57 protein-coding genes, 1 tRNA gene and 1 riboswitch (2 of these 59 running past the window's edge) are annotated in these 54,624 nt (G+C 64.0%); of the genes, 19 read left to right on the top strand and 39 right to left on the bottom strand.

Features of this window, described 5'->3' with window-relative positions:
* The 4 genes from gcvPB to gcvT form a co-directional block, all read right to left on the bottom strand.
* On the bottom strand, window positions 1-1,050 hold the 5' portion of the coding sequence (gcvPB, locus tag LHJ54_RS05970) for an aminomethyl-transferring glycine dehydrogenase subunit GcvPB (RefSeq protein WP_228242998.1). The gene continues 522 nt to the left of window position 1, outside the view; only the first 1,050 of its 1,572 coding nucleotides appear in the window; it begins with the start codon at window positions 1,048-1,050; its stop codon lies beyond the left edge, outside the window.
* Window positions 1,047-2,411 carry an aminomethyl-transferring glycine dehydrogenase subunit GcvPA gene (gene gcvPA, locus LHJ54_RS05965; RefSeq protein WP_228242997.1) on the bottom strand — a complete coding sequence of 455 codons (1,365 nt, stop codon included), beginning with the start codon at window positions 2,409-2,411 and terminating at the stop codon, window positions 1,047-1,049. The genes gcvPB and gcvPA overlap by 4 nt, the downstream gene beginning before the upstream one ends.
* Before the next feature lie 101 nt (window positions 2,412-2,512).
* Window positions 2,513-2,884 carry a glycine cleavage system protein GcvH gene (gcvH, locus tag LHJ54_RS05960; RefSeq protein WP_228242996.1) on the bottom strand — a complete coding sequence of 124 codons (372 nt, stop codon included), beginning with the start codon at window positions 2,882-2,884 and terminating at the stop codon, window positions 2,513-2,515.
* A 5-nt stretch (window positions 2,885-2,889) separates the two neighbouring features.
* A complete protein-coding gene (gene gcvT, locus LHJ54_RS05955; protein ID WP_228242995.1) occupies window positions 2,890-4,059 on the bottom strand; it encodes a glycine cleavage system aminomethyltransferase GcvT in 1,170 nt (389 codons plus the stop codon).
* A gap of 148 nt (window positions 4,060-4,207) precedes the next feature.
* A riboswitch (glycine riboswitch) is annotated at window positions 4,208-4,302 on the bottom strand.
* A 135-nt stretch (window positions 4,303-4,437) separates the two neighbouring features.
* Between gcvT and LHJ54_RS05950 the strand changes: the two genes are divergently transcribed.
* The gene (locus tag LHJ54_RS05950) at window positions 4,438-5,667 is read left to right on the top strand and encodes a cation:proton antiporter (protein WP_228244311.1); all 1,230 of its coding nucleotides are present in this window, start codon (window positions 4,438-4,440) and stop codon (window positions 5,665-5,667) included.
* Here LHJ54_RS05950 and metH read toward each other — a convergent pair.
* Genes metH through LHJ54_RS05930 form a run of 4 tightly spaced genes read right to left on the bottom strand, consistent with a single transcriptional unit; the run spans window position 5,648 to window position 11,291 of the window.
* Window positions 5,648-8,317, bottom strand: coding sequence for a methionine synthase (gene metH / locus LHJ54_RS05945; protein WP_228242994.1), 2,670 nt, complete (start codon window positions 8,315-8,317; stop codon window positions 5,648-5,650). The genes LHJ54_RS05950 and metH overlap by 20 nt on opposite strands.
* Before the next feature lies 1 nt (window position 8,318).
* A complete protein-coding gene (locus LHJ54_RS05940; RefSeq protein ID WP_228242993.1) occupies window positions 8,319-9,365 on the bottom strand; it encodes a homocysteine S-methyltransferase family protein in 1,047 nt (348 codons plus the stop codon).
* A complete protein-coding gene (gene metF, locus LHJ54_RS05935) occupies window positions 9,358-10,290 on the bottom strand; it encodes a methylenetetrahydrofolate reductase [NAD(P)H] (RefSeq protein ID WP_228242992.1) in 933 nt (310 codons plus the stop codon). Before metF ends, LHJ54_RS05940 begins: the two co-directional genes overlap by 8 nt.
* Window positions 10,287-11,291, bottom strand: coding sequence for a metalloregulator ArsR/SmtB family transcription factor (locus LHJ54_RS05930; protein ID WP_228242991.1), 1,005 nt, complete (start codon window positions 11,289-11,291; stop codon window positions 10,287-10,289). The genes metF and LHJ54_RS05930 overlap by 4 nt, the downstream gene beginning before the upstream one ends.
* A 170-nt stretch (window positions 11,292-11,461) precedes the next feature.
* Between LHJ54_RS05930 and LHJ54_RS05925 the strand changes: the two genes are divergently transcribed.
* Window positions 11,462-12,211, top strand: a complete 750-nt coding sequence (locus LHJ54_RS05925; RefSeq protein WP_228242990.1) for a Crp/Fnr family transcriptional regulator — start codon at window positions 11,462-11,464, stop codon at window positions 12,209-12,211.
* Here the strand turns inward: LHJ54_RS05925 and LHJ54_RS05920 are convergent.
* Window positions 12,208-12,462 (bottom strand): hypothetical protein, encoded by a 255-nt coding sequence (locus LHJ54_RS05920; RefSeq protein WP_228242989.1) that lies wholly within the window; start codon window positions 12,460-12,462, stop codon window positions 12,208-12,210. The two genes, LHJ54_RS05925 and LHJ54_RS05920, sit on opposite strands and share 4 nt — an antisense overlap.
* 231 nt (window positions 12,463-12,693) lie before the next feature.
* Between LHJ54_RS05920 and LHJ54_RS05915 the strand changes: the two genes are divergently transcribed.
* Both LHJ54_RS05915 and LHJ54_RS05910 read left to right on the top strand, forming a co-directional pair.
* Window positions 12,694-14,193: an NAD(P)/FAD-dependent oxidoreductase gene (locus LHJ54_RS05915; protein WP_228242988.1), complete on the top strand. Its 1,500-nt coding sequence runs from the start codon at window positions 12,694-12,696 to the stop codon at window positions 14,191-14,193.
* Between the two features lie 52 nt (window positions 14,194-14,245).
* Window positions 14,246-15,010 (top strand): molybdopterin-binding protein, encoded by a 765-nt coding sequence (locus LHJ54_RS05910; RefSeq protein WP_228242987.1) that lies wholly within the window; start codon window positions 14,246-14,248, stop codon window positions 15,008-15,010.
* Between the two features lie 10 nt (window positions 15,011-15,020).
* Here LHJ54_RS05910 and LHJ54_RS05905 read toward each other — a convergent pair whose 3' ends face one another.
* From LHJ54_RS05905 to LHJ54_RS05875, 7 genes are all read right to left on the bottom strand, one after another.
* Complete coding sequence (locus LHJ54_RS05905; RefSeq protein ID WP_228242986.1) at window positions 15,021-15,197, bottom strand: hypothetical protein; 177 nt, start codon at window positions 15,195-15,197, stop codon at window positions 15,021-15,023.
* 174 nt (window positions 15,198-15,371) lie between these two features.
* Window positions 15,372-16,073 (bottom strand): 50S ribosomal protein L1, encoded by a 702-nt coding sequence (rplA, locus tag LHJ54_RS05900; protein ID WP_228242985.1) that lies wholly within the window; start codon window positions 16,071-16,073, stop codon window positions 15,372-15,374.
* Window positions 16,074-16,077: 4 nt separating this feature from the next.
* Entirely contained in the window at window positions 16,078-16,509 is a 432-nt protein-coding gene (rplK, locus tag LHJ54_RS05895; RefSeq protein ID WP_228242984.1) for a 50S ribosomal protein L11, read from the bottom strand.
* Between the two features lie 293 nt (window positions 16,510-16,802).
* Entirely contained in the window at window positions 16,803-17,339 is a 537-nt protein-coding gene (gene nusG / locus LHJ54_RS05890) for a transcription termination/antitermination protein NusG (protein WP_228242983.1), read from the bottom strand.
* 49 nt (window positions 17,340-17,388) lie between these two features.
* Window positions 17,389-17,583 (bottom strand): preprotein translocase subunit SecE, encoded by a 195-nt coding sequence (gene secE, locus LHJ54_RS05885; protein ID WP_228242982.1) that lies wholly within the window; start codon window positions 17,581-17,583, stop codon window positions 17,389-17,391.
* A gap of 189 nt (window positions 17,584-17,772) precedes the next feature.
* Entirely contained in the window at window positions 17,773-17,922 is a 150-nt protein-coding gene (locus LHJ54_RS05880; RefSeq protein WP_228242981.1) for a hypothetical protein, read from the bottom strand.
* 123 nt (window positions 17,923-18,045) lie between these two features.
* A tRNA-Trp gene (locus tag LHJ54_RS05875) sits at window positions 18,046-18,121 on the bottom strand.
* A gap of 115 nt (window positions 18,122-18,236) precedes the next feature.
* On the opposite strand from LHJ54_RS05875, the gene aat reads away from it, so the two are divergent.
* A complete protein-coding gene (gene aat, locus LHJ54_RS05870) occupies window positions 18,237-18,947 on the top strand; it encodes a leucyl/phenylalanyl-tRNA--protein transferase (protein ID WP_228242980.1) in 711 nt (236 codons plus the stop codon).
* On the opposite strand, the gene LHJ54_RS05865 is transcribed toward aat, so the two are convergent.
* The 4 genes from LHJ54_RS05865 to LHJ54_RS05850 form a co-directional block, all read right to left on the bottom strand.
* Window positions 18,863-19,390 carry a DUF2155 domain-containing protein gene (locus tag LHJ54_RS05865; protein WP_228242979.1) on the bottom strand — a complete coding sequence of 176 codons (528 nt, stop codon included), beginning with the start codon at window positions 19,388-19,390 and terminating at the stop codon, window positions 18,863-18,865. The genes aat and LHJ54_RS05865 overlap by 85 nt on opposite strands.
* Entirely contained in the window at window positions 19,387-19,839 is a 453-nt protein-coding gene (locus LHJ54_RS05860) for an NADH:ubiquinone oxidoreductase subunit NDUFA12 (RefSeq protein WP_228242978.1), read from the bottom strand. Before LHJ54_RS05860 ends, LHJ54_RS05865 begins: the two co-directional genes overlap by 4 nt.
* A 97-nt stretch (window positions 19,840-19,936) precedes the next feature.
* Window positions 19,937-20,452: a DUF192 domain-containing protein gene (locus LHJ54_RS05855; protein ID WP_228242977.1), complete on the bottom strand. Its 516-nt coding sequence runs from the start codon at window positions 20,450-20,452 to the stop codon at window positions 19,937-19,939.
* Window positions 20,439-21,068 (bottom strand): regulatory protein RecX, encoded by a 630-nt coding sequence (locus LHJ54_RS05850; protein ID WP_228242976.1) that lies wholly within the window; start codon window positions 21,066-21,068, stop codon window positions 20,439-20,441. The genes LHJ54_RS05855 and LHJ54_RS05850 overlap by 14 nt, the downstream gene beginning before the upstream one ends.
* Window positions 21,069-21,213: 145 nt before the next feature.
* Between LHJ54_RS05850 and LHJ54_RS05845 the strand changes: the two genes are divergently transcribed.
* The gene (locus tag LHJ54_RS05845) at window positions 21,214-22,953 is read left to right on the top strand and encodes a fatty acyl-AMP ligase (protein ID WP_228242975.1); all 1,740 of its coding nucleotides are present in this window, start codon (window positions 21,214-21,216) and stop codon (window positions 22,951-22,953) included.
* Here the strand turns inward: LHJ54_RS05845 and LHJ54_RS05840 are convergent.
* Complete coding sequence (locus LHJ54_RS05840; RefSeq protein WP_228242974.1) at window positions 22,950-23,966, bottom strand: sensor histidine kinase; 1,017 nt, start codon at window positions 23,964-23,966, stop codon at window positions 22,950-22,952. The two genes, LHJ54_RS05845 and LHJ54_RS05840, sit on opposite strands and share 4 nt — an antisense overlap.
* A 209-nt stretch (window positions 23,967-24,175) precedes the next feature.
* Here LHJ54_RS05840 and LHJ54_RS05835 point away from each other — a divergent pair, with 209 nt between their 5' ends.
* The 3 genes from LHJ54_RS05835 to LHJ54_RS05825 are packed head-to-tail and all read left to right on the top strand — an operon-like array spanning window position 24,176 to window position 26,441.
* On the top strand, window positions 24,176-25,390 hold the full coding sequence (locus LHJ54_RS05835; RefSeq protein ID WP_228242973.1) for a toxic anion resistance protein: 1,215 nt from the start codon (window positions 24,176-24,178) through the stop codon (window positions 25,388-25,390).
* The gene (locus LHJ54_RS05830) at window positions 25,390-26,139 is read left to right on the top strand and encodes a hypothetical protein (RefSeq protein WP_228242972.1); all 750 of its coding nucleotides are present in this window, start codon (window positions 25,390-25,392) and stop codon (window positions 26,137-26,139) included. Before LHJ54_RS05835 ends, LHJ54_RS05830 begins: the two co-directional genes overlap by 1 nt.
* Window positions 26,139-26,441, top strand: coding sequence for a polyhydroxyalkanoic acid system family protein (locus tag LHJ54_RS05825; RefSeq protein ID WP_228242971.1), 303 nt, complete (start codon window positions 26,139-26,141; stop codon window positions 26,439-26,441). Before LHJ54_RS05830 ends, LHJ54_RS05825 begins: the two co-directional genes overlap by 1 nt.
* 158 nt (window positions 26,442-26,599) lie before the next feature.
* Here the strand turns inward: LHJ54_RS05825 and LHJ54_RS05820 are convergent, their stop codons facing one another.
* The 6 genes from LHJ54_RS05820 to LHJ54_RS05795 form a co-directional block, all read right to left on the bottom strand.
* Window positions 26,600-27,403, bottom strand: coding sequence for a class I mannose-6-phosphate isomerase (locus tag LHJ54_RS05820; RefSeq protein ID WP_228242970.1), 804 nt, complete (start codon window positions 27,401-27,403; stop codon window positions 26,600-26,602).
* Window positions 27,400-28,428 (bottom strand): mannose-1-phosphate guanylyltransferase, encoded by a 1,029-nt coding sequence (locus LHJ54_RS05815; protein ID WP_228242969.1) that lies wholly within the window; start codon window positions 28,426-28,428, stop codon window positions 27,400-27,402. Before LHJ54_RS05815 ends, LHJ54_RS05820 begins: the two co-directional genes overlap by 4 nt.
* A 96-nt stretch (window positions 28,429-28,524) precedes the next feature.
* A complete protein-coding gene (locus LHJ54_RS05810; protein ID WP_228242968.1) occupies window positions 28,525-29,244 on the bottom strand; it encodes a TonB family protein in 720 nt (239 codons plus the stop codon).
* Between the two features lie 128 nt (window positions 29,245-29,372).
* On the bottom strand, window positions 29,373-32,813 hold the full coding sequence (locus LHJ54_RS05805; RefSeq protein ID WP_228242967.1) for a TonB-dependent receptor: 3,441 nt from the start codon (window positions 32,811-32,813) through the stop codon (window positions 29,373-29,375).
* Between the two features lie 245 nt (window positions 32,814-33,058).
* Window positions 33,059-33,988, bottom strand: a complete 930-nt coding sequence (locus tag LHJ54_RS05800; RefSeq protein ID WP_228242966.1) for an isopenicillin N synthase family oxygenase — start codon at window positions 33,986-33,988, stop codon at window positions 33,059-33,061.
* Between the two features lie 10 nt (window positions 33,989-33,998).
* On the bottom strand, window positions 33,999-35,312 hold the full coding sequence (locus LHJ54_RS05795; protein WP_228242965.1) for a NupC/NupG family nucleoside CNT transporter: 1,314 nt from the start codon (window positions 35,310-35,312) through the stop codon (window positions 33,999-34,001).
* 169 nt (window positions 35,313-35,481) lie between these two features.
* Between LHJ54_RS05795 and LHJ54_RS05790 the strand changes: the two genes are divergently transcribed.
* Window positions 35,482-36,144, top strand: a complete 663-nt coding sequence (locus tag LHJ54_RS05790; protein WP_228242964.1) for a queuosine precursor transporter — start codon at window positions 35,482-35,484, stop codon at window positions 36,142-36,144.
* Window positions 36,145-36,247: 103 nt separating this feature from the next.
* Here the strand turns inward: LHJ54_RS05790 and LHJ54_RS05785 are convergent, their stop codons facing one another.
* On the bottom strand, window positions 36,248-37,114 hold the full coding sequence (locus LHJ54_RS05785) for a dienelactone hydrolase family protein (protein WP_228242963.1): 867 nt from the start codon (window positions 37,112-37,114) through the stop codon (window positions 36,248-36,250).
* 159 nt (window positions 37,115-37,273) lie between these two features.
* Between LHJ54_RS05785 and LHJ54_RS05780 the strand changes: the two genes are divergently transcribed.
* Together LHJ54_RS05780 and LHJ54_RS05775 are read left to right on the top strand one after the other, a co-directional pair.
* The gene (locus LHJ54_RS05780) at window positions 37,274-37,714 is read left to right on the top strand and encodes a hypothetical protein (protein ID WP_228242962.1); all 441 of its coding nucleotides are present in this window, start codon (window positions 37,274-37,276) and stop codon (window positions 37,712-37,714) included.
* A 136-nt stretch (window positions 37,715-37,850) separates the two neighbouring features.
* A complete protein-coding gene (locus tag LHJ54_RS05775) occupies window positions 37,851-38,453 on the top strand; it encodes a phosphatase PAP2 family protein (protein WP_228242961.1) in 603 nt (200 codons plus the stop codon).
* Between the two features lie 6 nt (window positions 38,454-38,459).
* On the opposite strand, the gene LHJ54_RS05770 is transcribed toward LHJ54_RS05775, so the two are convergent.
* Entirely contained in the window at window positions 38,460-39,476 is a 1,017-nt protein-coding gene (locus LHJ54_RS05770) for a nitronate monooxygenase family protein (RefSeq protein ID WP_228242960.1), read from the bottom strand.
* 113 nt (window positions 39,477-39,589) lie between these two features.
* Between LHJ54_RS05770 and LHJ54_RS05765 the strand changes: the two genes are divergently transcribed.
* Window positions 39,590-40,048, top strand: coding sequence for a hypothetical protein (locus LHJ54_RS05765; protein WP_228242959.1), 459 nt, complete (start codon window positions 39,590-39,592; stop codon window positions 40,046-40,048).
* Between the two features lie 4 nt (window positions 40,049-40,052).
* Here LHJ54_RS05765 and LHJ54_RS05760 read toward each other — a convergent pair whose 3' ends face one another.
* Window positions 40,053-41,342, bottom strand: a complete 1,290-nt coding sequence (locus LHJ54_RS05760; protein WP_373457056.1) for an aspartate kinase — start codon at window positions 41,340-41,342, stop codon at window positions 40,053-40,055.
* A 51-nt stretch (window positions 41,343-41,393) separates the two neighbouring features.
* Here LHJ54_RS05760 and ubiG point away from each other — a divergent pair, with 51 nt between their 5' ends.
* The 3 genes from ubiG (at window position 41,394) to LHJ54_RS05745 (ending at window position 44,043) form a co-directional block, all read left to right on the top strand.
* Entirely contained in the window at window positions 41,394-42,143 is a 750-nt protein-coding gene (ubiG, locus tag LHJ54_RS05755) for a bifunctional 2-polyprenyl-6-hydroxyphenol methylase/3-demethylubiquinol 3-O-methyltransferase UbiG (RefSeq protein WP_228242958.1), read from the top strand.
* Window positions 42,144-42,154: 11 nt separating this feature from the next.
* Window positions 42,155-43,219: an AI-2E family transporter gene (locus LHJ54_RS05750; RefSeq protein WP_228242957.1), complete on the top strand. Its 1,065-nt coding sequence runs from the start codon at window positions 42,155-42,157 to the stop codon at window positions 43,217-43,219.
* A 62-nt stretch (window positions 43,220-43,281) separates the two neighbouring features.
* Window positions 43,282-44,043 carry a bacteriorhodopsin gene (locus tag LHJ54_RS05745; RefSeq protein WP_228242956.1) on the top strand — a complete coding sequence of 254 codons (762 nt, stop codon included), beginning with the start codon at window positions 43,282-43,284 and terminating at the stop codon, window positions 44,041-44,043.
* Here LHJ54_RS05745 and LHJ54_RS05740 read toward each other — a convergent pair.
* Both LHJ54_RS05740 and LHJ54_RS05735 read right to left on the bottom strand, forming a co-directional pair.
* Window positions 44,031-45,083 carry a glycerophosphodiester phosphodiesterase gene (locus LHJ54_RS05740; RefSeq protein ID WP_373457055.1) on the bottom strand — a complete coding sequence of 351 codons (1,053 nt, stop codon included), beginning with the start codon at window positions 45,081-45,083 and terminating at the stop codon, window positions 44,031-44,033. The genes LHJ54_RS05745 and LHJ54_RS05740 overlap by 13 nt on opposite strands.
* Entirely contained in the window at window positions 45,062-45,409 is a 348-nt protein-coding gene (locus LHJ54_RS05735) for an ArsC family reductase (protein WP_228242955.1), read from the bottom strand. Before LHJ54_RS05735 ends, LHJ54_RS05740 begins: the two co-directional genes overlap by 22 nt.
* Before the next feature lie 292 nt (window positions 45,410-45,701).
* On the opposite strand from LHJ54_RS05735, the gene LHJ54_RS05730 reads away from it, so the two are divergent.
* Window positions 45,702-45,941, top strand: a complete 240-nt coding sequence (locus tag LHJ54_RS05730) for a hypothetical protein (RefSeq protein WP_228242954.1) — start codon at window positions 45,702-45,704, stop codon at window positions 45,939-45,941.
* A 40-nt stretch (window positions 45,942-45,981) separates the two neighbouring features.
* Here the strand turns inward: LHJ54_RS05730 and ruvC are convergent, their stop codons facing one another.
* Genes ruvC through LHJ54_RS05715 form a run of 3 tightly spaced genes read right to left on the bottom strand, consistent with a single transcriptional unit; the run spans window position 45,982 to window position 47,545 of the window.
* Complete coding sequence (ruvC, locus tag LHJ54_RS05725) at window positions 45,982-46,455, bottom strand: crossover junction endodeoxyribonuclease RuvC (protein WP_228244308.1); 474 nt, start codon at window positions 46,453-46,455, stop codon at window positions 45,982-45,984.
* Entirely contained in the window at window positions 46,452-46,802 is a 351-nt protein-coding gene (locus tag LHJ54_RS05720) for a DUF3147 family protein (RefSeq protein WP_228244307.1), read from the bottom strand. Before LHJ54_RS05720 ends, ruvC begins: the two co-directional genes overlap by 4 nt.
* Window positions 46,802-47,545 (bottom strand): YebC/PmpR family DNA-binding transcriptional regulator, encoded by a 744-nt coding sequence (locus tag LHJ54_RS05715; RefSeq protein ID WP_228242953.1) that lies wholly within the window; start codon window positions 47,543-47,545, stop codon window positions 46,802-46,804. Before LHJ54_RS05715 ends, LHJ54_RS05720 begins: the two co-directional genes overlap by 1 nt.
* 49 nt (window positions 47,546-47,594) lie before the next feature.
* Here LHJ54_RS05715 and LHJ54_RS05710 point away from each other — a divergent pair, with 49 nt between their 5' ends.
* Window positions 47,595-48,365 (top strand): type II CAAX prenyl endopeptidase Rce1 family protein, encoded by a 771-nt coding sequence (locus tag LHJ54_RS05710; protein WP_228242952.1) that lies wholly within the window; start codon window positions 47,595-47,597, stop codon window positions 48,363-48,365.
* Between the two features lie 12 nt (window positions 48,366-48,377).
* Here LHJ54_RS05710 and LHJ54_RS05705 read toward each other — a convergent pair whose 3' ends face one another.
* Both LHJ54_RS05705 and LHJ54_RS05700 read right to left on the bottom strand, forming a co-directional pair.
* Window positions 48,378-49,253 (bottom strand): SDR family oxidoreductase, encoded by an 876-nt coding sequence (locus tag LHJ54_RS05705; protein WP_228242951.1) that lies wholly within the window; start codon window positions 49,251-49,253, stop codon window positions 48,378-48,380.
* A gap of 84 nt (window positions 49,254-49,337) precedes the next feature.
* Window positions 49,338-49,574 (bottom strand): DUF2312 domain-containing protein, encoded by a 237-nt coding sequence (locus tag LHJ54_RS05700; RefSeq protein ID WP_228242950.1) that lies wholly within the window; start codon window positions 49,572-49,574, stop codon window positions 49,338-49,340.
* Window positions 49,575-49,715: 141 nt separating this feature from the next.
* Between LHJ54_RS05700 and pyk the strand changes: the two genes are divergently transcribed.
* Window positions 49,716-51,170, top strand: coding sequence for a pyruvate kinase (pyk, locus tag LHJ54_RS05695; RefSeq protein WP_228242949.1), 1,455 nt, complete (start codon window positions 49,716-49,718; stop codon window positions 51,168-51,170).
* Between the two features lie 52 nt (window positions 51,171-51,222).
* Here pyk and LHJ54_RS05690 read toward each other — a convergent pair whose 3' ends face one another.
* Window positions 51,223-52,275 (bottom strand): sensor histidine kinase, encoded by a 1,053-nt coding sequence (locus LHJ54_RS05690; protein WP_228242948.1) that lies wholly within the window; start codon window positions 52,273-52,275, stop codon window positions 51,223-51,225.
* A 117-nt stretch (window positions 52,276-52,392) separates the two neighbouring features.
* Window positions 52,393-54,624, bottom strand: the 3' portion of a protein-coding gene (gene pnp, locus LHJ54_RS05685) for a polyribonucleotide nucleotidyltransferase (RefSeq protein WP_228242947.1). 108 nt of this gene lie beyond the right edge of the window; only the last 2,232 of its 2,340 coding nucleotides appear in the window; its start codon lies off the right edge, out of view; its stop codon occupies window positions 52,393-52,395.

Here is a 54,624-nt window from a genome sequence, read left to right as displayed (position 1 = left end):
ATGATGTTCCCCGGCGGTTTCCTCCTCGACCAGATGGAAGGTGCCATCCGCCAGCTTTTCGACGAACGGCAGGGGCGCAAAGGGCGCCAGCGCTTCTGAAAAAACGACTGGGCCACTGCCGGGGCCGCCGCCGCCGTGGGGTGTGGAAAAGGTCTTGTGCAGGTTGATGTGCATGGCATCCACGCCAAGATCTCCGGGGCGGACCCGGCCGACAATGGCGTTGAAGTTCGCCCCGTCGCAATACACCAGCGCCCCCGCTTCGTGGACCGCGTCGGCGATGCGTTTGAAGTCCCGCTCGAACAGGCCGCAGGTGTTCGGGTTGGTGATCATCACCGCCGCCACATCGGGGCCAAGCCGTGCCTTCAATGCTTCGAAGTCGACGCGCCCATCCGCGTTGGCCGGTATGTCCTCCACCTCGTAACCGGCAAACGCAGCGGTGGCAGGGTTGGTGCCGTGGGCGCTCTCCGGGCACAGGATCACCCGCCGGGCGTCGCCGCGGGCAGTCAGGGCAGCGCGAATGGCGAGAACACCGCACAATTCCCCATGCGCCCCGGCCTTGGGGCTCATGGCGACTGCAGGCATCCCGGTCAGCGTCTTGAGCCATTCGGCCAGTTCATAGATCACCGCCAGGGCACCTTGCGTTGTGGTAGCGGGCGCCAGCGGATGCAGGTCGGCGAACCCCGGCATCCGGGCCACTTTCTCGTTAAGGCGCGGATTATGCTTCATGGTGCAGCTGCCCAGCGGAAACAGGCCGAGGTCGATGGCGTAGTTCTGCCGGGACAGGCGGGTATAGTGGCGGACCGTCTCAGGTTCAGACAGGCCGGGCAGGTTGATCGGCGCTTTGCGAGCGAAGGCACCCAGCCGGTTCGGTTCGGCCGGGTCCGCCTGAGGCAGGTCGACACCCGTTGTGCCAGCGGTGCCGATATCGAAGATCAGCGGCTCTTCCAGCATCAGCGCGCGGTTGCCGGTGCTGGTCGGCGGTCCGCCGAATGCGCCTGCATCGCTGACGGGGGCGACCGGCTTCCAGCCTGATTTGTTGGGTGCGTTCATGCCAGAACTCCTGCAAGGCTGGAAGCAAGCGCTTCGATATCGTCTTCAGTGGTTGTTTCGGTCACCGCGATGATCAGCCCTTCGGCCAGCGTCTGCTGATCCGGGTAAAGCCTGCCCAAGGAAACGCCTGCCAATACCTGCTGTTCAGCCAACGCACGGACAACCTCGCGCGCATCGTACCCGTCCAGTACGACCGTGAATTCGTTGAAGAAGCTGTCGTTCAGCACGCGCACGCCAGGAAGTGCCGCCAGGCGGGCTGCGGCCCGGCAGGCGAGCCGGTGGTTCTCCGCCGCCAGCATCCGCAGGCCCTGTTCCCCCAGCAGCGTCATGTGCACGCTGAACGCCAGCGCGCACAGGCCGGAGTTGGTGCAGATGTTGCTGGTCGCCTTTTCGCGGCGGATATGCTGCTCGCGGGTGGAAAGCGTCAGGACGAAGCCGCGCCGGCCTTCAGCATCGACTGTTTCCCCGCACAACCGGCCCGGCATCTGCCGCACATGCTTCGGATCGCGCACCGCGAACAGGCCGAGATACGGCCCGCCGAACTGAAGGCCGACGCCGAGCGCCTGCCCTTCACCCACCACGATGTCGGCACCCATTTCACCGGGCGACACGCAGGCACCCAAAGCCACCGGTTCGGTGTTGACGGCGATAAGCAGCGCCTTGTGCGCCTTGGCCGCCTCGGCGATGCGCGCAAGATCGGGCAGCCGGCCAAGGATGTCGGGATATTGCACCACCACGCAGCTGGTGTCGGCGTCGATCTGCGCGATCAGCACATTTTCATCGCAACCCGGCTCCAGTTTCAGAGCATTGCCGGCAATTTCATCGCCGGTGAACTTCGCCATGGTTTCGACAACCTTGACGTAATGCGGGTGCAGCCCGCCGCTGAGTACCGCGCGCCGCTTCTTGGTGACCCGCGCAGCCATGCTGACCGCTTCCCAGCAGGCGGTCGACCCGTCGTACATCGAAGCGTTTGCGACAGCGCAGCCGTACAGGCGCGCCACCTGGGTCTGGAACTCGAACAGCATCTGCAGCGTGCCCTGCGCGATTTCCGGCTGATAAGGGGTATAGGCCGTTAAAAACTCGCCCCGCTGGATGATGTGATCGACGGAAGCCGGGATGTGGTGGCGGTAAGCGCCCGCGCCGAGGAAGAAGGGCACGTCGCCGGCTGCGGTGTTTCTCGCCGCCAGCGATCGCATATGCCGTTCCACGGCCAGTTCGCTGGCGTGGTGCGGCAGACCCTCGATCGGGCCGGCGAGGCGCGCTTCCTGCGGAACATCGACGAACAGCGCATCGACATCCGGGGCGCCAATCACGTCCAGCATCGCACGGCGGTCAGTGTGGGTCAGGGGCAGATAACGCATCGTTTTCTTCTTTCCACGTTTCGACGGCTTACTGGAACCTTGTTCGTGCGGAGCGCCATACCGCTGCGACAGCCACCACCTCTACAGACCGCGTTCTTCGATCACAGATTGGCGACAAACTTCCCGTATGCCTCCTCGTCCATCAGGCCGTCCAGTTCGCCTTCGTCGGCAACCGTCAGCTTGAAGAACCAGCCATCCTCTTCGGGCGACGAGTTTACCAGCGATGGATCATCCTCAAGCGCGCCGTTAGCTTCGATGACGGTGCCGGTGATGGGCGAATAGACGTCGCTGGCCGCCTTGACACTTTCTACCACGGCTGCGTCCTTGCCCTTCTCGATCTCGGCGCCTTCCTCGGGCAGCTCCACGAACACGATGTCGCCAAGCTGGCCCTGCGCGTAATCGGTGATGCCGACCGTGGCGGTGTCGCCGTCGATCTCGACCCATTCATGGTCTTCGGTGAAGTAGCGGGGCATGCGGTTCAACTCCCTCTGTGATAGCGGTGCGGTACGAAAGGCAGCGGCGAAACGCTGGCAGGCAAGCGTTTGTTTCGCACTTCCACCTCCAGCCTGGTGCCATCGTCGGCATGATCGCCAGTGACATAGGCCATGGCGATCGGATGGTTCAGCGTGGGGGAGAACCCGCCGCTCGTCACCAGTCCGACCTGCCTGTCTCCAGCGAACACCTTTGCCCCCTCCCGCGCAGGCATGCGCCCTTCGAGCACCAAGCCGACCCGGCGTTCCGCCACCCCATCGGCAAACTTGGCCGCGCAGGCCTGATGACCGATCCAGCCGCCTTCCTCCCGGCGCTTTTTGGTCAGGGCAAAGGACAACCCGCCGCTGACCGGATCGCGGGTAGGGTCGAGATCGTGTCCGTAGAGGGGCAGTCCGGCTTCGAGCCGCAGGGAGTCGCGCGCGCCCAATCCGGCGGGCCGTATCTCGATCTCGGCGCACAACCGGTCCGCCAGCATCTGCGCCTGTTCGGCGGCGACGGAAATTTCAAAACCGTCCTCGCCCGTGTAGCCACAGCGAGAGATGCGCAGGGGCAGCTCGCCGAACTCGTAAGTCATCGACTGCATGAAGCTGAGCTGTTCGGGAACACCGCGCATCACCCGGTTGAGCGCTGTGGCCGCGCTGGGCCCCTGAAGAGCAAGCAACGCCTGCTCGTCCAAGTGGGTCAGCGTCACCTCGTCCGGCAGGTGTTCGCGCAAATGGGCAATGTCATCCCACTTGGTTGCGCCGTTGACGACCAGGTAATAGGTCGGCTCTCCCCACCGACCTGCTTCTCCGGTTTCTTCGTCCGCCGGAATCCAGGGTGTCGCATTGGTGACCATCAAATCGTCGAGAATGCCTCCCTCCTCGTTCAGCAGGAGAGAATAGCGGACCCGCCCTGGCTTCAGCGCGGACACGTTCGCCGGCATCAGCGCGTCGAGTGCGGCAGCCGCGCCGTCGCCCGTCACCAGCAGCTGGCCCATGTGGCTGACATCGAACAGTCCGGCATGATCGCGGGTCCAGTGATGTTCGGCCACGATGCCCTCATACTGGATCGGCATCTCGTAACCGGCGAAGGGCACCATCCGGGCGCCCTTGCGGCGATGCCAGGCGTCAAGTGGCAGCTTTTCCACTTCAGGCTGCGTATCCGTATCGCTCACTCGACATTCCCCGGCAGGCGCGGCCGCGCTTCAGGAATGAAGGCGGTCCGCTGCCCCCTCTGTCGGGAAACCTGAGAGCTTCGCCCGCCGGTGCGGCGGATTACCCCTTCGGTGGCCGCGCAACGCGCGACGCTTTCCAGAGTGTCAGAAGGCGCGCGCGGTCCGGTGGCCTGAGAGTTTCCGGGGCGGTTGCTCCTTCGGCGCCGCGCCATTGCTGGCGGCGGACTCTCCCGCGCGTGCCCGCCGCAGAATCGCTTCCTTGGCCGACAACGGGTTCCTGCGCGAAGAACAGCCACCGGTCAATCACCAAGGGATGCAGCTAAGTTCTTTGCAGTGGATGATTTAGGCTTCTGTCGCTAAGCGGTGTCGGGGGTTCTCATGACGCTGGTGGAAGTTTTCCTGATCGCGCTCCTGATCATTTTCGCCGTGCCCTGGCTGGTGTGGCGGGGGTTGCGCACGGATTACTGGGCGCCGCTGGTGGTGGTGCAGATCATCGCGGGGGTGCTCCTTGGACCGGGTGTCCTTGGCGCCGTTTTTCCGGATTACTACGCGTCTGTGTTCCGGCCGGACACGGTCACGGCGCTCAGCGGCCTCGGCTGGTGGGCGGTGATGATGTTCGTCTGGGTCGCCGGGCTTGAACTCGACCTGCGGCAGGCATGGGTCGCGCGGCGGGAAAGCGGTCTGACGGCAGGCTTTGCCCTGCTCACGCCGTTTCTGTTCGGCTGCGTGGCCGCACTGGTGTTGATTGGCTGGAGCAGCGGCTGGGCCGGGCCGACGGGTCAATCGTGGCAACTGGTTCTCGGCATCGGCATGGGCTGCGCGGTAACGGCGCTGCCCATACTCGTTCTGCTGCTGGAGAAGCTGGGCCTGCTGCGTCAGCCGCTTGGGCAGCGCATCCTGCGGTATGCGTCGCTGGACGACATCGCCATTTGGGGCATGCTGGCGCTTATCCTGCTGGATTGGGAACGGATCGGCCGGCAGCTTGTGTTCCTGGCCGCCTTCGCCGTGATTGCCTTGGCCATGCGCCGGATTATGCCGCGCCTCGGCGTCCACGACCGGTGGTATGCGGGCCTTGTATGGCTGGCGCTGGCCGCGCTCGGCGCCGACTGGTCCGGGCTGCACTTCATGGTCGGCGCGTTCCTTGCCGGCGTGGTGCTGAATGCCCGGTGGTTCGGCGAGCAGGCGATCGACAGCTTTCGCAACACGGTGCTGCTGACCGTCATGCCGGTGTTCTTCCTTTCCACGGGCCTCAGAACGCAATGGGACATGGGCGGCCTCGCCGTGTTCGGCGCGGCGGCGCTGCTGCTGGCAGCTTCGGTGGGAGGCAAGATCGCCGGGTTGACCCTTGCCGGCCGCCTGCTGCGCTGGCCTCCTGGAGAGGCGCGGCTGGCCGGCTGGCTGCTGCAGACCAAGGGGTTGATCGAGATCATCTTTGCCAATGTGCTGCTCGACCGGGGTATCATCTCCAACGAGACGTTCACTGCGCTGTTGTTGATGGCGATTGCCTCTACCATGCTGACGGTGCCGGTGGTGACGCCGCTGCTGCGCCGCTTGACAGGGCAAGCGGCCAACCGCGCGCGGCAAGAGGTCAATCGAGGTTCGGTCTGAGCCAGCGTTCTGCCTGGGCCATGTCAACGCCGCGGCGGGCGGCGTAATCGGCCAGCTGATCGGGCCCGATCCGCGCCACGCCGAAATAGCTGCTGTCGGGATGAGCGAAGTAGAAGCCGCTGACGGCGCTGGTGGGCAGCATCGCGAAGCTCTCTGTCAGTGATGCGCCAATACATTCCTGCGCGTGCAGCAGGTCGAACAGGATCGGCTTCAACGAATGGTCCGGGCATGCCGGATAGCCGGGTGCCGGACGGATGCCGCGATACTGCTCCTTGATGAGCGCTTGCGCATCGAGCCGCTCTTGCGATGCATAGCCCCACAGATCGGTCCGGACGTGCTGGTGCAGGCGTTCCGCAAACGCCTCGGCGAACCGATCGGCGAGCGCTTTCAGGAGAATGTCGGAGTAATCGTCATGCGCTGCCTTGAACCGGGCGACATGCTCCTCGATCCCGTGGATCGCCACTGCGAAGCCGCCGATCCAGTCATCGGCCGTGTCGATGAAATCGGCAAGGCAGTAGCTGGCGCGGTCGCGGCTTTTCCTGACCTGCTGCCGCAGGAACGGCATGCGGACGAGGGTATCGCCCCCCGATGCCGGCGGGCTGGTCACGAGCGTCCGCCCATCCGCCGAATGGGCGGCCTCCTCAACCGCCAGCGGCGGGACGATAAGAATGTCATCCCCATCCCGTGAGGCCGGCCACAGCCCGCATACTCCCTTTGCGGTCAGCCAGCCTTCCGCCACGATGCTGTCCAGCATCGCCTGCGCATCGGCGAACAGGCTGCGGGCGCTCGCTCCAACCACCGGGTCGGTCAGGATAGCGGGGTAATTGCCATGCAGCTCCCACGAGCGGAAGAACGGCGTCCAATCGATGTAATCGCGCAGGTCCGCCAGCGGCCAGTTATCGAACACATGCCGGCCGGGTCGCGCGGGCGCAGGCGCCTTCAGGGACATGTCCGCTTTAAAGCCGGCCGCTCTGGCTTCCGTCAGGGACAGCAATTCGGACGCACCCTTGCCTGCCCGCTTCTCCCGCACCTCGGCATATTCCTCAGCAGTGGATGCGACCAGTTCGTCACGCCCGGTATCGGACAGCAGCCGGCTTGCAACACCCACGGCGCGGCTGGCGTCGAGAACATGGATGACCGGGCCGCTGTAGGCAGGATCGATCTTCAACGCGGTATGCACCTTGCTGGTCGTTGCCCCGCCGATCAGCAGCGGCATGGTCATGCCTGCCCGCGCCATCTCCTCGGCCACCGTCACCATCTCGTCCAGCGACGGCGTGATGAGGCCGGACAACCCGATCATGTCCGCGCCATGTTCGTTCGCGGCTTCCAGGATGCGCTGCCACGGCACCATCACGCCAAGATCGATCACCTCGTATCCGTTGCACTGCAGCACCACGCCGACGATGTTCTTGCCGATGTCGTGCACGTCGCCCTTGACGGTGGCCATGACGATCTTGCCCTTTGCCCGTGCGCCAGCTTCCTTTTCCGCTTCGATGAAAGGAATGAGGTGCGCGACCGCCTTTTTCATCACGCGGGCGGATTTCACCACCTGCGGCAGGAACATCCGGCCGGAACCGAACAGATCGCCGACGACGTTCATGCCATCCATCAACGGACCCTCGATGACGTCGATCGGCCGCGCGGAGGTCTGCCGCGCCTCCTCCGTGTCCTCGACCACGTGGGCGTCGATACCTTTCACCAAGGCATGCTCAAGGCGGCGCGCAACCGGCCACCCGCGCCATTCAGCGGCCTCCTTCTCGGCCCGGGAATCATGGCCCTTGTAGCTTTCCGCGAGATCGATCAGCCGCTGCGTGGCGTCAGAACGCCGTATAAGGATGACGTCCTCGCACGCCTCACGCAGAACCGGGTCGATGGTATCGTAGATGTCGAGCTGCCCGGCGTTGACGATCGCCATGTCCAGCCCGGCCGGGATCGCGTGATACAGGAACACCGAGTGCATGGCGCGGCGAACGGTTTCGTTGCCGCGAAAGCTGAAGGACAGGTTAGACAGGCCGCCACTGACCTTTGCGCGGGGGCAGCGGGCCTTGATCTCGCGACAGGCCTCGATGAAATCGAGCGCATAGCGATCGTGTTCCTCGATCCCGGTGGCGATGGCAAAAATGTTGGGGTCGAAGATGATGTCTTCGGGCGGAAAACCGCTCGCCACCAGCAGATCATAGGCGCGGGTGCAGATTTCCACCTTCCGCTGTCTGGTGTCCGCCTGGCCGATCTCGTCGAACGCCATGACGACGACTGCTGCGCCATAGTCCATGCACAGCCTCGCCTGCGCGAGAAACGGCCCCTCGCCCTCCTTCATGCTGATGGAATTGACGATCGGCTTGCCCGATACGCATTTCAGTCCGGCTTCGATTACCTCCCACTTGGAACTGTCCACCATCACCGGGACGCGGGCGATGTCCGGTTCGGCCCCGATCAGCTTGAGGAAGGTCGTCATGGCCTGGACTGAATCCAGCAGTCCTTCGTCCATGTTGACGTCGATGATCTGCGCGCCGTTCTCCACCTGGCTGCGCGCGATCTCGACGGCGGCGGTGTAATTGCCTTCCATCACGAGTTTCTTGAACCGGGCAGACCCGGTTACATTGGTACGCTCGCCGATGTTGACGAACCGGACGGTCGACGGGTCATTCATACTAGGCGGCCAGGGTGAACGGCTCTAGCCCCGCCAGCCGCATCTGCGCCCGGTCCTGCGGCACCTTGCGCGGCGCAAGCCCCGCCACCGCCGCAGCTATCGCTGCGATGTGGTCGGGGGTCGAGCCACAGCAACCGCCGAGAATGTTGACCCGTCCGGCTTGCGCCCATTCGCTTACCAGTGCGGCCGTAGTCGTTGGCGCTTCATCATACTGGCCCAGTTCGTTCGGCAGCCCGGCGTTGGGATAGGCAAGCAGCAGCGTGTCGGCGAGGCCGGATAGCAACTGGATGTGGGGCCGCAACTGTTCGGCCCCGAAGCTGCAGTTGAGACCCACGGCCACTGGCCTGGCGTGACGTACCGCATGCCAGAACGCTTCAACCGTGTGGCCGGACAGGTTGCGCCCGGACAGGTCGGTCAAGGTCAGGGAGATCATCATGGGTACGTCGCGATCAAGCTCGCGCTCGAGCTGCCTGACCGCCATTATCGCGGCCTTGCAGTTCAGAGTGTCGAAAACGGTTTCGATCAGGATGAAATCGGCACCCCCGTCGACCAGGGCCGCGCATTGTTCGTAGTAGACCGCGACGATGTCATCGAAGGTGACTTCCCGATAGCCGGGATCCTCGACATCGGGCGACAGCGACAGTGTCTTGTTGGTGGGTCCGACAGCTCCGGCGACGAAGCGCGCCGTATTGTCGCGGGCACAAGCCTCGTCGACCGCTTCCCGGATGATGCGGGCCGCCGCGAGGTTGATATCACGCACCAGCGCTTCCGCGCCGTAATCGGCCTGGCTGATGCGGTTGGCGTTGAACGTGTTGGTGGCGAGCACGCGCGCGCCGGCCGCAATGTAGCTGTCGCAGATCTGCCGCACGAGGCCGGGCTGCGTCAGGTTTACCAGATCGTTATTGCCTTTCTGGTCGCGATCCAGATCCATGGCGCCGGCGTAGTCCTGCGCGGAAAGCCGCGCCCGCTGGATTTCCGTGCCATAGGGGCCATCCTTCACCAGAATGGCCTGAGCCGCAGCGTCGAGCAGTTCCTGCCGCTTACTCACCCGATCGCTCCTTGGGTCGCATCCCCAGCATGTGGCAAATCGCGTAGGCGAGTTCGGCGCGGTTCAGCGTGTAGAAGTGGAATTGCCGAACGCCGCCCGCGTACAACCGGCGGCAAAGTTCTGCTGCCACGGTGGCGGCGACCAGCTGCCGCGCAGCCGGGCGTTCATCCAAGCCTTCGAACAGGCCGTCCATCCAAGCGGGGATTTGCGCTCCGCAAGATCCGGCAAACTTTCGCGCCTGCGCCACGTTCGTGACCGGCAGAATGCCTGGAATGACCGGCGCGTCCACTCCGCTCCGTTCGAGCGCGTCGCGAAACCGGAAAAAAGTGTCGGCGGAAAAGAAGAACTGGGTAATGGCCCGTGTCGCTCCGGCGTCCAGCTTGCGCTTGAGATTGTCGATGTCCGCCTGCGGGCAATCGGCGTCAGGATGCTTTTCCGGATAGGCGGCAACAGAAATGTCGAAGTCGGCAATGTCTTTTAAACCCCGCACAAGCTCCTCGGCATTGCGATAGCCGTTGGGATGCGGCACGAATGGCGCGCCCGGCTCTCCGGCGTCGCCGCGCAGCGCCACAATGTGACGGACACCATCGGCCCAGTACTGCTCCGCCACCGCGCGGATGTCGTCCTTGCTGGCATCCACGCAGGTCAGGTGCGCTGCGGCCGGGATGCGGGCTTCCCGGATGATGCGCGACACGGTGGCATGGGTCCGTTCCCGCGTGGACCCGCCGGCGCCATAGGTCACCGAAACGAAGTCAGGCCGTAACGGCTTGAGCTGCTGCACAGCGTCCCATAGCTGCGCGTCCATCTTTTCCGATTTTGGCGGAAAGAACTCGAAACTTGCAGAGATGTCGCCGGGCAGCGCGGCGAACAGCGGAGTGTCCAGCGCAGTGCGCGCCTCCCGCATCTGATCAAGGGTGGTCATCATGCCCGCGCTCTTTTTTCAAGCGGCATGGCTGCGGACAGGTCGGCTGGCCGCACCGCTGTGAGCGGTTTGCGGCCTGGCCAGATCTTCACGACCAGTTCCCCGCCCTCGAGCGTTACGAAAGGCTCCGGTTCCAGTCCGGCGGCGCGCAGCAGCTGTCCGATGACTTCATCGCTAAAGCCGAGCCTGACGTGAGCATGACGCTCCCGCAGATCCTCGCGCTGGTGCGCCGCGAAATCGACGATGACGATCCGCCCGCCCGGCGCCAGCACGCGGCCGGCTTCGGCCACCGCGCGCGCCGGGTCGATCGCGAAGTGCAGCACCTGATGCAGCATGGCTGTCGAAAAGCGGTGCGATGCAAAGGGCAGACTGTGAAAATCGCCTTGCACCAGTTCGACCCGCTGGGCCGGCAGGTGCTGCAGCTTGGCCCGGGCCACCCGCAGCATCTCCGGGCTGTTGTCCAGCGCGACAACCCGCTGCGCCTGCGCCGCGAACAGTTCAGCCATCCGTCCCGACCCGGTGCCTAAATCGAGAAAGTCACCCAGTGGCTCGTCCTGCAGAAGGGCGGCAAGCGCAGCCTCGACGATCGGGTCGGGGCTGTGGAGCTGGCGCAGGTGGTCCCAGGCATCAGCGTGCTGTGCGAAATAGGCCGCCGCATGGTCTTCGCGCGCGCGGCGGATTGCGTCCAACTGTTCCCGGTCGGCGCGGCAAAGGGCGGCAAATTGTTCATCTTCCGCCTCCGCGATGGCGAGAGTGCGGGCGACCGCCCCGGCGAGCGGGTTCGGCCGTCCATCCACCGTGCGCAGGAAAACCCAGCTTCCCTCGCGCCGCCGTTCCGCCAAGCGCGCGTCGCACAGGATCGCGACGTGGCGTGAGACGCGTGGCTGGCTTTGCCGCAGCACCTGAGCCAGTTCGCCGACAGCCAGTTCCATGGAGCCAAGCAGCCGCAGGATGCGCAACCGGGTCGCATCGGCCAAAGCGCGGAAGATCGTCTCAGTCTGCATTGCCCGAGCACATATAAAGATATTATTATATGTGTAAATCGCTTGGGTGAAGTCGGGATAGGCAGTTCATCCCCTTCCTTCGCGGCGTTGGGTCATGACCTAGCGAGTTGCCAAGGGCCTACGGTGCATACATACTCGCGCGGCAACAGGCATTTTGGGGGGCCGCCAGCTTGGAACAGTTTCCGCTTACCGGGCGCTTCCTGATGGGACGGCTGCGTCATGCCATGACACCGGAAGAGCAGCAGATCGTCGAAGATCTTGTCACGACCACCGAGGTGCTTGCCGACGGGACCCACTTTGCCCGCCGGGGAGAGGTGCTGGACCGAAGCACGATCCTGATCAAGGGTTACATGCTGCGCACCATTACCCTGGATGGCCGCCGCTCGATCGTCAGCGTCCAGGTTCCGGGCGACTTCGTCGACCTGCACGCCTTTGCCCTGAAGCGGCTCGATCACGACATCGTCAGCGTCGGAGAGGCGTTGGTCGGCTATGTCCTGCATGACGATCTGAAGAAGGTTATGGCAGAGCAGCCGCACCTTGCCCGCATTTTGTGGTTCTCCACCCTGCTTGATGCGGCGATCCACCGTGAATGGATCTGCCGTCTCGAACAGTTGCAGGCGGCGCAGCGGGTTGCCCACATCTTCGCCGAATTATGGTATCGGCTGGACATGGTCGGGATCGGCATGCCCAATCTGGTCCGCACGCCGCTCACGCAGGTGCAGCTGGCCGAAATGTGCGGGGTGACATCCATTCACATGAACCGCGCGCTGGGTCAGCTGCGCCGTGAGGGGATCGCCGATTTCAGGCGCGGCACCCTTTATGTGGAAAACCGCGCGCAGCTGGAGAAGTTTGGAACATTCAGCCCAAGCTATCTGTACGGTGATGCCGAACTGGGTATCGTCGATGAACTTTCCAGCTAGTCCGACGTGGAAGCCGCAGCACTGCAATCTTCCTGGCGCTCATGAGGCACTATCATCCAGTAGCTCTGGTCGCGGCGACCGAGCCTGCGCAATTGGCCTTTTCGAACGCCTCCGCAGAAGAGCGGAGCGGTGCGTGCCTTGACGTCATGCTGGAGCCAGCTGAGCACGGCGTGCGCATCGCCCGCTTCGAACTCGATCAGTTTGTCACCCGCTTCTCCCGACGCAGGCAAGCCCACCGCAAGCCGTTCCATCGCCGCCCCTTCCCGAATACGAGTGGTTGAAATAAATGTTCTACAAAGATAAGTCAAACGAAACATTTGTATCAGCTCGTCGTGTCGTTAGTAATTTATTGCCCTGCTCACGTTATCTGCGCAGCAAATGCTCGATGGAAATGAAGATCCCGTGATGGCTTCCCAGTGGGAGAGGATAGGTTACGGTGCGCGGCGCGGAATGACCCCCCGCCGAGTCCATGAGAGGCGAGAATGAGCACAAGCGATAGAGTGGATGTACTGATCGTTGGCGCGGGACTGTCGGGTATCGGCATGGCAGCGCACCTGACACAGAAGTGTCCCGGCCGAAGCTACGCCATCGTCGAGCAGCGGCAGGACATCGGCGGCACCTGGGACCTGTTCCGTTATCCCGGCGTACGTTCCGATAGCGACATGCACACGCTGGGGTTCGTGTTCGAGCCGTGGAAGCATGAAAAGAGCATCGCGGATGGCCCCGCGATCCTGGATTACCTGCGCACCATCGCGGACGAGCGAGGTATTCGCCCGAAGATCCAGTTCCAAACGAAAGTGATCAGTGCCAATTTCGACAGCACCGCGGCCTACTGGACCGTTGAGGTGGAGCGAAGCGGCGGTACGCGCGAACACTTGACGGCGCGCTGGCTGTACCTGGGCGCAGGATATTATGACTATGACGAACCCTATCAGGCGGGTTTCGACTTCAGCAGCTTTGGCGGCACGGTAGTCCATCCGCAGTTCTGGCCCGCCGACCTCGACTATGCGGGCAAGCAGGTGGTCGTGATCGGTTCCGGTGCAACCGCCGTGACGATTGTACCCGCCATGGCAGGCAAGGCGGCAAAGGTCACGATGCTGCAACGCACCCCCACCTGGATGTTCGGCCGCCCGGCCAGAGACGGGATCGCCAACCTGCTGCGCAGCATCCTGCCCGAGGAGCTGGCCTATCGACTGACCCGGTGGAAGAACGTCAAGATGCAGGATCTGGGTTACAAGCGGGCCAGGGCCAAGCCCGCCAAAGTCGGCGCGATGATGCACAAGCGGATCAGGAAAGTGCTGGGCGGGAAGTACGAACCTGCCGCTTTCACCCCGCCCTACAATCCATGGGAGCAGCGGGTGTGCCTGGTTCCCGACGATGACCTGTTTCACGCCATCCGCGACGACCGGGCGCAGATCGTCACGGACACGATTGCCGCGGTTGAGGAGAAAGGCATCCGTCTTTCGTCAGGCGCGTTCCTGCCGGCGGACGTAATCGTAACAGCGACCGGCCTCAAACTCGCCGTGGCGGGCAAGATCGCCGTACTGCTGGATGGGCAAGCCGTCGATTTCAGCCAGCGCTTCTATTACAAGGGTTGCATGTTTTCCAACCTGCCGAACCTGGCGGCGGTGTTCGGCTACCTCAACGCGAGCTGGACGCTGCGCGCGGACCTCAATGCCGATTACGTCTGCCGGGTGCTGAACCTGATGGAGGAACGCGGCGCGGACATCGCTGTGGCGGCGCTGCCGGGTGAACACGGGCTGACAGAAGAGGATGTGTTCGATTTCTCTTCAGGCTACATCCAACGCGCGCTTCACCTCATGCCCAAAAGCGCGACGCAGTGGCCTTGGCGGCTGAGCCAGGATTACCAGCTCGACCGCCGCCGCATGGAACGCGACCCGGTGGACGATGGTATTCTGGTCTTGCGCAAAGCAGGCCCGGCAGGCCAGCGCAACGACACGGTGCTGGAAGGCGCGGCATAGCCTTGCTGCGCGCCGCTGGCGCCTCCCCCCGCTTTGCGTTAGGCACAGCCCAATGAGCAGCAATCCTGACCGCATCTTCACCGCCGGCCTTTGCATCATCGGCGATGAAATCCTGTCCGGCCGGACGCAGGACAAGAACATCGCGCAGATCGCCCGCTGGCTGCAGGTGCAAGGTATTCGCCTCGCCGAAGTCCGCGTCGTCGCGGACGTGGAAGACCGCATCGTGGAAGCGGTGAACGCCTTGCGTAACGCCAATGACTATTTGTTTACGACTGGCGGCATCGGCCCCACACATGATGACATCACGGTCGATGCTGTCGCCAAGGCGCTGGAACTGCCGGTCATCATTCACCCTGAGGCGCGGGCCATCCTTGAACGCTATTATGCCGACAAGGGTGGGTTGACCGACGGTCGGCTCAGAATGGCGCGTGCGCCACAAGGGGCGGAGTTGATCCGCAACCGAATGTCCGGCGCGCCGGGGCTGAAAATCGGCAACTGCTTTCTCATGGCGGGAGTGCCGCACATCACCGCCGGTATGCTGGACGCGCTGACCGGCACACTGGAAGGCGGATTACCGCTGCTCACCGAAACGGTCGGCGGATTTATCCCGGAAAGCGAGGTCGCGGACTTGTTGCGGACGATCGAAGGTGCGCATGATCGCTGCCAGATCGGCAGCTATCCATTCTTCCGCGAAGGCCGGGTTGGTTCCAATTTCGTGGTGCGTTCAACCGACGCGGATGAACTGCGCGCCTGTGTCGATGCGATGTGCGACGCGCTGTCGGGCGCGGGCTGGGACTTTACGCCCGGCGGCATCTGATTAGCCGGGCCTATTCACCCCGCCGCTGCTCGTCCAGGTTGATTTCGTCGCGCACCTGCCGCGCGCCCTGCTCCGCCTGGGCGATGCTGCGAGGGCTGTCCTGCTTGTTACGACCGCGTGCGTAGTAAATGGCAATGAACAGCGCGATTGCACCGATGCCCGTCACCAAAATCCACATCCAACCCATGATAAACCTGCCTTCCCATCGTTTCTCCGAGAGATACGCTTGGACCGCACAATCTTTCCGCCTGCCTGCGGTACCGGCTCTGTTCACACCCCCGTGCAGGCCAGCCTTCACCAAAGAAAAAGGGCGAGCCGTGCTGGCCCGCCCTCGATAATGGTTAAAGGAATGTCGGACGGTTCAGGCGCCCTCGACCTCCGCCAGGTCGACCTTGAGGCCGGGACCCATGCTGGATGTCATCGTAACCTTGCGGACGTACTTGCCCTTGGCGCCGGCAGGCTTCGCCTTCACGATCGCATTGGTCAGTGCCTGGAAATTGGCCTTGATGGCTGCGTCGTCAAAGCTCATCTTGCCGATGCCAGAGTGGATAATGCCCTGCTTTTCCACCCGGAATTCCACTTGGCCACTCTTGGCGTCCTTGACCGCCTGTTCGACGTTCGGCGTCACCGTTCCCAGCTTGGGATTGGGCATCAGCCCCTTGGGACCGAGCACCTTGCCGAGCCGGCCCACCACGCCCATCATATCGGGCGTCGCAATGACCCGGTCGTAGTCCAGGTTGCCGGCCTGCATGTCTTCCATCAGGTCTTCGGCCCCGACCTTGTCCGCTCCGGCGGCCAGCGCCTTGTCGGCATTGTCGCCGCGCGCAAAAACCGCAACGCGGACATCCTTGCCGGTACCTGAAGGCAGCGACACCATGCCGCGAACCATCTGGTCGGCATGGCGAGGATCAACGCCAAGGTTCATGGCGACTTCAATGGTTTCATCGAACTTGGTCTGCTGTCCGAGGTCACGCAGCACAGCCAGTGCTTCGTCCACCGTGTACAGCTTTTCGCGATCAATCTGCTGCGCGATGGCCTTCTGCCGCTTGGTCAGTTTTGTCATCAGTTCAGCCCTCCACCACTTCAAGGCCCATGGAGCGGGCGGAACCTTCGATGATCTTCATCGCCTGCTCGATGTCGTTGGCGTTCAGGTCGGCCATCTTCGATTCGGCGATCTCGCGCACCGCGGATTGCTTGATGGTTCCGGCCGAAACCTTGCCCGGCTCTTTCGAACCCGACTTCAGGTTGGCCGCCTTCTTGAGGTAGAAGGATGCCGGCGGTGTCTTGGTGACGAACGAGAACGAGCGGTCGGCATAGACGGTGATTACCGTCGGGATCGGCGCGCTCTTTTCCAGATCCTGCGTCGCAGCGTTGAACGCCTTGCAGAATTCCATGATGTTCACGCCGCGCTGACCCAGTGCGGGCCCGATCGGCGGGGAGGGGTTGGCGGTACCCGCAGGCACCTGCAGTTTGATGTAACCGGTAATCTTCTTGGCCACGATGGGCCTCCTTTCTCACTGTCGGCGTTGCCTGTTGCGGCAAAGCCTCATGGTAAGCGGTTCGAGCGGCTTGCAGCGAAGCGAGCCTCCCGCATGGGTTCCCGATGTCTGGGATACGCCGCACATACTCAATCCGTGCGGAAAAGCAATGGTCCCGCGCCGCAAGCAGCACGCTCACCTCTGCAGAAAAATCACGATGTGGTACAGCTTAGTACCGTCGAGATGATCTGCTGACCATCGCCTGATTGATGAGCCGCTCCGCCTTGACCTGACGCGCCGCTGGCCCCGTGGAGTTACTTGACCAGTTCGACCTCGTCGAAGCCGAGCTCCAGTGGCGTCGCGCGGCCGAAGATCGACACGGACACCTTGACCCGCGCCTTGTCGAAATCGAGTTCTTCCACAACACCGGTGAAGGTGGCGAAAGGTCCGTCCAGCACTTTGACCTGATCGCCAATCTCGTAGGCGACGCTGATCTGCGTCTTGGGCGCAGCCTTGGCCTGTTCCACCCCGCCAAAGTAGCGCGCGGCTTCTTTTTCGGAAATCGCCTGGGGCTTGCTGCCCGACCCGAGGAAGCCGGTAACCTTGGGCGTGTTCTTCACCAGGTGATACACATCGTCCGTGAGGTTCAGCTTGGCCAGCACGTAACCGGGCATGAACTTGCGTTCGGTCTGCACCTTCTTGCCGCGCTTGATTTCCGTGACCGTTTCGGTGGGCACCTCCACCTGCTCAACTCCGTCCGACAGGCCCAGCCGCTCCGCTTCCGAAAGGATTGCGTCGCGCACCTTGTTCTCGAATCCTGAGTAGGCGTGAATGATGTACCAGCGTGCCATGGATAATCCTGAAAGTTGGGCGCCGGCGGAGCCGTGCTCCACCGAAAAATCAGATGAGTTGAAGAAGCCAGCGCACCACAGCGCCGAAAGCTGAGTCTACGCCGAGGAAGAACAGCGACAGGATCAGCGTGAGGATGAACACGAAGATGGACGTACGGATCGTCTCTTCACGAGTTGGCCAGACCACCTTGCGCCCTTCGGCGCGGACCTGACTGATGAATTCGGCCGGAGATTGCTTTGCCATGATCCTCGTCACTTCCTGCTTGTGCGTCGCTCACATAAGCGCCGCCGCCGCCCCGGACAACTTGCGGGAAGGCGATGGCGTCCTTCATTGTGGGAAGAGCACCGCCCGTCTATGCCGGGCGTCTGCGAAAAGCAAGAGAGTGGGAGCCGACGGGGCCAGAGAGTGACGGGCGCCCGGCAACGCTTCCGTTCAGCGGCGGCCGAACAGTCGAGCCAGAAAACCAGGGCGTTCCATGGGCTGGATACGGCCATAGGTGCGCAGTCGGATCGACTCGTCGCAATACGGGCGCGGTTGTACCCAGCTGTCGGGTCGGCTGCTGCGGACGGTATAGGTTGACATGGTTCGCCTCCTCAAACCGCAACGCGCGGTTCGTCGAGGATAACAAACGGCTCGCCGCACAGGTTCCCGCGTTAACTACGATTGTTGCGCAAACCTTGACGGGTGTGTCATTTTGGCAAAGGGTGGCAGGGGTGACAGGATTCGAACCCGTGGCCCTCGGTTTTGGAGACCGATGCTCTACCAGCTGAGCTACACCCCTGCAGTCGGTCCGGCGCCCTTACCTGCTGGTCCGACACCTGGCAAGCACCCGTTATAGGACGCCAGCTTGAACGGTTTGCCGGGTTCGCGCGTTGTGCGCACCGGAGACCCCGAAGATGCACGCCCCCGCCGCCCCGCCCCTGCCTGTTCCGTTGCTGCTACAGGCGTACCGCGCGGGAGTGTTTCCGATGGCAGACGGGCGCGATGATACCGAGGTATTCTGGGTCGAGCCGCGCGAGCGAGCAATTCTTCCGCTGGATGGCTTCCACATGTCGCGCAGTTTGCGCAAGGTGCTTGCGCGAGACCGCTTCGAAGTAACCTGCGACCAGGCTTTTGCCGAGATCATCCGGCATTGCGCCGCCCCCCGCCCCGATCAGCCTGACAGCTGGATCAGTCGCCGGATTGAGGCAAGCTACCTGGCGCTGCACCGCGCCGGGCACGCCCATTCGATCGAGTGCTGGCTGAACGGCGAACTTGCCGGCGGGTTGTATGGCGTCGCGTTCGACCGGGTGTTCTGCGGCGAGAGCATGTTCTCGCTCGCGGACAATGCGTCCAAGGTTGCGCTCGCCTGGCTGGTGGCGGCCATGCGGCGAGCCGGCTATCTGCTTCTCGATTGCCAATTCATTACCGGGCATCTCGCAACGCTTGGCGCGCAGACAATTTCACAGACAGAATATCGCAAATTGCTTGCCGCGGCGACCGGACCTTGTGCCCGCTCTATTCCGCAGGCGATATCGTCACTTCAAGCCGCTGGCGCGGACGGCGCAGCAGGCCCATCCTCCTCCCCTGGAAAGCTCATTGCGCAATCCTTCACCCAGACATCATAGATCGGGTGCTCCACGACATTGAGGCTGGGCGAGTTCTTGAACAGCCAGCCTGAAAAGACGCGTTGCCAGGACGGTTCCTGTCCCTCCCCGCCGCGCTGGTTCACCAGCACCTGAACAAACGCGCCGGTTTCCGGCGGCACTTCCCAGGGAGCGGTCCGCTCGCAGGCTGACAGGCGCACGATCAGATTGCCAAGCCGGCGCGCCTCTCCGGGGCGCATCTCCAGATCCTGCGTCAGGTTGTTGCGCTTGTTGAGGACGCCGATTGTCGCCACCCGCTCGGCCATCGGAGTGCCGATCGCCTCGGCATCGGGCGCGGGCGGCGGTGGTGCTGCTTCAAGCAGCTCCTCGGGCACCTCAGTTTCCTGCGGCGCAGGTGGTGGCGGAGCTTGGGTGCAGGCGGCAAGCGCGCCCAGTGCGACAACCGCGCTCCAGCGGCCGATCATGAGTCGCTGTTCCGCCGGTAATCCGCCCCTTCGCCGTCGGGAGACCACGCCTCGTAATCGCCGTAGGTCCGCACCCTCTGCCCACCGCGCTCCAACGCGCCCTGCGGACGGTAGGCATCGGCCGTACCGGTGGCGTTCGGCGTGTATTCCGCTTCCCAGATGCGGGCAGGGGGCAGGTGGCTTTCCGGCACGTCGTCGAACGATCCGTGCAGCCACCCATGCCATTCAGGCGGCACCCGGCTCGAATCATTGGCACCGTTGTAGATGACCCACCGCTTCTCCGCTCCGGCGGACCTTGAGCGACCTTCGTTCGCCCGCCTGCCGCGCAGCCGGTAGTACACATTGCCCTGGGCATCGGTGCCGACCTTTTCGCCGCGCCTTGCGGTGAACAGCTGGGTGCCGATGGTCGCACCGTTCCACCAGGTGAAGATCTTGGAGAGGAAGCTCATACTGCGGCCGGTTAGCGGATTTGGCAGCGACGGGAAAGCGGGGAGTAACGCTCACCGAGGCTCAATGCGCAGGCGTGGCAGCGAACCACCCCTTTGATCACCACTCCACCAGGTCGCCCGGTCCAATCCCCAGTTCGCCGGCACGGCCGCCGCGCAGTTCGAGCACCAGGCTGGCGGGGGCGTCGGACAGGTACTGCTCTTCGGACATCGGGCGGGTGTTGGCCGCGATGTTGATGATGCGTCCGTCAGGGCCGATGAAGATGATATCCAGCGGCAGGGGCGTGTTCTTCATCCAGAAGCTTTGCATGCGCGGCGGGTTGTACGGGAAGATCATCCCTTCGTCCGGCCCGAGTGTCCGGCGTTCCATCAGTCCGCGCTGCTGCTGCGCATCCGTGCGAGCAACTTCCACGCGGAAGCGGTGCTGCCGGCCATCACTGGTGACTGTGAGCGGCACGACCTCCAGCCCGCTGACCGGATGTCGCGCGACCGCATCTCCCTGCGCTGCCGCTGTGCCGGCGTTCGCCTGCGGCTGAGCCGGTTGCGCCTGGCACGCCGCCATTCCTGCGGCGACAAAGCCGGCCAGCAGCACGCGGCTGAATTCAAGACCTGTCATCCCCATCCTCCGCTTCATCCACCCACCGCTCTGCCTCCGCTTGGCTCGTAAAGGCGAGCACGGTGCGGGCAATTTCAAACGCATGTCCCGCGCGCAGCAGCGCGGCGAGTTGCTTGTCCTGCCTGGCGCCGGATTGCGCAAGCATTTCGTAGCCCGACCTGTCCCCAGACGCGTCAGGCTCGTCTTTTCCGAAAGGTGCAAATCCGCGCTTCCTCGCCATGTCGAGCGCGGCTTGACGCTGCCGCCGCTCGTCGGGCCGGGCAGCGGCGCGCACATCCTCGGCGATGCCCGCTTCACGCAGTGCCGCTTCGACCCGGCGGGGGCCATAACCTCGCCGCGTCAGGGAGCGGGACCGGCCCTGGGCAAACCCTGCGTCATCGACATAGCGATTGGCGATGGCCCGCTCCACGATGGCGACAACCGCATCTTCCGGCCCGCCGCTTTGGCCCTCCGCCCAGCCCCGTTCGCGCAGCTTGCGCCTCAGGTATAGCTCCAGCCTGCCCGCACTGGTGGCGAACCGCGCCACATAACCCAGCGCCAGCTCCTCCAGCGCCGCGCGGCCAAGCGGAACGGGCGGTCGGCGTTCCCTGCTGCGTTGGCCAGAACCCTGCTTCATCGCCTGCTCCTCTGCCACAAGGAGTGCGCGCCCAGCAACGCTGCACTCGGGGAACCAGCCGTTAAGGTCCGAGAAACTTGCCTGATGCGCAAGCAGGCCGTAACACGCCGTTCACCATTGACGGGGTTACGCAACAAAAGGCCTTATGACCGACGCTGGACTCACCCCCACGCCGAACGATTGTCCGCAGCCACGCCGCCGCGCAGACTTCGCGACGTTCGCTGAAGCGCTTGATTACGCGGCCGGAAGCAGGAAGGGGCTGAACTTCTACGACGCGCGCGGCAATCTGGAGCGGCCTTACCCGTACTCCCTGATGCGGACGGACGCGCTGGGCCACGCGCGGCGGCTGGTGGCTGGCGGCATCGGTCGAGGGGACCGGGTCGCCCTGATCGCCGAAACCTCACCCGAGTTTGCGGCGCTGTTCGCCGCCTGCATCTACGCCGGAGCCTGGCCGGTTCCCCTGCCTCTGCCGACGAGCTTCGGCGGGCGCGAAGGATATATCGAACAGTTGGTCAATCAGCTTGCGAGCTGCGACCCTGCCTTGCTGCTCTATCCGGCCGAGATCGCCGAAATGGCGGAAACTGCAGGTCGCCGCCAGGGTTGCGAAAGCGTCAGCTGGGAAGATTTCGCCGGGCGCAGCGCTCCGCAAGTGGATCTGCCGACCGCGCGGGCCGATGATATCTGCTATCTTCAATATTCCAGCGGCTCGACCCGGTTTCCGACCGGTGTCGCAGTGACCCACCGCGCGCTGCTGCACAATCTCTTCGGCCACGCCACCGCCGTTGACCTGGGCGAGAACGACCGCGTGGTCAGCTGGCTGCCGTGGTATCACGACATGGGCCTGGTCGGTTGTCTGCTGTCGCCGATCGCCAACCAGGTCAGCGTGGATTACCTCAAGACGGAACATTTCGCCCGGCGCCCGCTCGCCTGGCTGGACCTCATCAGCCGCAATGCGGGCAACACGATGTCCTATTCGCCCACGTTCGGCTATGACATTTGCGCCCGCCGCATTTCCAGCCAGTCACATGTAGCCGACCGGTTCGACCTGTCGCGCTGGCGCACTGCGGGCAATGGCGCGGACATGATCCGGCCCGATGTCATGCAGAACTTCGTCAACGCGTTTGCCGAAGCAGGCTTCCGGGCCAGTGCGTTCACCCCCTCCTATGGCCTCGCCGAAGCGACGCTGGCGGTCACTGTCATGCCGCCGGGCGAGGGCATCCGGGTCGAGCTGGTGGAGGAAGAGCGCCTGTCGGGTGCCCCCCGCAACCTGTCGCGGCCGGCGCGTTACCGCGCGATCGTCAATTGCGGCAAGGCGCTGCCCGGTATCGAGGTCGAGATACGCGGAGAAGGCGGCGCGGTGAAGGCGGACAGGCAGATCGGCAAGGTATGGTGCCGCGGCGAATCGGTCATGCACTCCTATTTCCGCAACGAGGAAGCGACGCGCGACTGCCTGGTGGACGGCTGGCTTGATACCGGGGACATGGGATACATGGCCGATGGCTATCTGTTCATCGTCGGCCGGGCCAAGGACATGATCATCATCAACGGCAAGAATCACTGGCCGCAGGACATCGAGTGGGCCGTGGAACAGCTGCCCGGCTTCAACCACGGAGACATCGCCGCATTCTCGCTGGAACTGGAAAGCGGCGAGGAAACTGCCGCAGTCCTGGTGCACTGCCGTGTCTCAGAGCCGGAGGAACAGCTGAAGCTGCGTCAGCAGATCCGCGAAAAGGTGCAGGCAGTTACCGGGATGAACTGTGTCGTCGAACTGGTCCCGCCGCGGACACTCCCGCGGACCAGTTCGGGCAAGCTGAGCCGGGCGAAGGCGAAAAGGCTGTACCTGTCGGGCGAGTTGCAGCCAATCACCCTGCGCGAAGCAGCCTAGCAGCTGATTTTCACAAAGAAGCGGACGGCAACACCGTCCTTGCGCCACTCCACGCTGGCCTTCGCTCCCGGCAGTGAGCCCATGCGTTCCAGCAATTTGAGACCGCCGCCAGGTTGCGCGGGTGGCGTAACCGGCCCGCCGCCCTCTTCCACCCACAACAATGCCAAGCGCCCGTCTTCAAGGGACGCAGACAGGATGATCCGCCCCTCGTCGCCAGACAGCACCCCGTGCTTGAGCGCATTGGTCTGCAGCTCGCCAAGGATCAAGGCCAGTTGCTGAACCGCCTCGTCGTTCAACGTGGCGTCCGGCCAGCTGGTCACTTCCACCCGGTCTCCCGCTCCGCTCGCGCGGAGTATCTGCTGCAATGCCTCGCCTGCGCTCAGCCGCTCCCCGCGGTGTACCGCCAGAAAGTCCTGTGCCCGCGACAGGGCGCCCAACCGCTGTTCAAACCTGGCAGTCAGATCCATTACGTCGGTGGAATGGCGGGCACTCAACCGCAGCAAAGAGGAGATCACCGCCAGCTGGTTCTTGAACCGGTGCCGCATCTCCCGCGCCACTCCGTCGAGCAGCTCAATTTCCCGCTCGGCAGCTGCCCGCCGGTCGCGTTCCGCCTCGCGTTCGCCGACTAGCGCAGTCACATCGCGGGCGAACAGCAGAATGTGCGGCGCTACGTCAGCGGACTCGCTGACCGGCTTGGCGTCAAGCTCGCACCACCGCATGACGCCGTCAGCACCGGGGTAGGCAACTTCCGCCCGCCCGGCCCGCCCGGCGCGCGCATCGGTGATGGTCTTGGCGGCCGAAAGGCTGTGCTCTTCCGGCCAGTAGCCCAACCAGTCCGCGAGACTCAGCTCCTCTGCGGGAGAGATCATCAGGTGCCGCCGGCCTGCCGGGTTGATGTAGCTGAACCTGTCATCCGGGCCCAGCAGCATGATGCACTCGTCGCTCTGGCTCAGGACCAGCGACAGCATGTCGGTCGTCCTGCCGGCAAGGGTGCCCACATTGCGGTTGTCCATAGAGTTGCGACCCCCGGTTCCCACCATCCATCGCAAGCGTATCACACAACGCGAAGGCGACGCGAGTCAGTTTACGGGAACCACCGGGACGGCGCCACCTTGATTGCCGTGTTTTAGCTCCTTAATACAGGTTTGGTCCGACTGGCAGAGCATTGCGCTCGCACCGGGGGCAAGGCACAAACGATGCTGGCGATTTGGCGGAGAGGTTCATGAGCGCGAAACAGACGGCAACCGCAACCAAGACGGAATTCGAACTCACCCCGCCCGATCCCGTACCTGCCGTGGCACCCGAGAGCGCGATCGGCCTCGTTCCGGTCAGTGAAGAGACGAAATCCAAATTAGATCAGAAGGTCGAAGCCTATGTCGCCGCCCTGGTCAGCGAAGACGCCAACTCGCCGGAGTTCGGCAGAAAGGTCGACCAGTTGACCAACATGGGGCGCAAGGAAATCGCCGCGGCCAGCGGGATGTCCAACCGTTTTCTGGACCGGCCGCTGCGCGCGATGGACAAGGACGAGGGTGTGGGTGCCAACCTTGCCGAACTGCGGCGCACGGTGGAGACGCTGGACCCCAGTCGCCGGGGCAAACTGACCGGGCCGCGCAAGTTGCTGGGGATCATCCCTTTCGGCAACAAGCTCAACGATTACTTCCGCTCTTATCAGAGCGCGCAGACCCATATTCAGGAAGTGCTGTCGAAGCTTGCCAACGGCAAGGACGAACTGCTGATGGATAATGCGGCCATCGACGTCGAACGCGCCAAGCTGTGGGACGCGATGGGCAAGCTGGAGCAGATGATCCACATCTCCCGCTCGCTTGACGAGAAGCTGGAGGACAAGGCCGCAGAACTCGACGCCACCGATCCGGCAAAGGCCAAGGCGATCCGCGAAACGGCGCTGTTCTACGTTCGGCAGCGGACGCAGGATCTGCTGACCCAGATGGCCGTCAGCGTGCAGGGGTATCTGGCGCTCGATCTGGTCAAGAAGAACAATGTGGAGCTGGTGAAAGGGGTCGACCGCGCCAGCACGACCACGGTTGGCGCTCTGCGCACGGCCGTCACCGTCAGCGAGGCGATGACCAATCAACGCCTGGTCCTGCAACAGATCACCGCGCTCAACGACACCACCGCCGGCATTATCGATTCAACCGGCAAGATGCTGCGCGAACAAACCGGCAAGATCCATGAACAGGCCGCTTCCTCGACCATCCCGCTGGAAGTGCTGCAACGCGCGTTCCAGAACGTGTATGACACCATGGACGAGGTCGACCAGTTCAAGCTGCGTGCGCTCGACTCGATGAAGCAGACGGTGAACGTGCTGTCCGACGAGGTGGAGAAGTCAAAGGGCTACATTGCGCGCGCGGAAGGTCAGGCAAAGGCGCAAGCGCGGGTTGAGGCGTCCGAACCTTCGCTGCTGTCGCTGGAGGGTTGATGAGCGACCTGGTCCGCCTCAGCGATCGCCTTATCGAAGACGCCCGCCGGGTGCGGGATGATAATCGCATGGGCGGTCGGCACAGGCGTACCCGCGCCAACTCGATCGGCAGCGGCTCATGGCGCATGAAGCTGCGCCACTGGCGGCGCAAGGTGGTGCGGATCATCCTGGCGGTGTTTGCCATTCTGCTGGCCGCGGTGATCAGCGGGCTGGTGATCGGCGGCATCGGTTTTCTGGGCATCTTCCTGACCTTCCTGGCGCTGGTCACGGCGGTTGTGGTGCTGGCGACCTTTCCGCGCCTGAAGCCGCCTACGCGTGCCGCCATCAACAAGGGCGATGTCAAGCAGATGGTCGGCCGCACCGAGTTGTGGCTGGAACATCAACGGCCCGCGCTTCCGCCGCCGGCTGTGCGGATTGTCGACGACCTCGGCGTACAACTCGACGAACTGGGGCTGCAGTTGCAGAGCGTCGATCAATCCCATCCGCAGGTGCGTGAAATCCGCCGTCTGGTGGGCGAGGTGCTCCCCGAAACGGTGGACAGTTACCGCGCCATTCCCGCGCATTTGCGCAGCGAACGGCGCGGCGGCGCATCGCCCGATGAACAGGTGACTGAAGCGCTGGGCCGGATCAGCGCGGAAATCGACGGGATCACCCGGCAACTGGCCCAAGGGTCGCTGGATGACCTCGCGATCAAGCACCGCTATCTTGAGTACCGTTCCACCGGGAACGCTGACGGAGGGTCGAACTGATGCGCGTCGCTGTTCCGCACAATCTGCCCAAGGAGGAAGTGCGCCGCCGGCTGCGGGAACGCAGCGGCGAAATAGCCAACTTCATGCCCGGCGGGATGGCCCAGGTGCAGACCGGGTGGGTGGATGAAGACCGGATGAACCTGACCGTTGGCGCGATGGGTGCCGAAGTCAGGGGCGATGTTCTGATCGAGGAAGGCCAGGTCATATTTCAGGTCACGCTGCCAGCGATGCTCTCTTTCATGGAGCCTGCCGTTGCCAAGGCGATCGAAGCGGGCGGTCAGAAGCTGCTAACCAAACAGTAGAACACCACAAGAGATGGCCGCGGTCGCGACATTTGCTTGCGCGCTGCGCGGCAGGTCCGCTTTGGGCCGTGGCTATTCTGGCGGTAACGCCGCGCCCGCTTTTGGCCCAGTGGGAACAGCCGGACTGCTCCAAATAGGCGAAAGGATACGCCCGCAATCTACCCGGCAGTTGTCAGGATAAGCGAACGGGAGTTCTCCTCGAAGCGCGCTTCGCCGATATCCTCAGCCCAGCCACAACCACCCGGCTCAACCCTTGCGCCGCTCTCCAAGTGGACGATGCCGTCCAGTGGGAGGATCATCAGCGGCTTGTTGAACGCCGCACTCACTTGGTCAGCCGCCGCTCCAGCAACGTGAGCAAGCCGGAAATGCGGTCCGTCTACCAGGATGGCGGTTTCATCAGCCGCCACGTGCCGATGATTGCCGCCGTCATACCGGCCGCGATCGGCAACCCGCAATCCTTCTTCCAGATGCAGTTCGCGCGGTCGGCCATAGTCATAAAGCCGATAGGTGACATCGCTGTTCTGCTGCAGTTCGGCAATGGTCAGGCCGGCTCCGATCGCGTGCACCGTCCCGGCTGGCAGGTAGAAGAAATCGCCGGCCTTTACCCGATGCCAGGTCAGCAGCTGCTCTATTGAACCATCCTGCGCCGCTACCCGCAGTGCGTCGGCCGTAATTGCCTCGTCGAATCCGATGGCCAGCCTGGCATCCGGGTCTGCATGAAGGATCAGCCAGCATTCCTCTTTCCCGCGCGTGCCGGCAGGCGCGCGAGCATCATCGGGGTGCACCTGCACCGACAGTGCTTCGGAAGTGAACAGGTACTTTGCCAGAAGTGCATCGAGTGCTGGCGGCGGTTCGAACCAGATTTCGCCGATCCGCTTGCCTGCGGGCGCAGCAAACGGGTCCGGCAACTGGTCGCATCCCCACGGTTTTTCGACCAGCTTGGGTTCAAGCAGTGCGTTCATTGCTGCACCGCCCCCGCCAGCTTTCCGACGGATTGGGCGTGCGCTCGCGAAGTTACCAGCACGTCGTCTCCATCGATAACCACCACCACATCCTCCAGCCCCACGACCGACACGCGCGGTCCGTCGCTTTCCACCATGACCCTGCTGCATTCGCGCAGCTCGACCTTACCGCGTGTGTGGTTGCCCTGTTCATCGCACGGGCGCACGGTGTGCAGCGCGTCCCAGTTCCCGATGTCTGACCAGCCCATATCAGCCGACACGACCGCCGCACGGTCAGTGTTCTCCATAACCGCGTAATCGACCGATTCGGCCGAGATGGCGGCGAACGGCTCCGCCGCCGGGTATATCGCCGCGCCGCACCGTTTCGCCTGTGCCATGGCCTCAGCAACGCCCCGCGCCATTTCGGGCCGGTGCCGCCCGAGTTCCTTGACGAAATCGCCGGCAGCAAACGCAAAAATACCGCCGTTCCAGCAGTACTGTCCGCTAGCCAGGAACTGCTGCGCGGTCGCGGCATCCGGCTTTTCCACAAAGCTGTCGACCTGAAATCCCTCGCCAAGCGCGGCGCCCTTGCGGATGTAGCCGTACCCTGTTTCTGGCGCTGTCGGTTCAATCCCGAACGAGACAAGGCGCCCTTCTCGCGCCAGTGCGATCGCCTGCCTTACTCCGGAGATGAACGCTTCATCGTTGGCGATGTAATGGTCGCTGGGACAGACCAGCATGATCGCATCTTCAGGCAGGGACAATGCGGCTAGTGCGATCGCAGGCGCGGTGTTGCGCGCCGCAGGTTCGACAATGAGCGTGAGTTCATTGCCACCCTGCTCACGAATAAGGGGTTCGTGCGCGGCCCCGGCTACGACGATCGGCGGAGCGAACATGTCGCGATCACTTACCCGATCCAGCGTCTGCTGGAACAAAGTACGCTCCCCCAGCAACGGCAGGAACGGCTTAGGCCGGTCGCGACGACTGCGAGGCCAGAGGCGCGTTCCGCCGCCACCGCACAGGATGACCGGTTGGATCAGGGTCATGGTTGGGAGGTAAACCTTTCTAGCGTGGAACAAAAACAATTCTGCGGGAACGTGGTTCCACGTTCAAGCCGCGCATGGAACACACTAGAAAGGGCGTCAGAACCAGCGTTGCCGCCAGCCGTAGGTTCCGGCGACCGGTTCACCATCGGCATTGCGCGCCGGCTCAAACCGAAACCGTTCCACCGCAAGCTCGCAGGTGATGCGGTCCGCTTCGGGATCGGGACTGGGGGATGCGACGCGGCAACCGGTCGGCCGGCCATCCGTACCGACCGTCAGGAAGATGGTAACTGAGCGGCCACGGCGAATTTCCCGTCCCCCGGGTGGTGTCGGATAGTCAGCGGCAGAGTTGATGTCGCCGGCGATCTTGACGGGCTGCGTCGGCGTGAAGCGGCCGCCCTGCCCGTCACCGCCGAAGCCGCTCCCGGCTCCACTCCCGACACCCCCCGCCCCCGTACCCTCGCCACTGGCTGCGGCCCCGGCGCGGGTAGCGGCCCCGGTGGAGGAAACCGGCGGCAGGGGTATCGGCGGTTGCAGCGGAACGCGCACCTCCGGTGCCTCTGCGGGGCGTGGCACGGCTTGCCTGCCGGGCGCGCCTTGCGCACCTTCGTCCGGGCGGTCCTGCGGAGTTGGTGGCGGAACAGGCTCTGGCACTACAGGCGTCACGATGGTGATGGCCTCCAGCCCCTGTCGCTCCAGCGAGGCGACGAAGTCAGGGGCTAACGCGCGGGCAAGGCCATACAGCGCCAGCCCATGCAGCAGCATGACAATTGTCAACGTTCCAAGGTTCGGTCGCCGGTCGGCAGACGTATCGCTCATCCGCACAAGATAGTCAGAGGGCTGCTGCGGGCCAAGCGTGGCTCGCATCTTCGCGGCCCTAGGGCTGAAACGAGAAAAGGCGGCACCCTTGGGCACCGCCTCTTCCCTTTTTGTCCTGGCGCGGGCGATCAGAAGTCGTAGTTCACGCCGAATTTGAGGCGCCACACTGACGACGACACATTGATGCCGTTGTCGCTGTCAAACGTTCCGATGCCGTTCGCGTTGGTGAAGATGTAGCGGCCTTGCAGATCGACGCCGCTCACCTGAGCAATGTCCTGGCGTCCGGCGAAGTCACGGCGGCGCTGAACGTTCCAGTCACTGTCGAGCAGGTTCAGGAAGTTGTCGACCATGGCGTAGACGCGCAGGCGATCATTGCGGCCGAACAGGCGGCCGGGGCCGGGCAGTTCCTGCGACAGCTGCAGATCGACGTCGAAGAACCAGTCGTTCGAGCAGGTGTTGCGATCGATGGTACGACCGGCGAAGTTACGCGCGCACTTCAGTCCCTGAGCGAAGTCCGCCACCTGCTGCGCTACACCTGGTGCGGACAGCGGCGACACATTGGGGTCGCTCGCACCGGTCGGGATGTAGGCGAGCGCGTTGTCGACGCCGGACGCGTTGTCGTTGAACACCGACCCGCCGGTAAACGTCAGACTGTAAGGCCGACCGGACCGAGCAACAAAGGTCACGCTCAGACGCGTCATCAGGTCGGAAAACACGGTTTCGCCGAAGCTCGTCGCCAGAGAGATGTTGTGCCTGCTGGAGAAGAAGCCACGCGATGCCGCCGGATCCTGCCGGTCGAACGCCGCCGTCAGGTCGTAGTTTGACCCGGCGGTGGAGTTGTACATGTTACGGCGATCCTGTGCGTCGGAGAACGCGTAGCCGAGGCTGAAGAACGCCGAACCACCTTCGGTGAAGACGCCGCGATCAAACTGCTTGGACAGGATGAAGGAGGCGTTGTGGCTGCGGAACCCGCCTGAATTCGTCAGCATCAGCTCGTCCTCCCGCGCCGTGGTGACGCAGGCGGGGCTGAACCCTTCGAAGATGGGGGTGGGGGTGATGTCCACCAGACGCGCCGAACAGCCCGGGTTGAGCGGGTTTATCGTCACATAGATCGGGCGCCCGTCGATGGTGAACCCGTTTAGACCCAGACTGCGATTGGGTGTCTGGCTGAGGTCCACCACTGTGTAGGGGTTGCGATACTTGCTGTAGATGTAGTCGAGATTGATGTTCCACCCGCTGAAGAACCCTGCGGTCGCGAAATCCAGGGTCGACTGAAGCCCGGCGTTGAGCCGGAGCACCGACGGGACCTTGATGTCGGGATCGATGGATTGTGTGAAGCCCTGCCCGGCGGCCGCCGTGGCGCTGGCAGCATTGCGGAAGCACGCCGGGACGCCCGTGAACTGGCCGTTGACCACCACGTCGATCTGACCGGTCGGACAGCCTGCCGCCTGTGTGGTGCCAAGGGCAAACGCGCTGCCGTCGTTCTGGAAAGCGTTGCCGAACCAGACCAGCGGATCGCCGCCCGAAAAGACGCCCGCGCCCGCGCGCAGCTGAGTGCGGGAGAACACGGAGAAGTCGGTGACGTCATAGGTTAGAGCGATGCGGGGCATGACGATCGGGTCAAGGTTGCTGAACCCGGTGTTGTTGTTGATGCCGTAGCGGGCGACGAAGTTCCGGTTGAGGTCGGGACGACCGCCATCATACCATTCGACACGAACACCGGCGGTCAGGCCGAGCTGGTCGGTCATCTGCCATTCGTCCTGGGCAAAGGCGGAGTAGATGGTCCGGGTGAACGCGGCGGCGGCACTGTTGATGTCGCCCGTCGCGGTGACGTTGCCAAAGGCGCCTTCGGTCTGGCCGGTCACGACGTTTGCCGGCTGCGTATTGGTCTGGTTGTTGCCGGTGCCCGGCGACAGCAGACCTTGGCGCAGATCGTTGACGTTGCGGAATACCAGCGTGCCGGTCGCGTTCTGCACGAACAGGTTGAACAGGTCGGCGTGGTTCACTTCCCCGCCGAACTTGAACTGGTGCCGGTCGGCGTCCAGCCTCAGCACGGCGCGATACTGATCAATGATTGTTCGCAGGTCGTTTGCGGAGCGCGAGGTGCCCGGCCCTGCCAGTACCGTTCCGCCACCCGTTCCAGCGGCGTTGGGCACGCCAACGATGATACGGGGAATGGGATTGGCCGACTGCGCTTCGCCGCCGCCGATCGGATCCTGGATGTCCTGCACTTCGGAACGCGAGTAACGCAGTTCCGTGGATATCCGGTCCGTCCATTGCGAGTACAGACGGGCCGAGTAGTAGTTCGAGCTGGTTCCGCTGAGCGAGAAGGTGTTGAGACCCGTGATCTGAGGCGAGGTTGCCCCGGTGAAGAAATCGTCCGGGCGTGTCGCCGCTTCCTCCAGACGCTGATAGGTGGCCTCCAGCCGGTGATCGTCTGTGATCTGCAGATCGCCGCGCACGAACCAGCGTTCGTTCTTGAACGGCCGATTGGTGACCAGCGGCCCGGTATCGATGCCGTACACATCGCGGAGTACCTGTGAAATCTCGTTGAACTGGGTGACCGTCACCCCGGCCAGCTCGTTCGCGTAGCCGCCGCCTGCCGGTCCGTCGTCCTGGGACTGGCCGGCAGTTTGCCGCTCGTAAGCGCCGAACAGGAACAGCCGGTCGCGGATCACCGGTCCGCCAAGATAAACGCCCCACCGCTTTTCCGGCTCAATCGGAGCGACCGGACGGCCCGCAACAGTGTCACCCCGCAGATCGCTGTTAGAGTATTCGAAGAAGCCGCCAAACTGGTAGTCATTGGTCCCCGACCGCGTCACCACGTTGATGGCGCAGCCGGTGAAGTTTCCGAAGTCGACATCGAACGGCGCGAACTGCACCTGGGTTTCACGCACCGCGTCGAAGGGAACTGGAGTTGACGAGCGCGACGAGAAGCCGGTGTCGTTCAAGCCGTAAACGTCGCCCTGGCTGATGCCGTCGACGGTAAAGGCGTTGCCGCGGTCGTTGCCGCCGAGACAGGAGATACGGTCTTGCCCCGACCCGCCATCATCCCGGTCCAGGCTGACGCGCGGATCGATGCGGATGACATCGCGCACGTCCCGATTGAACGTGGGCGCATTGGCCAGCACCTCGGCAGTGAAGCTGCTGCCGGGACCAACCGCCAGCTGGGTAAGCCTGGCACGTGCGCCGGTCACCACGATGACATCGCCTTCGGTTGCTGCGGTTTCAAGCGCGAAGATCAGCTGGGTGTTGCCCTGCAGGTTGAGGAAGACGTCCTGGACGGACTGACCTTCCAATCCCGCAGAGATAGCCGTGACAGTGTAAGGGCCGCCCGTGGTCAGGCCGTCGAAACGAAACCGGCCGTCATTGCTCGTGCTGCTCGTGCGCTGCTGGTTCGTCCGCGTATCGGTTACCGTCACCGTCGCCCCGGCCAGCGGCGTACCGTTCTGATCGGTTACCTGCCCCTGAATACCGGACGTGATCTGCTGCGCGGCCACGGGGGTCGGCAGGACAGCGGTGGTGGTCAGGCCCGCGACAGAAGCGGCCAGGAGGTACTTGAGTTTCATCGCTTTATGATCCCTTCACGGCGATTAACTTTGTAGATGGGGCGGGTGACCGGCGGCTGCGGTCGTCTCGCGATGGCCAAGGCACTGGCGATGTTACAGCCGTGTGACAAGCGGCTGTGGAAATCGCCGCTAGCCGAAAGTAACGCGGAAACTCTTTCTTTTCAGAACGTTGGTGTGTTGCACAAACGCATCATGCCGGAAGATTCTGCATCTTCGGCGCCTCAGCTTGTGCACTGCACCATTTATCAGGCCAAATTGATCTCGCGCAGACGCTGTTGCAGGAACGCGTGGCTCGAAATCGGTTCAGGGTGATCGTCGGGCGCGGCCGAGTCGATGCAGCTTGGCAGGGTTTCTATCACGAAATCGGGGCGAAAATGCAGAAAGAACGGCATGGAATAGCGCGAGCGATAGGCCGCCTCTCCGCGCGGGTTCACCACGCGATGCTTGGTCGAGGGCAGGCGATTGTTCGTGAGCCGTTCAAGCATGTCGCCGATGTTGATCACAAGCGCGCCCTCGGGCGTATCGACCGCTTTCCACTCGCCCTGCCGGGTGAGCAGTTCCAGCCCCGCCTCTTGCGCTCCTAGCAACAGGGTGATGGTGTTGATGTCGCCATGCGCCGCCGCCCGGATCGCCCCTTCGGCATCTGCGCCGGTCAGTGGTGGATAGTGCAGCAGCCGCATCACCGAATTGCCGTCGCGAACCGTGTCGGCAAACCAGTCCTGCGGCAGCCCCAGATGCAGGGCAATCGCCTCCAGCACACGGGCGCCGGCCTGTTCGAAGGCGGTGTACAACTCTTCGAATGTTTCGCGAAAGCCCGGGACCTCTGTCGGCCAGACATTGGCGCTCATGTATGGGGTAAACGGATGCCCGTCCGGCAACGTCCGGCCGACGTGCCAGAACTCCTTCAGGTCGTGGACCTGCGCGTCCTTCGCCCGTTCGGTTCCGAACGGGGTGTAACCCCGCGCTCCCCCACCGCCAGGCTGGTGATATTGGCGCTTCACCGCGTCAGGAAGAGCGAAGAACTCCTTTGTCAGCGCCTCCGCACGGGCGATCAGCTGGACCGGGATGCCGTGGTCGCAAACCACGGCAAAGCCGTATTCTTCGAACGAGCGGCCCAGCTCCTGCGCTACGTCTTCAAGCGGGCGGGCGATGGACACGGTGGCGATATCGGACATGGGCGCCGCTTTAATATGGGAGGAAGAGACCGGCAAGCGCAGCGCTCATCAGATTGGCGAGCGACCCCGCAGCGAGCGCGCGCAGCCCCAGCCGCGCAATCACCGGCCGCTGGTTCGGAGCAAGGCCACCCGTCACCGCCATCTGGATCGCGATGGAGGAGAAATTGGCGAACCCGCACAGCGCGAAGGTGACGATTGCCCGGCTGCGCTCGCTCAGGGCCGCAGCATCAAGGCCACCCAGTTCGATAAAGGCGACGAATTCGTTCAAAACGATCTTGGTTCCGAACAGTCCCCCGGCAACGCCGGTCTCCTGCCACGGCACACCGATAAGAAACATGACGGGCGCGAATACGAAACCGAGCAGCCGCTGGAACGACAAGTCGGGCAGGCCAAAGAGCCCGCCAGCCCAGCCTAGCAAGCCATTTGCCAGCGCCACCAGCGCGACGAAAGCCAGCACCATCGCACCGACCGCCACCGCCAGTTTGACGCCGGTTTGCGCCCCCATGGCGGCGGCCTCGATCACGTTTGCCGGCTTTTGCCCTTCTTCGAAGCTTTCGGCGGCCTCCACCTCGTGCGGACGTCCGGCCTCGGTCAGCGCCGCCGGACCTTCTGCGCTGATTCGCGCTTCAGGCAGAAGGATTTTTCCCTCCGCCTGCGGTAACGGTTCGTCTTCGTCCGGCATGATGATCTTGGCCATCAGGATACCGCCGGGCGCGGACATGAAGGCCGCTGCAAGGAGGAAGGGGAGATAGCTTGGCCCGAGCAACCCGGCATAGGCGGCAAGAATGGTTCCCGCGACCCCGGCCATGCCGACGCTCATCAGGGTGAACAATCGGCTTGGCGCCAGTGCGGCGAGGTATGGCCGCACGACCAGCGGGCTTTCTGACTGGCCCACAAATATGTTCGCGGCGGCGCCGAGCGATTCGACGCGGCTGATCCCGGTCAACCAGCCGATCGCCCCGCCGACCCACCGCACCACCCGCTGCATGATACCCAGATGATACAGGATGGAGACAAGGGAGGCGAAAAACACGATCACCGGCAGCGCGCCCAGAGCAAAGGTGTTCTGCAGCGGGTTGTCCGCGCCGAACAGAAACGCGGTGCCTGCCCCGGCGTATGACAGCAGCGCGGCAACCCCGTCCGACATCGCGCGGATGACCTGTCGCCCGCCGGTCGTCGCCAGCACCAGAAAGGCAAGCAACGCCTGCAGGCCAAAGGCGCTGGCCACGACCCGCAGCCGGATGCGGCGGCGCGCAGTGGACAGGGCAAAGGCAATGAGCAGGATGACGGCGATGCCCGCCAGGCTGATAACGAATGGCGGCATGAAACGCTGGTCCTCCCGCAGACCCGATTGACCCCGCCATGCTCATTGCCCGGCGCGGCTCTCGCGTCAAATGTTGAGTTCGGGAGTTGGGCACCTTCCTTGTGGATGGTTGCGTGGCGATGGACCTTCGGTGCTTCCCTTTCGCGGTGGAAAGCCATAGCCGTGCGCGATGAGCCTGACCCAGACCGCCACCCCGTCGATCGCCCGCTCCCTGTTCGTTTTTGCGCTGATCTACGGCGGCATGACGGTGATTGCGGGGGTACTCGCCTTCAAGCAGGTCGCTTTCGTGGGCCTGGCAGTCGAAAGCGGCATCTTCGCCTTCCTCGTCCTTGTTGTCCTTTCAAGCGCCGTCGCGCAGCTGCATGGTCGGCCGGCGGCGGATCGCATGGTATTATGGGGCTTCGTGCCGCTGGCGATTTCCGTGCTGCTGATCGTCGTGGTGCTGCAACTGCCGCCCTCGGCGGAGATGTCGGGCGAACGACTCGCCGCCTTCAACACTGTCCTGTCGAGCACACCGCGCATCATGGCGGCGGGGCCGATCGCCTATGGCGTGTCGCTCCTGCTCAATGTCTGGCTGTTCGACAGGCTGCGCGGACGCGCCGCGGCGAGCAACAATGGCTGGTGGCTCATGCTGCGCGGCGGGCTGGCGTCGGCCATCAGCCAGGCGATCGATTCGGTGATCTTCATCACCCTGGCGTTCTATGGCGAATTCCCGATCGCGGACCTCATCGTGGGACAAGCCCTGGCCAAAATCGTGCTGTCCTTTGTTCTGGTCCCGCCGCTCATCGTGCTGGCGGTCAAAGTTGGCCACAAGCTCGACCGGCGGGGCTAGTCGCCACCGCCGGGTTTTCACCATCTGCGGACGGCTTGGACGACACCCGGCGGTGAATGCCCCGCGCAATTGGGCGGCGGCCGCGATCAGGGCCGCCGCCTGTTCACAAGGCTCCGCGGTAAAGCTCCAGCAGCATGGCGTAGGCGCGCTCACCCTCCGCCCGCTGAAAGGCCGGCGAATCGGGGACAGTCCAGCCGTGATCGGCCCGAAACACCTCCACCCTCGCAGCCCGTCCCGCCGCATCTGCGGCTTCGCGCAGCACGGTCTTGTGCGTGGGCGCCTGCGCATCGTCATCCTGGGATATGGCAATTAGGTAACTTGCCTCGGATTGGGCAAAGGTCTGGTGCGGGCTGGTCGGCTGGTCCGTCACAAGGCCGCCGCCATGAAAGCTTGCCGCGGCCTTCACCCGCGCGGGGACCGCCGCCGCACTCCAGACAGCGAATGGGCCACCCATGCAATAGCCCTCGACCCCGACGCCGCGGGCGCTGTCCACCTCGTCCTGGGCACCGAGCCAGGCGACCGCCTCGCGCGTATCCTGCCCGATGGCATCTTTGGTCAGCTTGGCCCGCCATGGCCGCACTTTCTGGAATCCGCCATCGGCCACGAAGGCGGCAAAGTCCGGCCAGACGGGCGCGCGCACGTCGCGGTAATAGGGATTCATGACCAGCACGGCGAACCCTTCCGCCGCGAGCCGGTCAGCCATCTGGATGAACACGGGACGCAGGCTGGCAACATCAGGCCAGATGATCACACCGGGATGACGGCCCTCGGCCGGCGCCGTGAAGTAGGCATCGTTGACACCGTCGACGAGCTGGACGGAAACTCGTCGACCCTGCACCCTGGCACTTGTCTGCCCCGCCCCGCTCATGGATGTGCATGCGGCCAGAGCACCCGCGGCGCCCAGCATGCCCAACCCCCTGCGGCTGATCGCCTGCTTCGCCCACTTCTCCAGCATCGCCTCTTCGCACATGGCCGATCCTTCCCTGCTGCTTCGGCAACAGGTCATAGGCCGGGCACATGGGCGCGGCAATCGCATTAGTCGGCCTGAAAAATGCTGCAATTGATCCAGGTCAAAGCGCGCTACCGGGAAGTTCGCCAAAATGTCTGCACTACCCAAGGAGACGTTCCGATGACCCGTCCGCTAAGCAGGCTCGAACTGGCGCAGACCAACCAACTTGTCGCCGCGCCGCAGTTGAAACCGAATATTCCCCAGGATCTCCAGCAGCGCAACTTCGGCCTACCCGTGGCGATGCACACGGCCTTCTTTGGATTGTTCATGGGGTTTTTTGCCGTAACCGGCATCGGTTTTGCCAGTCCTGAGATGGCCTTGCCGATGGCCATCTGCGTCATCTTCACCGCAGGATTTTACCTGGTGCCTATGGCGTGGGCGCGCATGAAACCGGAAACCAACAGCACCCGCGCGCAGACGCTGGGCGAATTGGAGCGGCACGGCATCATGACCTACACCGGCTGGTGCAGCGGCCGCGATGCCGCTGTGCAGACGTTGATCCTGCCGACACTGGTGCTGTTCTGGGGCATCGCCCTGGTGACGATCGCCGCAACCGTCTGACAGCAACCGAGCGCAAACGACAGAGGTTCGCGAGCATTGTGCTGGCGAACCTCTGCTTACCTGTTGTGGCAGCGGGAACGCATGGGCCCGCTGGAACGCTTATGGCGTTGATCCAGTAAGGCGAATGCAATCATCGATGGCCACTTCCTCACGTCAGACCGTTCCGCCCGCCGGCGATGACGCGAACTCCATCGAGCAGGCGGATGTCGCCATCGCGCGGGAAGCGGGCCGGTATCGCAGGCATCCGGTAGTCAGGACGATGGGCGCGATCAGCGAACTCGCCGATCAGCCGCCCCTTATCGCGATCTGTGCGGCGACGCTGGGAGCCGGTCTGCTGACGCGGCGGCCGCGCCTGGCGCTGGCGGGAGCGCGGATGCTGTCGGCCCATCTGGCGGCCACGGCGGCAAAAACCGTAATCAAGCGGCAAGTTGATCGCACGCGGCCCAAGCTGCTGGTGGACGAGAATCGCTACGAACGCGGCGCGGGTGAACGCTACGAGGGCGACTTCAACAGCTTTCCGTCCGGCCACACTGCGGGCGCAGTCGCAGTCGCGCGCGCGGTGACGCGGACATACCCGGATGCAGCGCCAGCGGCAGGGTTGCTGGCCACCATGGTCGCGCTGGTGCAGATCCCTAGATGCGCCCACTATCTCAGCGACATCACTGCCGGCGCTGCAATCGGCTGGGCAGCAGAGGCGATTACCGAACGGGTGTTTGAGGCCGCCGGGTGGCGCACATAGGCCGATTCACCGCCGCGAGAGCGCGGCTTCGCATTCGTTCATCAGTTCGGCCATGATGTCGGCCGCCGGTTCCTCGCGGCGCACCATTCCTACCGATTGCCCGGCCATCAGGCTGCCGTTTTCGACGTCGCCGTCGATGACCGCGCGGCGCAGGGCACCGGCCCAGTAGTGCTCCACCTGCAACTGCGCTTCTTCCATCGCAACTTCGTCGCGGTCGAGCGCTCCGGCAATCTCGCGCTGCTTGGCATTGAACAGGTCGCCGCCCTTGTTGCGCAGGGCCCGCACTGGAATGACCGGCAGACGCGGATCGATCTGCACGCTCGCCACCGCATCGCGGGCCGAGGCACGGAAGAAAGCCTTCTTGAAGTCGGGATGCGCGATGCTTTCGGTGGCGCAGGCAAACCGGGTGCCAAGCTGCACGCCGGCCGCCCCCATCTCAAGATAACCGGCGATCGCTTCGCCGCGACCGATCCCGCCCGCAACAAAGACCAGGTGATCCTCGGCCAGTTCCGGCAGCATTTCCTGCGCCAGCACACTGGTGGAGACAGGACCGATATGCCCGCCTGCCTCCATCCCCTCGATGACCAGCGCGTCCGCACCCGACCTCAGCAGCTTTTTGGCCAAAGCCAGCGTAGGCGCGAAGCAGACGACCTTCGCGGCCGCACGGCCGCCCTTGATCGCTTCCACGCTGCCCTTGGGCGGGATTCCGCCTGCGAGTACGACGTGGCTTACGCCATGCCGGTCACACACCTCGATAAGATCAAACAGGGCCGGATGCATGGTGATGAGGTTGACGCCGAACGGCTTATGCGTGCGCTCTCTGGTGGCGGCGATTTCGGCATCGAGCAGTTCGGGGGTCATTGCGCCGCACGCGATCACGCCGAACCCACCCGCATTGCTGATCGCCGACACGAGATTGCGTTCCGACACCCAGCTCATCGCGCCGCACATGACGGCGTGTTCGGTGCCGAGGAACGCGGTGCCGCGGGCCATCAGCCGCGAAGTTCTGGGATAGGTCGTCATGGGGAGTGCCGCTTAGGCCGCTGCTTTGCTGGCGGCAAGCCGGATACCATCGCGGCACTGCGCGTTGGTCCGGCAAACGCCGGCGCTTCGGCCCTAACCAGACTGGAAAGCTCATGAACCTTCGCAAACCCTGGCAGCTCATGCTTCTGGCGAGCACCGCACTCACCCTGTCCGCCTGCGGTCAGGAAACAGCGGAGATGGCGGAGCCTGCCGGCCAGCCCGTCAACGCTTCACCGACAGCGGCGCCCGGTGTTCCGCAGGCCGAACTGGATGCGCGGCAATCGCTGTCCACCATTGGGATAGCCGCGCGTGAATTGCAGGAAGCGCAGGATTTGGACAGTGCCCGCAGCGCGCTAGACCGCCTCGAAGCGCAGGTCGCGCAGAGCGGAGGCCGGATTCCTGCTGACTTTCAGGCACGGTTCGATACGGCCGTGGGTGCTGCCCGCCAGGCGATCGCGGCAGGCGATGTGGCCGCAGCGAGAGCTGCCGGACAGACGATAATCGACATTGTCCTCACTTCCGAGCGCGTTCAGGATCCCACCCTGGTGGACCCCGCCGCGACCGGGCAGTAGCCCGTCAGGCAGTCTCCTCCTCATCCAGTCCATAGGCGCTGTGCAGCACGCGCACGGCCAGTTCCGTTTCATCCTCGTCGATCATCACGCTGACCTTGATCTCCGACGTGGTGATCGCCTGGATGTTGATCCCCCGGTCGGCCAAGGCACGGAACATGGTCGCCGCGACGCCCGCATGGCTCTTCATGCCGACACCCACGACGCTGATCTTGGCAATGTGGCTGTCGGTGATGATCCGGTTGTAGCCGATCACATCCCGCCGGTCTTCAAGCAGCGCCTGGGCGCGCAAAAGGTCGGTCTGCGGCACGGTGAAGGTCACATCGGTCTCGCCCTTGTCGCGGCCGACGTTCTGGATGATCATGTCGACGTTGATCGACGCGGCGGACAGCGGCTGGAAGATGTTGGCCACCGAGCCTGGGCGGTCGGGAACCCGCGTGAGGATGATCTTCGCCTCGTTCTTGTCGTGCGCGATGCCGGTGACGAGCTGCCGTTCCATGTGTCCATTCTCCACCATCTGATTCATCTCGCCTTCGGAGATGATGAGTGTGCCCGGCAGGTCATCCGCCGGCGTCGCGTTGTCGTCGATGAAGGAGGACAGCACCTGCACCCGCACCCCTTCTTTCATGGCAAGCCCCACCGAGCGGGTTTGCAGAACCTTTGCCCCGACCGAGGCCAGTTCGAGCATTTCCTCGTACGTCACCGCTTTCAGCTTGCGCGCACGGGCAACGATGCGTGGATCGGTGGTATAGACCCCGTCCACGTCCGTGTAGATGTCGCACCGGTCCGCATGAATGGCCGCCGCCACCGCCACGGCCGACGTATCAGACCCGCCGCGCCCCAGCGTGGTGACTCGCCCCTGATCCGACATGCCCTGAAAGCCGGGGATCACTGCGATTTCGCCCGCGTCCAGTGCCCGCAGCAGAGCATCCGCCTCGATCGCTTCCACGCGGGCGCGCGAATGCGCCTCGATCGTGCGGATCGGCAATTGCCAGCCCAGCCAGCTGCGCGCCGGGCACCCCATCGCTTGCAGCGTAAGAGCCAGCAGCCCGCTCGTCACCTGTTCACCGCTGGCGACCACCACGTCATACTCCGCCGGGTCGTACAGCGGGTTGGCTTCGCGGCAGAAATTCACCAGCCGGTCGGTCTCTCCCGCCATCGCAGAGACGACCACCACGATTTCGTGCCTGGTGCCGTCGGCGGCGTGCTGCTGACGGCGCACGATATTGGCAACGCGGCGGATGCGTTCCGTCCCGGCCATGCTGGTGCCGCCAAACTTCATAACGATGCGCGCCAAGCCGTGTGCCTCCTGCTGGATTGCAACCGCCTGCGCTGTTAAGGAGGGTGGATGAGCGATGCAACCACCGCCGCCGCCTCCGCCACGATCCGCCCGGACGAGGCGACGCATTTCGGCAGACTGGCGGCGGACTGGTGGGACCCGGCGGGCAGCTCGGCCATGCTGCACCGGCTGAACCCGGTGCGCCTGCAATTTCTGCGCGAAGCGATCGACCGGCACTGGCGCACCGATGCAGCCAACCGGCGGCCACTGGCGGGCAAAAGCGCGCTGGATGTCGGTTGCGGCGCGGGCCTGCTGTGCGAGCCGCTGGCGCGGCTGGGTGCGGAAGTGACCGGGGTGGACGCAGCACCGGAAAACGTTTCTGCGGCCGCCGCCCACGCCGAGCAAGCCGGTTTTGCGCAGATCCGCTATCTCGCCGGCGAACTCGGCGACCTCGACCTAGGCACCTTCGATCTGGTCACTGCGCTGGAGGTGGTCGAACATGTGGCGGACAAGGCGGCATTCATCCACGCGGTCAGCGAAAGCGTCGCGCCCGGCGGTCTGCTGGTCATGTCCACCCCGAACCGCACGGCGGCTTCCGCTCTGTTGCTGTCCGGCGCTGCCGAATGGATCGGCGCAATACCACGGGGCACACATCACTGGCGCGACTTCGTAACACCCGAAGAACTGGAAGCACTGCTGACCGCAGCCGGCTTTGCCGTGATCCGGCGTAGCGGGGTGGCGTTTACCCCGACGCGCGGCCTGCATCTGAGCGATAACATGGCGCTGAACTACATCGTCGCAGCAGCGCGCTCCGAATAGCAGAGCGGCCAGTGCCCATCCTCAGCCCCCCGCCGGAGGACGCGGCCTTTCTGCGGCGGGTGTTCCAGCTGATTGTCCTCGCGCTGGTGATTGTGGTGGTGGTCCTCACGCAGGAACTGCTCCTGCTCGCCTTCGGATCGCTGCTCATCGCACTGCTGCTGAGCGCGGTGGCGGACTTCCTCGTGCGCCATACTCCGATGGGTCGCGGCCCCGCGTTGGGGGTCGCAACAACCGCCCTGCTGGGCGTGCTGGCTCTCATTGGCTGGCTGTTCTATTCGGAACTGGCGGCGCAGGCGCAGATACTCGGGCGAGACATTCCGGTGGCGTGGGAGGCATTGCAGGCGAGTTGGCGCGAGCAGCCAATCGGCGCCCTCCTGCTCGACTCGGTGCAGTCGCGCGGTACGGTGACCTGGCTCACGAACGAGGCGCGCGCCATCGTGACCGGCGCGGCCGTTGTGCTGTTCAACTTCCTTATCGTGCTGGCCGCGGCGGTGTTCTTTGCCGCCGACCCCGGCCGCTACAGGGACGGCCTGGCATTGCTGTCGCCGCACAGATACCGCCGCGTGACCTGCGAAACCCTGATCGAGATCGGGACCGCCTTGCGCCTGTGGCTGGTGGCGCAAACGATTTCGATGGTCGTGCTCGGCGCTCTCATCACGCTGGGCCTGTGGTTGTCGGGCGTGCCCGCATACGGGGCGCTGGGCATCCTTGGCGGACTGGCGGAATTCATTCCGTATGTCGGCCCGATCCTGGCCATGGTTCCCGCCCTGCTGCTCGCGTTCGCGGGGCAAGGTTCGCTGACTGGCGTGATCCTGACGTATGTCGGCGTTCGTCTGGTTCAGATCAACATCGTGACCCCGCTGGTCACAGGTCGCGTGGTGTCAGTGCCGCCCGGCTTTTACATCTTCTTCATTCTGGCGGCTGGCTACATCTTCGGCACCTTCGGCCTGTTCTTCTCGGGGCCGCTCGCCATCGCGATCTATGCAGGCTGGCTCAAGCTCTACTCGCGAGAGATTCTGGGCGATCAGGTGGAACTGCCAAGCGAGCATGCGCAGGGAGATCGGGCAAGCGGCTGAGGAACCATGCGCCCGCAGCAGTGTTCCGGCCAAACGCTTAACCATTTGCCAGGAAAACAGGGATGACCAACGCGACGCAGGAGTTCTGGCTGTGGCTCTACGTCGCATGCATGGCCGCAGGCGCGATCGTCATCATTGCCTGGAGTCGCAACCCAAAGGGCGTCCCGCATTACGAGTATGCCGCGGCGGCGTTCATCCCGATCTGGTCGGGCCTTGCCTATATGGCCAGTGCGCTGGATCAAGGGATCGTTCTGAACAACGGCCATTCGGTCTATCTGACCCGCTACGCCGACTGGGTCGTCACCACACCACTGCTGCTGGCAACCCTCGCCTGGACGGCTATGTGGAGCGTGAAGAAGCACACCTCCCTCATCATTGCCATCATGGGTGCGGACGTAATCATGATCCTGTCTGGCTTGATGGCGGATCTTAGTGCCGACGACGGGGTGAAGTGGCTGTGGTACACGATCGGCTGCGTCTGTCTCGTCATCATCTTCTACATCGCCTGGGGTCCGTTTCGCCGGATCGCCTACTCCCAAGGTCAGGAGGTCGGTTCGACTTACGTGAAGGTGGCGACATTCCTGTCGGTGTTGTGGGTCGGCTATCCGCTCATCTGGGCCTTGGGCCCCTCGGGAATGGGCCTGCTTGACAGCACCACGGATGTTGCACTGTTCGTTGTTCTGCCGATCTTCTCCAAGGTGGGATTTAGCCTTTACGACCTGTATTCCCTGCGCGCCCTGTCGGCGCGTGTGCCCGCGCATCACGTGCGCGAGGGGCATGAGCACCACGGCGCCCCGCACACGTTCGGCGCTCAGCGTTCCTGACCTCGCGCGCTGACTGCCAGGGCAGGGTCGTCGGTGAACACTGCGTCCATTCCGCTCGCGGCGAGCAGTCGCCAGAACCCCGCGAAATCTCCCGTCGCTCCTTCCCCGCCTGCTGATCGCAATCGCGCCGGGAGAAACGCGTTCTCCTTGCGCAGTGTCCAGCCGTGCACCTGCAATCCTGCCCGGTGCGCGTCGGCGATCAAGGGGGTGGCTCCTCCGCTCTCGTCCAGTACCAGCCGCAAGTCCGGGCCGATGGCAGCGGCATACCGGGCGATTTCCGCCAGTCCGGCAGGCGTCACCATGTCGGCATAAAGCATCCCCGGCTCGTCTGCCGGACCCCCTTGCGCGGCGACCAGCTGAACGAGCCGCAGATCGGTCAGCCGGGCTAGCCGCCGCAACGGCGCCACCTCGAAGTTCTGGATGAACACGGGATCCTCGGCCCTGGCATAGCCCGCCCGCCTCAGTTCCAGGACCAGCAAATCCACCGTGTCGATGCCCGCCTCCTGCAGCAGAAAGGTGGGATGCTTGAGTTCCGGGTATATCCCGATCCGCCGCCCCGTCTCCGCCTCCCTCGCCTTCACAAGGGCAATGATTTCCGCAAAAGTGGGTACCGGGTACAGACCGTCGAAGCGCGCATTGCCTGGCCGCAGTTGCGGCAAGCGTTCGCGGGCGCGCAGTGTGCGTACTTCCTCCAGCGTGAAATCTTCCGCAAACCATCCGGTCACCAGCGTCCCGTCGATGGTCTTGGACCGCCTTCTGTCCGCAAAGCGCGGGTGCGCGGCAACATCGGTGGTTTCGCCGATCTCGTTCTCGTGCCGGGCGATCAGCACTCCGTCCCTGGTCACGACCAGATCGGGTTCGATGTAATCGGCACCCTGATCTATCGCCCGCTCGTAAGCGGCCAGGGTATGTTCCGGCCGTTCGCCGCTGGCGCCGCGATGCGCGATGATCAGCATGTCGTTCTCCGCCAGCAATGGGGTCGCAAAGCCTAGTAACAGGATGCCGTGGAGCAGCCATTTCAGCACAGGGCATTCTCCCATTCGCTGACGGAGAAGCCGACCAGCACCCGGCCGCCATGCTCCATCACCGGCCGCTTGATGAGTGTCGGATGTTGCAGCATTGCGTCGATTGCGGCTGCGCGGTCCTGCACGACCCGCTCCTTGTCGGGCAACTTGCGAAATGTCGCGCTGCGCTTGTTCAGGAGCGAATGCCAGTCCGCAGCGTCGGCCCACCGCTCTACCCTGTCGCGCGAAATGCCGTCGGCACGCACGTCATGAAAGGTGTAGGCGATATCCCGCTCCTCCAGCCAGCGGCGCGCCTTCTTCACCGTGTCGCAATTGGGGATGCCGTAGAGGGTCATTGCCATCGTTCTGTCGCTCCTGAAGAACACGTGGACCGCCTGTTACACTGTCCAGGCGCAAACATGCCGGCCGCCGACAACGTTCGGCCGGTTTGCCCGGTGGCACGTCGAACGAAGCTGGCGATCTTGCGCATGACGAACTGCTAGCAGGCCGGGCCGCCGTAGGACACCCAACGGCACGTTGCGCCCGTCCGCCGCGCCTTGCGAACGCGTTAGCCGAAAGCCGATGCACTGCGGGAGCAAATCCTGCGGTGAGGCGTAGTCAGGCTACAATCCCCTTGAAACAAAAGGAAACATCATGTTGAAACTCGCAGCCCTCGCCGGCCTCGGCTATGCCGGCTACAAGTATTATCAGAAGAATGGCAATCCGTTCGACAAGTCAGCATCGAACGACAGCTATTCCGGGGTCAACCGGACCATCGGCGGCACCTCGTCGGGCAGTTCCGCGCTGAGCGGGTCGAGCGCCACGGGATCTTCGACTTCCCCGACCGGAGGGTCGTCAAGCTTCAGCGACAGCCCGTCGCTCAAGACCAGCTGATACTTTGGCCGCCCGGTTCCCATAAGCGGTAACGGGCGGCTTAATACGACCCGAGATGCGCGTCGGCGATGGCCACCGCCAGAGCGTCGGCAGCATCCGGTCCGGCCGGCTGAGTACCCCCCAGCAAGACTTTCAGCATCGCCTGCACCTGGCGTTTTTCCGCCGCACCTGTCCCCACAACGGCTTTCTTCACCAATCGCGCGGCATGTTCGCGCACCGGTATGCCCTGCGCTCCGCAAGCGGCGAGCACTACGCCTCTGGCCTGCGCCAGTTTCAGCGTCGATTGCGGGTTCCTGTTTACAAAGACCTCTTCGCAAGCGCCGCGATCCGGCCGATAGGTCAGGATGACTTCCATCACGGCGGCATGGATGGAGGCGAGGCGCAGCGGCATGGCGGCGCCGGCGTCCGTCGCGATCTGCCCGTTGGCGACGTGCACAAGGCGGTTGCCCTCCACCCGGATCACTCCCCAACCCGTGCAGGACAACGAGGGGTCAAGCCCGAGAAGGACAGTCAGAGCCGTAGTCCCAGACGCGGGCCCAAGTGCATCATGGCAAGATAAAGGATGACGGTCACCGCTATACCCGCCCCCAGCGCCAGCCAGAACGACCATCCGCCGCGCAACAGGGCCGGTATGATCAGGAACATGGGCAGGCTGGGCAGCACATACCAGAAGGTCGCTTCCGCATGCACCGCCATGTTCTCGCGGTCCGGTCGGCTGTGCCACAGAAAGATCATGCCCAGGACCGATACCAGCGGCAGCGCGGCGACCAGCGCCGCCACTGTGGGCAGGCGTCGCCCGATCTCGGCAATCGCAGCAATCATCGCCCCGGCGAGCAGCGCCTTGGCGATGACGTGCCAGATCACCCCACCCGCTCCATCACTTCGTCGCTGATCTCGTAATTGCCCCATACTGTCTGCACGTCATCGTCGTCGTCCAGCGCATCGATGAGCTTTAACAGGGTTGCCGTGTTCGCGTCGTCCATTGCAACGGTGATCGTCGGTTTCCACGCCAGCTTCACCGTTTCCGCCGGTCCCAGCACCTTTTCAAGATCGGCAGCGACCTGGTGCAGGTCATCCGCAGCCGTCCAGATTTCATGGCCGTCGTCAGAGGAAGCGATATCCTGCGCCCCGGCTTCCATGGCGGCTTCCAGCACCTGCTCCTCGCCGCCTGCGCTGGCCGGATAGACGATCAGTCCCAGCCTTTCGAACCCGTGTGCGACACTGCCCGACGCGCCCAGATTGCCGCCGTTCTTGCTGAACGCCGTGCGGATGTTGGTTGCCGTCCGGTTGCGGTTGTCGGTCAGAGCCTCAACGATGATCGCGCTGCCGCCGGGGCCGTACCCTTCGTACCGCACCTCCTCGTAATCCTCCCCGCCGGCCGCGCTGGCCTTGTCGATGGCGCGCTGGATGTTGTCCTTGGGCATGGACTGCGCCTTGGCCGCGTTCACGGCCAGCCGCAGGCGCGGGTTCATGTCGGGATCGGGCATGCCCATTTTCGCGGCCACCGTGATCTCGCGCGAGAGCTTGGAAAACAGGTTGGAGCGCTTCTTGTCCTGCGCACCCTTCCTGTGCATGATGTTCTTGAATTTGGAATGGCCGGCCACGCTTGTTGTTCTTTCACTCAATGGAAACGGATTGGGCCGCATTAGCCGCATGATGACCTATTCCTCAACCCTTCCGGTGGCGCACTCGCTGACCGGAGAGTGGCGCCGCTTTGCCGTTTTCCTGCGCCGTCCCCGGCCACCGGCGAAAGCTGCCGGGTTCAGCCGCAAGACGCTGCTCGCGACGGGGCGCCTGTTGCTCCTCGACTACGCGGTCATGGCGCTGCTGATGGCGATCGGCGGTCTGGCAATGCTGGGCGGGGTCGAGTTTCCCGACAACGAGCTGGAAGGGATCGACTGGAATCTTGGGTGGGTGGCGCTGGTCGTGCTGGCCGCCCCGCTGTACGAGGAACTGGCGTTCCGCAGCTGGCTGTCCGGCAGAGGGGCGCACCTGGCCGCGGTGGGCGCATTCATCGCCGGCTTCGTCCTGACCACGGTGATTGCCGGAGGCGTCGGCCTTGGCCTGGCCGATCCCGTGCAGGAGGTAGGCGCCGCCGGCGGTCTGGGCGTGGTCGTCGGCGCGGTGCTCGCCTTGCTGGCCCTGTGGCGCGTCCCGCAGGGGCCGCCGCTGCGCTGGTTCGCCACGCTTTTTCCGCTGTTCTTCTGGGCCAGCGCGCTGCTGTTCGCCAGCATTCACCTGTTCAACTACACTGGAGGATTCAGTCCGCTGCTTCTCGCTCTGGTGGTGCCGCAACTGATCGCCGGTACTATCTTCGGCTATGCCAGGGTGCAGTACGGTTTATGGTCGGCAATACTGCTCCACGTGCTGCACAACGGCACGGCCCTCACCCTCGCGCTGCTGACAGCCGATCTGATGGGTTAGCCCCGCCCAAGGTCAGTTGCCGACGATCGTCCCGCCGTTCGGGTGCAGCACCTGTCCCGACATGTACGAACTGTCCTCGCACGCCAGGAACAGGAAACACGGTGCGACCTCGTTCGGTTCACCCGGCCGGCCCATGGGCGTGTCCTTGCCGAACTCGGGGATCTTCTCCTTGGGCTGTCCGCCGAACGGGTTGAGCGGGGTCCAGATCGGTCCCGGCGCCACGGCGTTGACGCGAATGCCTTCGCTGACCAGGTTTTCCGACAGGGATCGGGTAAAGGCGGTGATCGCCCCCTTCGTGGCGCTGTAGTCCAGCAGGATTTCGGCACCCTTGTACATCGTCACGCTGGTGCAGTTGATGATTGCCGCGCCCTTTTTCAGATGCGGGCGGGCGGCCTGCACCAGGTAGAACATGGAAAAGATGTTGGTCTGGAACGTGCGTTGCAGCTGTTCCACCGTGATGTCGGTGATGTCCTTGTCCGGGTGTTGCTCGCCGGCATTGTTGACCAGAACATCCAGCCGGCCCCAGCGGTCGATGGTGTCCTGCACCACCTTGTCACAATGGGCCTTGTCGCCCAGATCCCCGGCGATGATGATCGCCTCGGACCCTTCGGCCTCGCACGCCTCCTTGGTTTCCTGCGCGTCGTCATGCTCATTGAGGTAGGAGATGCACACCTTTGCCCCTTCGCGGGCAAACAAGACGGCGGTGGCGCGCCCGATGCCGCTGTCGGCGCCGGTGACGATCGCAACCTTGTCCTTCAACCGGTCCGATCCGGGATAACGCGGCTGCCACTGCGGCTTGCGCTCCATCTCGGATTCATGACCCGGCATCCTCGGCTCTTCGGCAATATCGGTGATGAAGGCGGCGTCGGTGCTGGTCTGCTGGGTCATGGCGGTAAATCCTTGGCAAGAAAGTCTTTGCCGGTTCAATCCCGATCTCCGCGCGCTGTTCCGCCCGGCTGTCGCGCCAGGGGGTCAGCCCATGCCCAACGCCGCCTTGTAGGTTTCCAGCACCATGTCCTGCTCTTCCCTGTCATTCGGCTTCATTTTCCTGAGGCGGACGACCTGACGCATGATCTTGGGGTCGTAACCGACCGCCTTTGCCTCTGCATACACGTCGCGAATGTCGTCGGCGGTGCCCTTCTTCTCTTCCTCCAGGCGCTCGATCCGCTCGATGAGAAGGCGCAGGCGGTCGTCGGTGGCATCGGCCATTTACAAAAGCTCCGTTGATGAGGTGAATCGGCTCCGTTGCTCGATAACGGCGCGGCCGGGCAAACGAAAGTGCCTTGGCGTCACGGAAAGGCGGTGTTCTGGCGTTGCAATGGCCCCCGCTGCTCGCATAGGGCACCGGCCATGGCAAAGCTTCAACCCCGCGGCCGCAAGGTCAAGATTCTCGCAACGCTTGGCCCTGCCAGCAATACTCCGGAGATGCTGGAACGGCTGCTGCGCGCAGGGGCCGACGCGTTTCGCGTGAACATGAGCCACGGCGACAAGGCGGACCATGCCGCCGTCATCAAGGCGATCCGCGATCTGGAGGCGCGGTTCAACCGCCCCATCGCCATCCTCGCCGACTTGCAGGGGCCGAAACTGCGCGTCGGCACCTTCGCGAACGGACGGGCGATCATCCGCCACTCCGGCCACTTCACGCTCGATCGCAATCCTGAACCCGGCGACGAGACGCGCGTGTACCTGCCCCACCCCGAACTGTTCGGCATCATGCAAAAGGGTCAGCGGCTGCTGATCAACGATGGCAAGATCCAGCTGAAGGTGATCCGGGCTGACGCGGATGCCATCCTCTGTTCGGCCGAGGTCGGCGGCGTCATCTCCGACCGCAAGGGGGTCAATGTGCCCGATGCGGAGGTTCCGATCCCGGCCCTTACCGAAAAGGACAGGGCGGACCTCGCCTTCGCGGTGGAGCACGGTTGCGACTGGATCGGGCTTTCCTTTGTTCAACGGCCGGAAGATCTGGCGGAGGCAAGGAAGCTCATCGGTGGCAAGGCGCTGCTGTGCGCCAAGATCGAAAAGCCGTCGGCCATCCGACGGCTGGCCGAACTGATCGAGCTGTCGGACGGCATCATGGTGGCGCGCGGCGACCTTGGCGTGGAGCTGTATCCCGAAGAGGTTCCGCCGTTGCAGAAGAAGATCGTCAATGCCACGCGCACTGCGGGCAAGCCCGTGATCGTCGCGACCCAGATGCTGGAATCCATGATTGAATCTCCCGCTCCGACCCGGGCCGAGGTGTCGGACGTCGCCAACGCGGTTTATGACGGGGCGGACGCGGTGATGCTGTCGGCTGAAACGGCGGCAGGCGAATGGCCGGAAGAAGCCGTCGCCATCATGTCGCGCATCGCGCGTCAGGTAGAAGGCGATGACGCCTATCTGGAACGGGTCCGCTTCCTTGCCACGACGCCTGACGCCACCACCGCCGACGCCCTGTCACATTCGTGCATGACCATTGCCGACACCATCCGGATCGGTGCCATCGCCGTGTTCACCGCGTCCGGGTCGACCGCCCGGCGCGTTGCGCGAGAGCGGCCCAGCGTGCCCGTCATGGTTCTGACGCCGTCGCGGGCAACGGCTCGCCGGTGTGCGCTGCTGTGGGGCGCTTACCCGGTTGTCACCAAGGACATCGGCAGTTTCGAAGAGATGATCGCCAAGGGCAAACGAATGGCCCTGCGCCACGGGTTCGGGGAGGCGGGTGCGCGCCTGATCGTGCTGGCAGGCGTGCCGTTCGGAACGCCCGGCGCGACCAATCTGCTCCATGTGGTCACGCTGACCGGGCAGGAACTCGCCGGCTACGAGCGGTAGGCGGCGAGACTGACAGGGTCGGCCAATTCACCCCGTTGGGGCAAAGCCTGACTCACCCGGGCAGCGGTGGCTCCGGCAGGTCGGACGCAATTTCCAGCCGGGCAACCGTTCCTTCGCCGACGGGCGCGGCGCTCATGGTGAAGCTGCCGCCCAGGGACTGCGCCAAAGTACGGGCGATCTTCAACCCCAGGCTTTCCGCCTGCGCAAGGTCGAAACCGGCCGGCAAGCCGGCGCCGTTATCGGCAATCACGATCTGTGTTCCGCCGTCCACCGGGGCCACGGTGACAATCACCTGCCCCTCTCCGGTCAGGCCGAACCCATGTTCCAGCGCATTGTTCAGCGCCTCCGCCACGACCAGCGCGGTCGGGATCGCCTTTTCCGGAGGCAGCACCGCGTTAGAGTGCGCCTCGAACTGGTAGTCTATGTCCGCCCGGCCGGACGCCGCGATGACGTCGCGGCAGATCTGGTCGATATAGGCCGCCAAGCTCAGCTGAGCGCCCGCCGGATCATACAATTGCCGCTGGATTCTGCCGACCAGCCCCAGCCGCCGGCTCGCCTCGTCCAGCGCGTCGCGGGCGGCGGGTTCGGTCACGCGCCGCTTTTGCAGCGCGAGGAGCGATCCCACCATCTGGATGTTGTTGCCGACGCGGTGCTGCAGTTCCTTGAACAGCATCTCGCGCGTTTCCGCGAGTTGCGCGCTGCGCTCCCGCTCGCGGAACAGCTGCTGATTGGCGGTCTGCATCCAGTGGATGACGGCAAGTTCCACCGAAACGATGAAGATGAAGAACCCGAGGGCAAGAGAAGAATCGTAGTGCAGTTCAAAACTGTTGAACGGCGCCACGAAAAAGTACCAGGCCGCCAGAAACGACAGGATCGCAGCCAGCAACCCTGGTCTCAGCCCAAACAGGAATGCGGTCAGGATGACGGCCGGGAAAAAGGTGAGGTAAGGAAATCCGGCCGGCAGGCCGCTGCCGATGGTCCAGCGAACCCACCAGGCGGCGAACGACAGTCCCATCGCCACCGTGTAGCCAACCCAGGGCCGATTGCGGGCGAGGGGCAGATGGCGCAGGAAGTCGGTGGCGGATTGTGACGGCGTGTCGCTCATCGGCAGGCTGATCCTTCGGCGATCCAGTTATCGTTGTCTGGCAGCCAACCTCATCCAAGAAAAGGGCCGTAGGCGCTTTGCCCACGGCCCAAGTCTTGCCCAACAAGGGACGCGCAGTCAGTCCTTCAGGAACGCGGGCATATGGTCGACGTCGCCGCCACTCTTGCCTTCGCCATCTCCATCACGGGACTGACGATCGCCGCGGGGTCCACGGTCGCCGCCGCGCTGGCCACCGTCGCGGTCGCCCCTGGGGCGCCGGCGGTCGCCGTCACGGCCGCCCCGGCCGCCGCCACGATCGCCCCGATCCCCGCGATCGCCGCGCGGTTCGCGAGGAGGCCGGGTGTCTTCAAGTTCCTCGCCGGTTTCCTGGTCAACCACCCGCATCGACAGGCGTACCTTGCCGCGCGGATCGATCTCCAGCACCTTGACCTTCACCGCCTGACCTTCGGACACGACGTCGGTCGGCTTCTCCACCCGCTCGTTCCGCATCTCGGACACGTGGACGAGACCGTCCTTGCCGCCCATGAAATTCACGAACGCGCCGAAATCGACGATGTTGACGACCTTGCCGTCGTAGATCTTGCCGACTTCCGCCTCTTCGACGATGCCGAGGATCCACTTCTTTGCGGCTTCGATCTGCGCGCCGTCGGACGAGCTGATCTTGATGATACCTTCATCGTCAATGTCGACCTTGGCGCCGGTTTCCGCGACGATTTCACGAATGACCTTGCCGCCGGTGCCGATAACGTCGCGAATTTTCGACTTGTCGATGGTGATCGTCTCGATCCGCGGAGCATGGGCCGAAAGTTCCGTGCGGGCAGAACCCAGCGCCTTCAGCATTTCGCCCAGGATATGCGCGCGGCCTTCCTTGGCCTGGGCCAGTGCCTTGCGCATGATGTCCTCGGTGATCCCGGCCACCTTGATGTCCATCTGGAGCGAGGTGATACCCCTTTCGGTGCCGGCGACCTTGAAGTCCATGTCGCCCAGGTGATCTTCGTCACCCAGGATGTCGGACAGGACGGTGAAATCGCTGCCTTCCAGGATCAGGCCCATGGCGATGCCGCTGACCGGCCGTTCAATCGGAACGCCCGCGTCCATCATGCTGAGGCACCCGCCGCACACCGTCGCCATCGAGGATGACCCATTGCTCTCCGTGATGTCGGACAAGACGCGGATCGTGTAGGGGAAGTCTTCCTTGGACGGCAGGACCGGGCGCAACGCGCGCCAGGCGAGCTTACCATGCCCCGTTTCGCGGCGGCTGGTCGCGCCGAACCGGCCAACCTCACCTACCGAATACGGCGGGAAGTTGTAGTGCAGCATGAAATTCGAATAGGAGAGGCCTTCCAGTCCGTCGATCATCTGCTCCGCATCGCGGGTGCCCAGCGTGGTGGTGCAGATCGCCTGCGTCTCACCGCGCGTGAACAGGGCCGAACCATGGGTCCGGGGCAGGAAGTGTACCATCGCCTCGATCGGGCGGACCTGATCCACCGAACGCCCGTCGATGCGCTGCCCGTCCTTCAGGATGGCCTTGCGCACGATATCGGATTCCAGCTTCTTCACGAGCTTCAGCTTGCCCAGGTACTGCGCCGGATCGGCGTGTTCCTGGCTTTCGTAATGCTCGCGCGCCTTGGCGCGGGCGGCGTTGACCGCGTCCTGCCGCTGCGCCTTGTTGGTGATGCGGTAGGCGGCGGCGAGGTCATCCCCGATCAACCCGCGCAGTTCGTCCAGAACCGCCGACTTGTCGTCGACCGGCTGCAGATCCCACGGATCCTTTGCCGCCTGTTCGGCAAGGTCGATGATGGCGCTGATGACCTTGCGGCATTCCGCATGGGCGAAGCTGACGGCGCCCAGCATCTCTTCCTCGGTCAGTTCCTTGGCTTCGGACTCGACCATCATGACCGCATCGTTGGTGGCGGCGACCACCAGATCGAGACGTCCTTCCTCCAGCGCCTTGTCGGGCATGGGGTTCAGCACGTACTCGCCGTCGATGAAGCCAACGCGGGCGGCACCGATCGGGCCCATGAAAGGCACGCCTGACAGGGTCAGCGCGGCAGACGCGGCGATCATCGCTACGATGTCCGGCTCGCTCTCGCCGTCATACGACAGAACCTGCGCGATAACGTTGATCTCGTTGTAGAACCCTTCCGGGAACAGCGGGCGGACGGGCCGGTCGATCAGACGGCTGGTCAGCGTTTCCTTTTCGGTCGGACGGCCTTCACGCTTGAAGAACCCGCCCGGAATGCGGCCGGCGGCGGAAAACTTTTCCTGATAATGCACGGTGAGCGGGAAGAAATCCTGCCCTTCCTTTACGGTGCGTGCCGCCGTCACGGCGCACAGCACCACCGTTTC

This window comes from Porphyrobacter sp. GA68 (assembly GCF_022605525.1).
GTDB lineage: Bacteria > Pseudomonadota > Alphaproteobacteria > Sphingomonadales > Sphingomonadaceae > Qipengyuania_B.
This window is presented reverse-complemented; position numbering and strand designations above follow the sequence as displayed.

Bases quoted from the DNA above. Each gene is read 5' to 3' on its own strand.
- gcvPA (WP_228242997.1), bottom strand. From the start codon at position 2,411: ATGCGTTATCTGCCCCTGACCCACACTGACCGCCGTGCGATGCTGGAC.
- gcvH (WP_228242996.1), bottom strand. From the start codon at position 2,884: ATGCCCCGCTACTTCACCGAAGACCATGAATGGGTCGAGATCGACGGC.
- LHJ54_RS05950 (WP_228244311.1), top strand. From the start codon at position 4,438: ATGACGCTGGTGGAAGTTTTCCTGATCGCGCTCCTGATCATTTTCGCC.
- metH (WP_228242994.1), bottom strand. From the start codon at position 8,317: ATGAATGACCCGTCGACCGTCCGGTTCGTCAACATCGGCGAGCGTACC.
- metF (WP_228242992.1), bottom strand. From the start codon at position 10,290: ATGATGACCACCCTTGATCAGATGCGGGAGGCGCGCACTGCGCTGGAC.
- LHJ54_RS05930 (WP_228242991.1), bottom strand. From the start codon at position 11,291: ATGCAGACTGAGACGATCTTCCGCGCTTTGGCCGATGCGACCCGGTTG.
- LHJ54_RS05920 (WP_228242989.1), bottom strand. From the start codon at position 12,462: ATGGAACGGCTTGCGGTGGGCTTGCCTGCGTCGGGAGAAGCGGGTGAC.
- LHJ54_RS05915 (WP_228242988.1), top strand. From the start codon at position 12,694: ATGAGCACAAGCGATAGAGTGGATGTACTGATCGTTGGCGCGGGACTG.
- LHJ54_RS05910 (WP_228242987.1), top strand. From the start codon at position 14,246: ATGAGCAGCAATCCTGACCGCATCTTCACCGCCGGCCTTTGCATCATC.
- LHJ54_RS05905 (WP_228242986.1), bottom strand. From the start codon at position 15,197: ATGGGTTGGATGTGGATTTTGGTGACGGGCATCGGTGCAATCGCGCTG.
- rplA (WP_228242985.1), bottom strand. From the start codon at position 16,073: ATGACAAAACTGACCAAGCGGCAGAAGGCCATCGCGCAGCAGATTGAT.
- nusG (WP_228242983.1), bottom strand. From the start codon at position 17,339: ATGGCACGCTGGTACATCATTCACGCCTACTCAGGATTCGAGAACAAG.
- secE (WP_228242982.1), bottom strand. From the start codon at position 17,583: ATGGCAAAGCAATCTCCGGCCGAATTCATCAGTCAGGTCCGCGCCGAA.
- LHJ54_RS05880 (WP_228242981.1), bottom strand. From the start codon at position 17,922: ATGTCAACCTATACCGTCCGCAGCAGCCGACCCGACAGCTGGGTACAA.
- aat (WP_228242980.1), top strand. From the start codon at position 18,237: ATGCACGCCCCCGCCGCCCCGCCCCTGCCTGTTCCGTTGCTGCTACAG.
- LHJ54_RS05865 (WP_228242979.1), bottom strand. From the start codon at position 19,390: ATGATCGGCCGCTGGAGCGCGGTTGTCGCACTGGGCGCGCTTGCCGCC.
- LHJ54_RS05860 (WP_228242978.1), bottom strand. From the start codon at position 19,839: ATGAGCTTCCTCTCCAAGATCTTCACCTGGTGGAACGGTGCGACCATC.
- LHJ54_RS05855 (WP_228242977.1), bottom strand. From the start codon at position 20,452: ATGACAGGTCTTGAATTCAGCCGCGTGCTGCTGGCCGGCTTTGTCGCC.
- LHJ54_RS05850 (WP_228242976.1), bottom strand. From the start codon at position 21,068: ATGAAGCAGGGTTCTGGCCAACGCAGCAGGGAACGCCGACCGCCCGTT.
- LHJ54_RS05845 (WP_228242975.1), top strand. From the start codon at position 21,214: ATGACCGACGCTGGACTCACCCCCACGCCGAACGATTGTCCGCAGCCA.
- LHJ54_RS05840 (WP_228242974.1), bottom strand. From the start codon at position 23,966: ATGGACAACCGCAATGTGGGCACCCTTGCCGGCAGGACGACCGACATG.
- LHJ54_RS05835 (WP_228242973.1), top strand. From the start codon at position 24,176: ATGAGCGCGAAACAGACGGCAACCGCAACCAAGACGGAATTCGAACTC.
- LHJ54_RS05830 (WP_228242972.1), top strand. From the start codon at position 25,390: ATGAGCGACCTGGTCCGCCTCAGCGATCGCCTTATCGAAGACGCCCGC.
- LHJ54_RS05825 (WP_228242971.1), top strand. From the start codon at position 26,139: ATGCGCGTCGCTGTTCCGCACAATCTGCCCAAGGAGGAAGTGCGCCGC.
- LHJ54_RS05820 (WP_228242970.1), bottom strand. From the start codon at position 27,403: ATGAACGCACTGCTTGAACCCAAGCTGGTCGAAAAACCGTGGGGATGC.
- LHJ54_RS05815 (WP_228242969.1), bottom strand. From the start codon at position 28,428: ATGACCCTGATCCAACCGGTCATCCTGTGCGGTGGCGGCGGAACGCGC.
- LHJ54_RS05810 (WP_228242968.1), bottom strand. From the start codon at position 29,244: ATGAGCGATACGTCTGCCGACCGGCGACCGAACCTTGGAACGTTGACA.
- LHJ54_RS05805 (WP_228242967.1), bottom strand. From the start codon at position 32,813: ATGAAACTCAAGTACCTCCTGGCCGCTTCTGTCGCGGGCCTGACCACC.
- LHJ54_RS05800 (WP_228242966.1), bottom strand. From the start codon at position 33,988: ATGTCCGATATCGCCACCGTGTCCATCGCCCGCCCGCTTGAAGACGTA.
- LHJ54_RS05795 (WP_228242965.1), bottom strand. From the start codon at position 35,312: ATGCCGCCATTCGTTATCAGCCTGGCGGGCATCGCCGTCATCCTGCTC.
- LHJ54_RS05790 (WP_228242964.1), top strand. From the start codon at position 35,482: ATGAGCCTGACCCAGACCGCCACCCCGTCGATCGCCCGCTCCCTGTTC.
- LHJ54_RS05785 (WP_228242963.1), bottom strand. From the start codon at position 37,114: ATGTGCGAAGAGGCGATGCTGGAGAAGTGGGCGAAGCAGGCGATCAGC.
- LHJ54_RS05780 (WP_228242962.1), top strand. From the start codon at position 37,274: ATGACCCGTCCGCTAAGCAGGCTCGAACTGGCGCAGACCAACCAACTT.
- LHJ54_RS05775 (WP_228242961.1), top strand. From the start codon at position 37,851: ATGGCCACTTCCTCACGTCAGACCGTTCCGCCCGCCGGCGATGACGCG.
- LHJ54_RS05770 (WP_228242960.1), bottom strand. From the start codon at position 39,476: ATGACGACCTATCCCAGAACTTCGCGGCTGATGGCCCGCGGCACCGCG.
- LHJ54_RS05765 (WP_228242959.1), top strand. From the start codon at position 39,590: ATGAACCTTCGCAAACCCTGGCAGCTCATGCTTCTGGCGAGCACCGCA.
- ubiG (WP_228242958.1), top strand. From the start codon at position 41,394: ATGAGCGATGCAACCACCGCCGCCGCCTCCGCCACGATCCGCCCGGAC.
- LHJ54_RS05745 (WP_228242956.1), top strand. From the start codon at position 43,282: ATGACCAACGCGACGCAGGAGTTCTGGCTGTGGCTCTACGTCGCATGC.
- LHJ54_RS05740 (WP_373457055.1), bottom strand. From the start codon at position 45,083: ATGGGAGAATGCCCTGTGCTGAAATGGCTGCTCCACGGCATCCTGTTA.
- LHJ54_RS05735 (WP_228242955.1), bottom strand. From the start codon at position 45,409: ATGGCAATGACCCTCTACGGCATCCCCAATTGCGACACGGTGAAGAAG.
- LHJ54_RS05730 (WP_228242954.1), top strand. From the start codon at position 45,702: ATGTTGAAACTCGCAGCCCTCGCCGGCCTCGGCTATGCCGGCTACAAG.
- LHJ54_RS05710 (WP_228242952.1), top strand. From the start codon at position 47,595: ATGATGACCTATTCCTCAACCCTTCCGGTGGCGCACTCGCTGACCGGA.
- LHJ54_RS05705 (WP_228242951.1), bottom strand. From the start codon at position 49,253: ATGACCCAGCAGACCAGCACCGACGCCGCCTTCATCACCGATATTGCC.
- LHJ54_RS05700 (WP_228242950.1), bottom strand. From the start codon at position 49,574: ATGGCCGATGCCACCGACGACCGCCTGCGCCTTCTCATCGAGCGGATC.
- pyk (WP_228242949.1), top strand. From the start codon at position 49,716: ATGGCAAAGCTTCAACCCCGCGGCCGCAAGGTCAAGATTCTCGCAACG.
- LHJ54_RS05690 (WP_228242948.1), bottom strand. From the start codon at position 52,275: ATGAGCGACACGCCGTCACAATCCGCCACCGACTTCCTGCGCCATCTG.